Genomic DNA, 55,890 nt, shown 5'->3' with positions numbered 1-55,890 from the left:
GCCCGCGTGGACGGTCAGCGGTGTCTGCGGGTCGCGGTCGAGCCGCTCGGCGATCTCCGCGGAACGGTGTTCATTCGCCGTAGGTGTGCTGGTGGAGGTCCGCACGCCGAGTGCGGTGAGGGTGTCGAGCAATCGACGCAGCACCGTGGGCGGGGTCGTGACCCGTCCGCCCACTCGCGGACGTCGTTCGACTCCCTCCAAGTGCCGCACTGCTTCTCGGACTGTATGTCTACTGACTCCGTAGTGCGCCATGAGTTCCCGGTCGCTCGGAAACCGGTCTGCGAACTCGCCGGCCGCCAGCCGTGCGCGCAGGTCCGCGAGCACCGTGGACCACAAGCTCGGTCCACGTACCGAATCATTCGGCACCGCAACTCCTCTCGTCCGCAACCGATTCCCCGGCTCAGGCAGCGTGACGGGCTCCGATCAGACATACTTGGATGGCCAATAGTCCGTACGATACGGCAATCGTCCGGACAAATCATTGTTCAGCGTGAAAACAGGGGTGACCATGACGAAGGCTCATTCGCTCGATATCTCGGCCTACGAGGCCACCAAGGCCGCGGTCGCCGACGACGCGAGTGCAGGCGCCGGGGCGTTCCGGACGGTGACGACCTGGACCGAAGGCGCGCAGGCGCGCACCACCGCCCGTTCGTTCACCCTCGAAACCGATGAGCCGGCCCCGCTGGGCGGCACCGACAAGGCCATCGATCCGATGGAACTCGTACTCGCCGCAATCGGCACCTGCCTGACCATCGGCTGGGTGACCCAGGCAGTCCAGCGCGGTGTCCAGTATCGGGATCTGCGGATCGAGGTCACCGGCGACTTCGATCTGCGTGGCTATCTCGCACTGGATGAGCAAGTCCGGCCGGGGTTCAGCGGCGTGAACTATGTGGTGCACGTCGACACCGACGCTCCCGCCGATGTTCTCGAAGAGATCCGGGCCGCCGCCGAAGCGACCTCACCGATGTTCGACAACGTCAAGAACGCAACTCCCTTGCAGGGCAGCATCGAACAAGCCTGACTCCGGCCGGATGCCCCCGGTGAACGATGGTGGCCCCGACGGACACCCGCGATTTCCTCCCATTCGCCCGCTCGGTGAATGGATCGGTTGACTGTCATCACCACCGCGTTGATCGCGGGGGCCGCTGCCGGGGGTACCGAGGCCGCGTCGATGGCTGTACGGGACGCGTAGAGCACTGGTGGAGGCAGCGCCGTCCCGGTTACCAGAGCTGCGCTGGAACCAAGATTGTCCAGACCTGCCCCGGCGCGAAGGGGATGATTGTTCCGGTGGGTGTCGTATAGGTTGTGCCTGCATCCGGGGAGGGCCGGGACCACGCGGCCGGGAATGTCTGACCATCCCGCAGTACGAGCGCCGGACCGCTACCGATCGTCTGGGCCAGCGGTGAGACGCTGCCCGCGATATCGCTGACCGCCGAGTCGCGCACCTGCACACTCTGCAGCACAACCGTACTTGCCATGATCCGTCCGGTATCGGCATCCGCGTAGGCGGCACCGCCCATGGATACCAGCCACCGTTGGTCGCTGGGTGACCAGTCGAAACCGATCACCGCCGCCGGATACCGCGCTTCCTGATATTGCGTGGGCTCGCCACCGTCAGGGGCCGGACCGAAGTGCAGTTGCGAAGCCGGCGGCCAGCCGCCTCCTTCGGGTAGTCGATCCGTGCGGACGAACATGTTGTGCGGAGCGGCGCGACTGTAGTCGCGGAAGTACGCCGCAGGTTGCCGATCGGCCGAGGCGTTCTGGAGCGAGGACTGATCGACGGAGGCAACCAGCTCAGGTGCGGCACCAGAGGATGCCAACGTCGGGTTGCCGAACTGCTCCAACAGCGTCAGATCTGTTTCCCGCGCACTCCGGACAGGTCCGATCACGGGGGGTTTCTGGGTCGAGAACACAGCAGCCAACCGGCTCAGACCACCCTCGACCGGCTCGACGTAGACCATATCGGCGGCTCCGAGCCCCACCGGTGGCCGTGCCTGCGGACTGTTGTCTATCTTCGCCACCAGCACGGGCGCCCCTACCTGGGCTGGAGGGGCACGCTCCGGTCGGTTGCCGCTGCTGCATGCGGACACTGCGCACATCCCCACTGTGGTCAGGAACGCGGCTATCCACACCCACCATCGCTGTTGCATAGGGGCAACCTCTAACCCACGCGATTCTACGCCGCACGCGGGAAATCAGTGCTCGACGCCAAATCCTTCCCGGTTTCGAGGTCCGCACGCAGTGACTCCACCTTCGCCGAGGCGAACGCCTGCGCGTCGGAGCCGAGCACCTGGCGCAGTGGCCCGTCGCCGCGGTCGACCAGTTCCAGGATCGCCCGGATACCGCGTACCGGGTCACCGAGTTGGGTGCCCTGGAGCGCCAGATGATCGCGTGTCGTGTCCCGGATCGTTTCGTAGCCGTCCGTGGTGGCAGCAGGCAGCGCCAGCGAATCGGTGGTCAGGAAATCGGTCCGGAAATAGCCGGGCTCCACCAGAGTGACTCGGATACCGGAATCGGCGACCTCGGCCGCCAGCGCTTCGCTCATTGCCTCGAGCGCGAACTTCCCCGCGCTGTACAGGCCCCAGCCGGGCATAGTGGTCAGGCCGAGGATCGACGAAATGTTGACGATATGGCCGCGGCGGCGGGCGCGCAGGTGCGGGAGTACTGCGCGCAGGACGTTCCACACCCCGAAGACCTGGATGTCGAACATCTGCCGGGCCGCGCTGTCGGATACCTCCTCGATCGCCGCCAGGTAGCCGTAGCCCGCATTGTTCACCAGCACATCCACTGCGTCGAAGCGGTCGAGCGTATCCCGCACGGCGTTGCGAACCTGCGCCTCGTCGGCGAGGTCGACGGTGAGTGCGAGCAGTCGGCCGGTGTCGTGCCCGGCCAACCCGGCATGCAGTCGTTCGGCGTTGCGGGTGGTGGCCGCGATATTGTCGCCGCGGTCGAGCAGTTGCTTCACCAGTTCCAGCCCGAGCCCCCGGGAGGTGCCGGTCACGAACCAGGTTGCGGGTGCGGATGCGGTCATTCTTCCTTCACTCCTTCGACGTGCGAGCCTCCTGCCGAGGCTCGCCCTGATCCCAGTCTGGACGCCACATCCCCTGCTCAGAGCCATATAATCAGCCCATTCAGACCTGGGATCGACGAACGTAGGACGGCGCGACCCAGGCACAGACCCAGCCGGTCCGGGACAATACGAACCATGAGCGAGCCGAATCGGGAGCTGGCCGATTTCCTGCGGCGCGCCCGCGCCCAGATCGACCCCACCCGCGCCGGTCTACCGACCGATGGCCGGATCCGGCGAGTGCCCGGTCTGCGCCGCGAGGAGGTCGCCCTGCTGGCCGGGGTATCGACCGACTACTACACCCGGCTCGAGCAGGGTCGCCGGATCACTCCCACGGCCGGCGTTATCGATGCCGTCGCTCGCGCCCTCGAGCTCGACACCGCCGGCCGGGCACACCTCGGGCACCTGATCGGGCGGCCCGCCACCGACCCGGCCCGGCGCAGTGTCCCGGTGCAGCGGGTCCGCCCCGGGATCCACCGATTGCTCGACTCCCTCGACGATCTGCCCGCCCTTGTTCTCGGCCACCGATCCGACGTGCTGGCGAGCAACTGGATGGCCAACGCCCTGTTCGCCGACTTCGCCGCCATGCCCGCCACACAGCGCAACTACGCCCGCTGGATGTTCCTCGGCAACGAGCCGCGGGACCTGTTCGCCGACTGGGAGATACAGGCGCGCGCCGCAGTCGAGAGCCTGCGGCTCGAGGTGGGCAACAATCCCGGCGATCGCGCCGGGCGCGCCCTCGTCGAAGAGCTGAGTGGCGAAAGCGCCGAGTTCCGGCAGTGGTGGCGCGAGCATCGGGTGCTGCAACGCACCCACGGCGCCAAGCGGTTACGTCACCCTGTAGTCGGCGAACTCACCGTCGAATACGAGACGCTCACCCTGCCGGGTGACCCGGATCAGACCGTGTACGTGTACACGACCGAACCGGGTAGCCCGTCCAGGGAAGCGATAGGCATGCTTGCGAGCTGGTCGATGCCAGGTCAGGCAATCCGAAGCACCTGAAGTGAACCGGCCGCTTCACCGCGACCGCCGGGCTTCGAGCTCGCGCCGGGATCGGAGGCCGAGTTTGGGGAAGAGGTTGTGTAGATGCCATTCGACCGTGCGCGGGCTGATGAACAGGCGAGCCCCGATTTCCCGGTCGGTGAGCCCTTCGCGGACCAGCTTGACGACCTGTGCCTCGTCGGTGGTGAGGTCGTTGCCGGGCTCGGCGGGGTGTTCGCGGATGTTCTCGCCGGTGGTGACGAGGGCGCGGGCGGCCCTGCGGGCGAAGGCCGCCATGCCCATGGCGGTGAACAGTTCGTGGGCTGTGCGCAGTTGTTCGCGGGCGGCGGGGCCGCGGTGCTCGCGGCACAGCCATTCGCCGAAGAGGAGGTGGGCGCGGGCCAGTTCGCCGCGCAGCGTGGTGCGGGACAGATGTGAAAGTGCTGCGCGGTACCGGTTTTCGGCTTCCCGACCGTCGCTGATCAGGGCGTATGAGCGGGCCTCGATGCCCATGGCCCAGTCGGATCCGCTGGGGCGGGTGACCTCGGTGAGCCGGACCATAGCGTCGAATGCCCGGTCGGTGGCGCCGGTGCGGGTGGCGGCTTCGATGTATTCGACCAGTGACCAGACGGGGATGCCCACCTCCAACTGCACATACTCTTCGTTCGACGCCTGCGCGGCCGCGGCTGCGTCGGCGAACCGCTCCAGGCCGTTGTAGAGGACGGCGCGCGCATAGCCGCCGACCACCGGGCCGATACCTTCCCCCCGGCGCTGCTCCCCTTCGTCGGCGCGCCTGGTGAGCTCTAGACATTCGGCTTCGCGGCCGCGCCAGCCGGCAGCGAGGAGGGCGGGGTAGACGGGAGCCGCGGCGGCAACCGCTTCGGAGGCGGTCTGGATCTCGGCCGCCAGCGATTCGGCCTCGGCGAGTTCGCCGTCGAGAATGTGGACCACGCTGCGCAGGGTCAGGGCGATGGGGAGAGCCGAGGCTCGCCCGGTGGCTCGCACCAGTTCCAGATTCCGGACGCTCAGCTCGGACAGGGTCTCGTCGTCCCACAGACCCACTGCAGTCACACAGGTGAGCCACAGCCAGCGCAATGCCTCGTTCGGGGACAGAGCCGATCGGCGGAACGCGTGCAACGCATCCCGCAGAGCGGGCACGGCCGCGGTATGCCCCTCGAGGATCCGGGTGGCCAATGCGTCGAGCAGGATATCGGCCGGGCGCGCAACGGGCGGAGCCTCGGTGGCGCGGGCCGCGACCGCGGCCTCGTACTGTCCTCGGCGATAAGCCTTGGGACCGGCGAAGATTGCGGCGTCGATGACCTCGAGATAGGTCTCCCGGGCACTGTCGGCGTCGTGCACGGCGAGCCGGCGCGCAGCGTCGAGCAGCAGGACCGGTGCCGCGATACCGCGGCCGGTGGCGAAGGCGATCCGGGCGCGTACCAGCTCGGCTTCCGCGCGTAACCGGTCGTCGGACAGGCCGGTTTCGGCCAGTGCCAGCAAACTGAGGGCAGTGTCCGGGTTTCCCGCCTCATGGTTTGCGCGCGCGGCGACCAGCGCTCTGTCACTGCGACGGCGGGGGTCGGGGGTCAATGCGACAGCCCGGGCCGTGAACGCGGCAGCCGCGGCGAGACCACCGCGTACGCGGGCGCGCACGGCAGAACGTTCGAGTTCCGCCGCGATGGTTTCGTCGGGGCCGGCCGCGCCGTGGGCGGTATGCCAGGCGCGGCGGTCCGGATCGGTATGCGGATCGGTCGCCGCGGCCAGGGCGCGGTGGGCATCGCGCCGGGCGTCGGGCTCGGCGGCCCAGTAGACGACGGACCTGACGAGAGGATGGGCGAACCCGACGCGGTACCCGATCTCCACCAGGCCGGTTGCGACGGCCGGCTCACTCGCGCCGAGGTGGATTCCGAGATGGTCGGCGGCATGCCAGAGCAGCGCGGGCTCGCCGGTCGGATCGGCCGCCGCGACCAGCAGAAACCGCCGGGTTTCCGGTGGCAGGGCGGTTACCCGCTGCAGGTACGCCGCCCGGATCCGGGTGTTCACGCCCCGCGCGGCCGGTAGACCGAACCCACCCGCCAATTCCACCTGACTCGCCGTCTTCGGAAGTTCCAGCAGGGCCAGCGGATTACCCCGGGTTTCGGCGACGACCCGGCTGAGCACGTTCTCGTCCCAAGGGCCGGGCATCGTCGCACGCAACAGCGCGCGAGCATCGTCGTCGCGCAACCCCGCGAGCAGCAGCTGCGGTACACCGGCGGGCTCCACCGGGTCGGACTCGACGCTATCGGGAGGCGACCGGACCGCGAAAACCACGGCGACCGATTCGGCGACCAAGCGGCGGGCGGTGAACGCCAGGGCCTGCATCGAAGTCTGATCCAGCCACTGGGCATCGTCGACGACGCACAGCAGTGGCCGCTCCCGGGCCACCTCCGACAGCAGGCCGAGCACACCGAGCGCCACCAGGAAACCATCGGGAGCGGGCTCACCGCCCTGCCCCAGGGCCGCGGCGACCGCCGCGCGTTGCTGCGCGGGTAGCGCGTCCAGATCGCTCGACAGGGGTGAGCACAGCTGATGCAGGCCCGCGAACACCAACTCCATTTCCGATTGGATCCCGGTGATCCGAGCGATCCGGAACCCGTACGCGCGGCCGGCCAGGTACTCGAGCATCCGCGTTTTGCCGATACCGGGTTCGCCCCGGATCACCAGGGCGCGACTGTGCCCGGCACGTACGGCGCGGAGCAACTCGTCGAGTTGTTCGCATTCACGGTCTCGTCCCGGAACTCTCGCAGACATCGTCCCTCCCGTCGGCACGTCGAACGAGTTCGGGATGCTCCCACGACAGAAGCCCCACCCACACCCGCACCCACACCCCGCGGGCAGATGGTCCCGAACGGTGCAACGCGAAGTACCAGCACCGTTGTCGTCAAGGGCTTCAGCCTAACCAGACTCTCGACGGCCGGCACGGGTTCTTCGGCCACTCGTCAACCCTGCTCGTCGTACTGGGCGCCGGTGCGAAGGCCCTCAGCGGAGGTAACTCGTCGGATAAGGCCGGCAGTGTCGGCTGCATTCGACGCTATCGGGGCGACATATAGCAGATACCCATGACCATCCGCCCCTATTTCATTGGGCTTGTGCTGATATCGAACTTCTGAATTCTCCTTGCGGACGGCCTTTTTGGCGACCGCTCCGTAACTGGGAGCGAAGTCCGCCGGGAGAAATAGGCGAGAAGTTGATGTAACACTTCGCACTCTCTCAGACATAAGTGTGCGTAACCCAAATGTCCCTGTGTGGGACAACAATGAAAGGAACAGGTGTGAGACATAGTCTTCGCACGTTTGCCGCTGCTATATCGATCGCTGCCGCCGGTATCGCCGGCGCCGCCGGTGTCGCCTCCGCCGCACCAGTGCAGCTGACCGAAGCGGCCCCCATCGACGGAGCTGACCCCGCCCCGGGCACCGGATCCGCCGAATCGCTCGGTCCGCTGCTGGAGCTGTTGGCCACCGGGTCGGCCGGCACCGAGGTCCCGGCTGCCGCGCATATCGACGAGACCACCCCGGTTCCGGGCGCCGGCACCGGCTCCGCGGAGGCGCTCGGTCCGCTGCTGGAGCTGCTGGCCACCGGATCCGCCGGTGCCCAGACCCCTGTGGAACCGTAAGGAAGTAACACCCCCGTACGCACCTCCATGGACGATTTCGGCCCCGGGTCGCCGGCGCGGCCACTTCAGTGAGGGACGTACCGCACCACCCTAAAATCTGCGTAGGCTCAGGACCATTGTTTCCGAGCCACCGAACCCCGGAAAGCCAGTCGGCCCTCCGGGGTTCGTTCTGTTACGGCCCCACCCATCCGATGCTCCGTCGGGCAACGCCTGCCGATCGCCCGCCGGCGACCTGCACGCTGACCCAGCACAGTCACTACTGGCGGTTCATATCCGGACAACGGCCGGCAGTTCCAGGCTCCCCGCAGCTCGCAGCGAGCACTACCGCGTCGAGACACCAGGCGCTACCCGGCGTCGGACGGGATCGCCCGGCCGACGATCCATTCGTGACCGAACGGGTCCCGCACCCGACCCTGTCGCGCCCCGTACGACTGATCCGCGACCTCGAAAACGATCTCTCCCCCACCGGCGGCCATCCGCTCGGCGAGCCGGTCGGGGTCGGCGGCCACCACGGTGAGAAGCAGGCCGCGCCCGCCGAGCCGCAATGGATCCTTGTCGAACTCGTCGGCATCCTTCAGCTGAAAACTCGCCCCGCCGGGAAGGCCGAGTTCGGCGAAGACGACTCGCCCGCCGGCCTCGTCCCGCCGCCGGAGTACGGCGTCGAAGACTTCGCTGTAATAGCGGATCGCCTTGTCCGCGCCCTCGACGACCAGTTTCGGGGTGATCTGCTCGATATTCATAGACCTGAGTATCGGCGGCTGCGGTTCGCACAGGCTTGGAGATTTGTCGCCGCCGGCGCTCGAGCAACGGAGCTCAGCCGTTCGCAGCATTAACCGCCGGCGCCGCTCCGTTGCGGAGTTTTCAGAAACTGGCGACCTTACCGCGGAAATCGGTGGGTCGTAGTCCGCGGTACCGTTTGAAGGCGGCGCTGAAACCGAAGGCGTCCGCGTAGCCGACGGCCTTCGCGACCTGCGCGACCGTGAGGTCGCGATCGGCCAGGAGTTCTTCGGCTTCGTCCATCCGGCATTCGGTGAGGTAGGCCAGCGGTGACTGGCCCATGACATCGGTGAAGCGTTTCGCGAACAGCGCCCGGGACACACCGGCTTTCGATGCCAGGGTCGCCACCGTCCAGCCTGCGGCGGGGTGACTGTGCATGGCTTCCAGGGCGGGGCCGACCACCGGGTCGGCGGGGCCGCGGTACCAGCCCGGTGCGTCGGCATCTTGGCCGTCGAACCAGTCGCGCAGTGTGCACACCAGTGCCCAGTCGAGCAGGCGGTCCATCATGGCCTGAGCGCCGGCGGGGCGGGCGGTGGCATCGGCGGCGATGGAGGACATCCAGGCGCAGGTCTCGGCATCGTCGGTGACCACCAGAACGGGCGGTAAGGCGCGCAGCAGGCGTTCGTGGCGGCGACCGGAGGCGCGGTACGCGCCGACGATCAGCGCGGTTTCGCCGGCCGGATCATTGCCCCACTGCCCGTCGCCGAGAGAGGCTTCGCATACGGGGTCCCCGGTGAAGCAGGCGATTTCGTATTCGGCGTGCGGGAGCGCGACCGAATCGGCGCGGTCGGCGAGCAGAAAGGGTTCGCAACCACGCACTACCGCGGTGTCCCCGGCGGAAATCCGGCGTTCGGTGCCGTCGGGCAGGAGCAGGGTGCCGCCGCCGCGCAGCACGGTCATCATCGTCAATGGTGCGCGGTCGGCGAAGCGGATGGTCCACGGCGCTTCCAGGACCGCATGGGTGAGTACGGCGCCTTCGGCCCGGATACCGCCCAGCAGTTTGCTCAATGGGTCCACCCCTAGAGCGTAGACGAACTCCTATCGAATGTGGATCTTCAGCCATAGATCGTCCACCCGATTCCGGGTGGAATGGAACCGACCGAACAGCCGAGAAATCGGATCACCCTGGAGGATTCCGTGCCGCACACCCCGCTCGAGGACACCGCGACCGCCCGCACCGCACTGGTCGTCGTCGCGCACCCCCGACCCGATTCGCTCACCGCCCATATCGCCCGGCTCACCGCCCGCCGGCTCACCGACGCGGGCTACCGGATCGACCTGCTCGACCTGAACGCCGAGAACTTCGATCCCCGGATGACCGATGCCGACCTGCCGGATTGGAACAACCGCGAAAAGACCTACTCCCCCGAGGTCGAGAGCCATATGCGGCGCATCCTCGCCGCCGATGTCATCGTCGCGGTGTTCCCGGTGTACTGGATGCAGGTTCCGGCGATCCTCAAAGGCTGGATCGACCGCGTATGGAACTACGGGTTCGCCTACGGTCGCAGCAAGCCCCGGCTGGCGGGTAAGCGGATGCTGTGGCTCGGACTCGCCGGGGCGGCGGACGACGACGAGGTGGTCGCCCTCATGCAGCAGGCGCTGAGCGCACAACTCGACGACGGTATCGCCTACTACTGCGGCCTGACGCACTCCTCGGTGGGCCTGCTGCCGGGCGCGGAGGAGAAGCCGCAACGGCTGGACGCCGCGGGCAACCTACTGCTCGACGAGGCCCTCACCGGCGCCGCCCGCGATGCTCATTACGCCGCACTGGAGGCCAGGGCGACCGGTTTCGTCGACGATTTCCTCGCCGGCGACAGGGTCGCGGCCTGATCCACCCGGACCGGAACGCACAGTTGCCGACTGCACCACAAGCACATGCACCCGGATCGCGCGGCCGGATCACTCCCGGAGCGCCGGCAGCGAGATCACGCAGACTCATCCGCTCGCGCGATCCGGGCTTCGATACCCGCGACGATGGTGTCGGCGACCAGCCTCGCGTGCCGGCGCACTGCGGTTTTCCGGAGCGGGTCCGACGGGGACATCCGGGTCGCCAGCGGGAGCGCGGCATACGGGGCGGTCGCCCCGTGGGCGATGAGGAAATGTAGCGAGCGCAGATCGTCGCGGTGCAGGATCTTGCGGTGCAGCAGCGGTTTCAGGGGTTCGGCGAGCAGGACCGATATCGGCTGGATGTGCCGGTCGTAGAGGTAGGTGAGGCGGGGGCTTTCGATTGCCGCTTCCGTACTGATCAGGCGCACCACGTCGGGGTATTCGGCCTGTAGTTCGAGGAACCGCACGATTCCCGCGTGGAATTCTTCCAGCGGGGACAGGTCGGTGCGTTCGGGCCGGATCTTCGGCAGGGTGACCGCATTGGCGAAGATCCAGTCCGCAACCGCGTACCAGAGCGCCTCCTTCGAGCCGAAGCGCTGGTGGATCAGGTTGTGGCTCACGCCGAGTTCGCGGTTGATCGCCGCGACGGAGGCGCCGGTGAACCCGTCGCGGGCGAAAACCCGTAGTGCGGCCGCCAGGATCTCGTCCACCGAGGCGGGTGTTTCCCCGGCCGGGGGTCTACCCCGCCCTTTGCGCGGCCGCGGGTCCGGTGCGATATCCATGGCCGCGATTATATTGACTACAATCAATTTTTCTGCGACTGTGAGCCCAGCCACTTCGCGCTACGGGGACAAGGGATCGCGGCGGCTCCGCCCGGCCCGCGCCCGCCTCCGCCGCAGCGCCCGACGAGGACTGGATGCTGCTATGGAATCCTTTGTGCACCTGCGGAAAGGCACTACTCCCGACCGGCTGCACGCCGATCTCGGCGGACTCAAGGACGATGAGCTGGGGCGCGGCGGTTTCACCGGGCGTACCGCGCAGCTGTATCGGCGCAACGATCCGGTGAACTACACCGCGACCGGCCCGCTCGCCCCGGTGGATGTGCTGGCCGACGCACTGAGCCCCACCGACTCGACCGATGCCGCCGGTTCCCCGCTGCTGCTGTTCTCCAACGCCGACTGCCGGATCTCGCTGAGCCGGCGCACCCAGGAGATGCCGTTCTTCATCCGTCATGTCGACGGCGACCTGCTCTCGTTCGTGCACAAGGGTTCCGGGCTGCTGGAAACCGAATTCGGGCCCCTTCGCTACCGCGAAGGAGACTGGGTGTACGTGCCGAAGGCGTGCACGTTTCGGCAGGTCCCCGACAGCGAGACGACCCTGCTCATGATCGAGGCGACAGAGGAGTTCCGGGTTCCGCCCGCGGGGCCGCTGGGCCGGCATTTCCCGTTCGACCCGAACCGGATGACGATCCCCGAACCCGCTGCCATGGACGACGACGGCCGCGAGGCATACGAGGTGCGGCTGATCCATGAAGGTGGCCCGACCTCGCTGTTCTACTCGCATCATCCGCTGGATGTGGTGGGCTGGCAGGGCGACAACTTCCCGTTCACGTTCAATATCGCCGACTACAACGTGGTCCTCTCCGATACGGTGCATCTGCCCGCCACGGTGCATCTGTTCATGCAGGCAACCGGCGTGTACGTGATGAACTTCCTGCCGAAACGGGCCGAATCGGCGCCAGGCACCGAAACGATTCCCTGGTATCACCGCAATGCCGACTACGACGAGATCGCGTTCTTCCACGGCGGCGATATGTACGGCGTACCGATGCCGCCGGGCCTGATCTCGCATGCGCCACAGGGCGTGCATCACGGGGCGCCGGAGAAGATGCGGGAGCGGGCGCGGCGGAAGCGGGAGGAGATCAGCCATATCGGCTGGACCACGATCGCCGTCGACACCCGGCGGCGTCTGATCCCCTCCCCGGAGGTACTGGCGAACAACCTCGGCGCGCACTGATACCGCACCGGATCTCTTCCTCCGGGCCGCAGGCAACCGGGCCCGCACCCCAGGCGGGAACTCTCGCATCGAAAGACAGAGGCAGGCAATCTATGTCGCATCACGTCGAACGCACCCCGTATGTGATCGCCTACGCGAACACCTCGGGCACCCGGGACGCCTACGGCGGTCTCTCCGAAATGGTCACGCTCGATTCGATTCTGGTGAAACCGGCCGGCCTGGATTCGGAGACGGTGCTGGTGCTCATGCATCCGGTTTCCAGCGGCACCTACCTGCCGATCGTCACATCGCTGGCCAAGGCCGGCCACCACATCATCGTCTGCAACAGCCGCTACCGGGGCGCCGATTCCGCACTGCTCATGGAGAAGGTGGTGCAGGATCTCGGCGAATGTATTCGTGACGCGAAGCAGCGGCTCGGCTACCGGAAAGTGGTGCTGGCGGGCTGGAGTGGTGGCGGATCGCTGTCGGTGTACTACCAGCAGCAGGCCCAGCATCCGACGGTCACCGCAAGCCCTTCTGGTGACGGTCCCGACCTGACCGAGCTGAATCTGCCGCCCGCCGACGGGATCCTGCTGATGGCCGCCCATATCAGCCGCCACCACACCCTCACCGAATGCATCGACCCGTCGATTCTCGACGAATCCGACCCCACCCGGCGCGATCCGGAACTGGACCTCTACAACCCCGACAATCCCAACCAGCCGCCGTACAGTCCCGAATTCGTGGCCCGCTTCCGCCGGGCCCAGCACGACCGCAACCGCCGCATCACGGCCTGGGTGAAGGAGAAACTGGCCACCATCCAGGCCTCCGGCCGCCCCCAGGACGAATACTGTTTCGTCGTCCACGGCACCATGGCCGACCCCACGGTCCTCGACCCGGCGCTTGATCCCAACGACCGCACCCCGGGCGAGTCCTATCTCGGTGAACCGCAGGAGGTGAATATGGGCGCGTTCGGTCTCGCCCGGTTCAGCACCCTGCGCAGCTGGTTGTCGCAGTGGAGTATCGACGACGCCCGCGGGGACGCAGTGGCCTGCGGGCCGGATATCGCCGTGCCGACGCTGGTGCTCTACAACGCCGCCGACAATGTCTGCACGCCCTCGCACGCCCACCGCATCTACGAGGCGCTCGGCTGCGCGGACAAGGAACTGCACGAGGTCCCCGGCGCCAACCACTACTACCTGGGCCCGGACCAGCGCGAACCGCTGGCGAAGGCGATCGGTCTGGTCGACGGCTGGCTGCGGGCCCGGGGCCTCGGCCCGGCGGAATGAGCGGACAGCACGGGCAACCGCAGCCGAAGAGACGCGCTCCCCTGCCGCTGATCGCGTAACTCCCAGGACGCCGGCTTCGGACGGCTCGCACGCACCCGGCACCGCACCGCACCGCACCGCACCGCACCGCACCGCACCGCACCGCACCGCACCGCACCGCACCGAGACGGGATAATGCTCTGATGGACTCCGCGACAACCGGCGCACTGGACGGTATCCGCGTACTCGAGATCGGCACCCTGATCTCCGGTCCCTTCGCCGGGCGCCTGCTCGGCGATATGGGCGCCGAGGTGATCAAGCTCGAACCACCGGACGCCCCCGACCCACTGCGCACCTGGGGTCAGGCCGAACTCGACGGCCACCATTTCTTCTGGACCGTGCACGCCCGGAACAAGAAGGCCGTCACCCTGAACCTGCGTGAGGACGCCGGGCGCGATCTGTTCCTCGAACTTGCGGAGAAATCCGACATCATCGTGGAGAACCTGCGGCCGGGGACGCTGGAACGGTGGGGTCTCGGTTACGACGTGCTGCGGGAACGCAATCGCGGCATCATCCTGGTGCGAGTGTCCGGTTACGGGCAGACCGGTCCGGACGCACAGAAAGCCGGGTACGCCTCCGTCGCCGAGGCCACCAGCGGGCTGCGCCATATAAACGGTTTCCCCGGTGGCCCGCCCCCGCGCCTGGCGCTGTCCCTCGGCGACAGCCTGGCCGGAATGTTCGCCGCCCAGGGCGCGCTGGCGGCGCTGTACCGCCGCACGGTCACCGGCGAAGGCCAGATCGTCGATGCCGCGCTCACCGAGGCCTGCTTGGCCGTCCAGGAATCCACTATCCCCGACTACGACGTCGGCGGCGTGGTCCGCGGCCCCTCCGGTACCCGGCTGGAAGGGATCGCCCCGTCGAATATCTACCGCACCGCCGACGGCAGCTGGGTGGTGATCGCCGCCAACCAGGACACGGTGTTCCGCCGCCTCTGCGCGGCTATGGGACATCCGGCCCTCGCGACCGACGAACGTTTCGTCAACCACACGGCACGGGGCCGTAACCAGGACGAACTCGACAAGATCATCGGCGAGTGGGCGGTGCAGCGGCAACCCCAGGCGATCATCGATCTGCTGAACGAAGCCGGTGTGATCAGCGGCCCGATCAATACGGTCGCCGAAGTGGTCACCGACCCGCAACTCAACGCGCGCGGCATGATCGCCGACCACTACGACGAACGCATCCAGCGAAATATCAAGGGCCCCGGTGTTATTCCAGTCCTTTCGGACACGCCGGGCACCATCCGCAATGCGGGTTCGGCGCAACCGGGTCAGCACAACGACGACGTCTACGCCGGCCTGCTCGGGAAAAGCACTAATGACCTGGAAACATTGCGCACGCAGGGGATCATCTGACCTGACCGACGCCTCATCCGCACCGAAGACCCTCTCCTACACACAGCCGGTCACGCTTGGACGAGTAGCGAATTTCTCTGCTGCATAGCGCATTTCACTACGTCCACGCTTCGATGTCCAGTACAGTGGGCGATACGAACGTCCGGTCCGGGCAAGGGGGTCTTCATGCCGGATATCCATCGCGAACGCCGTCTCCGCTGGGCCGAGCGCACGCTCGCCGACATTCCCGGGCTATCGGCGCAGCAGCGGCGCTGTCTTTCGGTACCGCTCACCGAGCGAGGCTGGCATATCCTGGTCGAGCACACCGCAGCCCGCCGCGGCCGCGCCGGAACCTTCGTGATCGGCCCCGCAGGGGTGTACGCACTGGTGTTCGCCGACGAGATGCCGGCTTGGAGCCGGCTCGTCAGAATCCGAAAACAGGCAGAGGAAGTATGCGTCGGTGTCCGGTTCGACCGCGCCGAGTTCGTGCCGCATATGCTCGAACTGGTCGTGGTCATGCCCGAGGCGGGCAGGGACCAGCTCTACGACCAGTTTCCGGTGGTCGACGAATCCACGATCAGGCAACTCCTGCTGCGCGGCGACAAGAAATGGCCGCCGCGCAGAGCCAGGGCGCTCGCAGCCGAAATCGCCGAGCGCACTCCGGCTGCACGCTGGATCTCCGCCGACAACGGCCCGGTTCACACCGCCACAGCGCCGGACGGCCTGTTCGGCACCGGCGAACTGCATACTGATGCCCGAGAGCAGATCCTCATCCGGCCCTTCCGGGAGTGGATGTGCTTCTTGGACCCCGCCCAGCTGGCCGCGGTGCAAACCAACTACACCGGACCCGCTCGGATCAGCGGACCGGCCGGTACCGGGAAATCGGTGGTCGCCCTCCACCGTATGGCCCGCTTCGCCAAGCACAATCCAGGACGGCTACTGCTGACCGGCTTCGTCAAGACCTTGCCGCAGTATCACGCGTCGGGCTTCGCGCAACTCGCGCCGCGCGCAGTCGATCGCGCCGAGTTCCGCGGCTTGCATTCCTGGATACTGACGTTCCTGAACCGCCGGGAGGTCGCCTTCAAGCTGAACTCCGCGGCACAGAACACCGCTTTCAGCCACGGGTGGACGCGAGCGCGTGAATTCCTGAACACGATCGAGCACACCGACGTCCAGTACTGGCGGGACGAGATCGACCGGGTCATCGGTGGGCGCGGACTCATCGATTGTGACGAGTACCTGCAGATCAAGCGGTCCGGACGGGACGGCGTCCAGCTCAACCGCACCCAGCGCACAGCCCTCTGGAATCACCTGTACGCGCCGTACAAAGCGAATTTGCGCAGCCGGGGTGTCGACGACTTCAACGACCTCGTCCGCAAAGCACTCGACGAATTGAACAGGCGGCCATTGGATTCCGGCGAGGACTATGCACTGGTTGTGGTGGACGAGGTCCAAGACCTCACGCTTCAGGAATTACGACTCGTGCACCGGATCGCAGGCGGTGGGCCGGACGCACCCATGCTTCTGGTCGGCGATGGGCAGCAGCAGGTGTACCCGGGTGGCTGGCGGCTGTCCGATGCCGGCATTCCGATTCGTGGTCGAGGCAATCTGCTGCGTACCAATTACCGTAATCGCGAAGCAATTCTGAATTACGTCCAGCAAATCGAAGCAGGCAATACGGTCGACGATCTCGACGGCGGCCGTGGGTTCGTTCTCCGAGACAGCAACGCCGTCCTGCCCGGCGGCACGGTGATCGTGAAACAGTTACGGCGCGGCGAGGTCGACACTGCGCTCGTGGCTGCGGTAGCAGAATTCCGCAAGCCGGAGTCCGATATCGCCGTCATCGTCGGGTCGAACAAGGACGCCGATCGCATACTGACCGTGTTGAAACGCGCTGGACTGCCCGTGCTCGCGCTGGACAAGTACGACGGCACGCAGGTGGCCACGGTGAAGGTCGGCACCGTCCACCGGGCCAAGGGCATGGATTTCGAGGCGGTCTTCGTGATCACCGAACCATCCGCCACATTCCGGAACACCACCGGCGCCGCGCGCGACCGAGCAGAACTACGCGCCCGGCAGGAGCTCGTGGCCGCCAGCAGGCCGCGAGATTTCCTCTGGGTCGGCACGATCACCGGTTAGAGCAGCGTAGAACGGTAGGCGGCCATGGCTGAGCACACCGTGCCCCCGACCGGACAGTACAGCGGGTCGTAGCCGCCACCGAGCGACTCGATGAGCGCACGTTGATCGGCCCAGTCCCATCTCAGCCAACGGCTCACGCACAAGACGGTCACCGTCGCGGCGCCTGCCTGCTTCACGGCAATAGCGGCACCCTGCGCACTTGCGCCTGTCGTCCATGTGTCATCCACGATGAGCACATGGCTGCCCTCAACGGTGGCCCGCCACTTCTCGGGCACCACGAATCTGTCGTCGCTCAACTGCCGTTTCGCCACACAGCCCGGACCGGGCTGCAGAAGGAACTTCCGCAGCGACGCCTCCAGTGCGGCATTCACCGTCACCGCCCGGGCGAGTGCGGAAACCGGGTGGTCACTACCCGGCCGCTCGTTCGACGGTACGAAAGTCAGCGCGTTCCAGGCAGCCCCGAGTGAGGTGTCGAAGCAGCCGCGGTGCAGTTCGACCGACGACCTGATCATCAGCTGAAGATTCTCCCGGCAGCGCGCGACCGCGGGCGCACCACGAAAGCCCTTATAGGCCCGCACCTCATGCGCCGACTGATGGTGACCATCAGGGCAGTAGCCGAGCGCATAGGTCAATATGATGGTGCGATCCGCGAGCAGGTCTCCGTATTTTCGCTGATGGTCCAGGCAGCGACCGCACCGGTCCCGGTCGGCCGGGGCGCGGCAGACGGTGCAGACACCGGGTGTTCCCGGCGCGTACGCGTTGTCGAAATGCCCCGCTACGGAAACACGGACGAGTTCGCGGAGAAACTGCGCATCGTCGCTGGGGACGATATTACCGTCGGCCATCTGGTCGTCCTCCACCGACGACTGGAACGGGGGCCGTCAGCACTCTACGCGATCGGGTCCAGCAGCCTAGAAACCATTGCGCGGTGGGCGATAATGCGGTGTGCCTGGGCAATTGCCTCCTCCGGTGAGCTCGCGATATGCACGTTGGGAGTACCGACCATCGCGCGGCCCCACGTCGTGGCCTGCGCGACCGTGACGTTCAGGATCACCGATCGCCCGTGCCGCACGGCTTCCCGCGCCTGGATCCTGGTGCCGCTCTGCTCGTTCGCCTCGACGATCACGGTGGCCAGCCCGTAGGCACTCATCGTTGCATTCCGTGCGGGAAAGGACCACCGCGACGGCGGGTACTCCGGGAGAAAATGGGTGAGAAGCATACCGCGCTGCGATATCTCGGCCTGGAGCTCGCGGTTTTCCTGCGGATACGCACGATCGACACCGTTGCCCAGGACTGCGACCGTGCGGCCACCGGCGTCCAGGGTCGCCCGATGGGCTGCTGTATCGATTCCTTTCGCAAGCCCGGAGATCACCGCGATACCGGCCTCGGTAAGGCCCACAGCCACCCGCCGGGCGAATTCCAGCGCACGCTCGGACGGATCGCGGGAGCCGACGACGCAGATTCCATTCTCCCGCGGCACCATCCGACCCCAGGTGAACACCACCGGCGGGACGCGCCGGACCGAACGCAGTTGCTCGGGGTACGAGCGGTCCATGAAGGTATGGAAACGCAACGGCGCACTCTTCCATCGCTCGACGTCCCGGGCAGCGCGGTCCAGTTCACCGGACTCCTCACCCGCCCCGAAGAGACCGGGTGGGTGGTCGTCCTCCCAGAGAAGGCGAGCGCCACCCCGCTCCATCACCTGTTCGGTCACCGTGGACCACTCGGTGTTCTTGGCGGTCACACGCATCATCGCCACCAGCGCGGCACGGTCGGCGTCGTCCCAGGCCAGTGCACCCTCGCCGATCGAGCCCCCCTCCGAATTCGGAGACGCCATATACCTCTCCTTTCGACATATGCATCGAACACCCGTTCGACTCCGGATGTCAACCTCGACCGCGGCGATAACCGAACCTAGCAGCAGCTGGGCGGGCGAGCACGTGGCCGCTCAGGCGGCACCCACCGGCAGCTGTACCAGGTGGGTACTCTGCTCTCAGAGCCGGTCACAGCGGGCGGAATCGGTGGTGTGGCCGGCGGTGGGGGGCCGCCTGCCACCTCGCCGCCGACGGCAAGGGGCACGCCGGGCCCACAGACCTGGTCGACGATCTCCTGGACCAGCTGCGCTCCCGGTCATGAACCACACTCGGCGGCCCGTACGCGCACAGCCGGGCGCCTCTCTCCCGTAGGCCTGGGACCGCTCAGAGGAGGGCGCTGCGGGGGGCTTTCAGGCCGAGGGCGGTGGCGCCGGCGAGTTCGCGGGTGGTGTCGTAGTCGAAGACCACGTGGCCGCTCAGCACGTCCACGTCACGTTTCAGGCGTTGCATCGGGTGGTCGGTGAAGTGGACGCTCGCGCCGGAGGCGTGCAGGAGGTCGGCGATGATCGCGCGGGATTCGCGGACGATATAGGCGGCGGCGAGGCGGGCCTGGGCGCGGACCGAAACCTGGACGGGGGTGCCGGCGTCGAGGAGTGATTCGATTTCGGCGACCGTATCGTCGAGCAGGCCACGAAGTGCGCGTAACCGCACCCGTGCGTGGCCGAGATGCGCCCGGGCCATGGGTTTGTCCTGCTGGCGGGCACCGCCTTCGTAGAGGAGGATGCGGCCTTCGAGGCGGTCGGCGTAGATATCGGTGGCTCGTTCGGCGGCGCCGAGGGCGGGCATCGAGGCGGCGAGGGCCAGAGCCGGGACGAGAGGCCAGCGGTAGGTGGTGGCGTCGTGCAGGGCGGCGCCGGGGGCCGATCCGCTGTTGATATCGACCGAGCGGACCAGCCGGTGGCCGCCGACATGAGCGCCCCGGATGACGACATCGTTGGAGCCGGTGGCGCGCATACCTTCGGTATGCCAGACATCCTCGATCGTGATGTCGGTGGCGGGCAGCAGGGCCAGGGCGGGGTAGAGGCCGTCGTCGGGACCGCACAGTGCACCGACCATGATCCAGTTCCCGCCCATCACACCGGTGGCCCAGGACCAGCGGCCGGACAGGGTGATGCCGCCGTCGGCGGGGATTCCGCGGCCGGTCGGCGCGAGCGCGGCGGGGCACAGGAACGGGCCGCTGCCGTACGCCTCGACCTGGGCTTGTTCGGGGAACAGGGCCAGTAGCCAGTTGTGCAGGGTGTAGAAGCCCAGGGTCCAGGCACTGGAGACGCAGCCGTGCGCCATCCGGCGGATCGGGTCGAGGATGGCAGGGAATTTCTCCTCGCGGCCGCCGAATCGTTTCGGTACGAGATATTCGAGGAAACCGGAGGCGACCGCATCGGCGAGGGTCTGGTCCGGCAGGCGGCGCAATTGTTCTGCGGCCTGGGCCCTTTCGGCCAGCGCATCGATGAGGTTCTGGGTGATTCCGGGAGTGCTGTCCGGCTCGGCCGCAACCATGGTCGCGACCGTAACATACCCAAAAGTATGGAGTGGGCGGCTTCCGGAAACCCGGAATTCGAACGACATACCGCGGTAAATACTGGCATTTACTGGACTTCCCTGGAATCGCACCCTAGATTCTCCCCCATGCCCACCGCCGAGGCGCTGGAACAGCGCATAGCCGAGCTGCGCACCCAGGTGCGCCGCGCCGCCGGTTCCGGTGACCGGACGGCGGCGCGTCGGTTGCGCGCCGAATTACGCACCGCCGAAGCGGAATGGGACGCAGCAGTTCTCGGAACTCCCGCCCCCGCCGAACCACCCCGGCTGCACTCCGGCGCGGTGCCGGTGCGCGAACATGTGCACCGCGCGCTCACCCTGCTGTCGGTGCCGGCCGCCCCGAAACTCGTGCTGGCGGTGCACGAGGCGTTCTTCTCGGGGGATCTCGTCGCGGCCCGGCTCACCAGCCTGCGCCGGGACGAGGAGCGGTCGTTCCGCGCGGCCCCGTACGCCCGTCCGTACTACATCTGCGCGGCCCTCACCACGGATCTGCTGGCCCCGGCCCGCGGACTGCTAGGGGTGAGCACCTGGCCGGCAGCGCAACGTATGGTCGGGCCGCTGAGTCCGCGGGTGGATCTGCTCACCGCCGCGACCCGGCTGGCCCGGCATCTGGCCGATCACGGCGATACCGCCGCCCGGCAGCGGGTGCTGTGGCAGCTGGCGGTTTCCATCCCGGGCGCCACCGACGGGACCGTGATCGACCCGGATGTGGTGCTGGCGGCCGCGGAACGCGAACTCGAGGTGCACAGAGAAGACGACATACAGCAGCGGGCCGACGCCGCGGAGCGGGCACAGCGGCAACTGGCGGACCCCGCGGCGCAATTGTTCGGCACACGGCTGACCGTGGCCGGACGGCGAAGGAACGAGGCCTGAGATGACGCTTGCGCAGAAAACCCTGACCAACCGCCTGGACGAGCTGCGCGGCGCAGCCCCCACCAGCCGGCACAATGCCCGCACCATCGCGGCACTCACCGCGAATCCGGGGTGCGCGCGCCGGGCGCTGCTGGACGCCGCGGCAGTGGACAAAACCGTGATCGCCCGCGAACTGGGGTTCCCGCCGCAATTCGGCCAGTCGCCGTTCGCGATCACCCGCGGTAATTCGTTCGAGGCGATGGTGAAATCGCACGGCTGCGCCGAACTGCTCCGGCTGCTGCGTGAGGAATTGGGGCTGAGCATTCCGGAAGTCGGTTACCACGACCTGGCGACCGTGGGCGACAACGCCACCAACTCCATCCGCTACCAGCGCACGAAACAACTACTGGGACAAGCGCTGAGCTCGGGGCAGGGCACCCTGTTCGACCATCCGATGCTGCGCCTGGAGATCGCGGGCGCCACCGCCTATCTGGAACCCGATGTGGTGGCGCTGCAGATCGGCGGGAAGTTCTACGTCGTGGAGATCAAATCCTTCGCCATCGTCGACGGCCAGGCCGATCCCGCGCAGGTCGCCTCGGCGGCCCGGCAGTCGGCGGTGTATGTGCTGGCGATGCGGGAACTGCTGCGCGAGCTCGGGTATTCGCCCGACGATGTGGCGCACGAATCGATCCTGGTGGCCGCGCGGGATTTCACGAACCGTCCGGTGGCGGCGAAACTGGATCTGCGCAAACAACTCGCGGTGATCGGGCGGCAGCTGTCGCGACTCACCTCCATCGATTCCCTGCTGGACCTGGTGCCCGCCGGCGCCTCGTTCACACCGGGTGAGGGGCTCTCGGAGACCGTTTCGGCGATTCCGTCCCGGTACGCGCCGGAATGTATGTCGAGCTGTGAGCTCGCATTCGCCTGCCGCTCCGAGGCCCGGACGCAGGGGTCGGTGGATACGCTGGGCCGCGGGGTCTGTGACGATCTCGGCGGGATCGACAACCTCGACACCGTCCTGGCGCTCGCCGAAGGCACCCTGGAACCCGCTCCGGAGCACGCCGATATCGCCGAGATGCTGCGCCAGGCGCAAACATTGCGACTCGAGGTAGCTGGATGAGCGGGGCAGGCGCGGAGGCGGCAGCATGAGCGTGCTGAGCGCGCTGGCCAAGGCGACCGCGGCGCGGACTGGTCGCGCCGAACCCATTGCTGCCCGGCGGCATTACCATCTCGCGGACCGTCCGCTGGTACTCGTTCCGCTGCGGTTGGCCGGTGAGGCCGCCGCGCCGCTGGCAGTGATGCTCGGGACGGCGCCGGAGGATTCGACGGTGCTGCTCGTGGCACAACCGCGCGACCGGATCCTGCGCCTGCGTTTCACCGAACAGCTGGCCGACCGTGTGCTGCCCTATATTTCGGCCTTCTGCGAGAACGCGGAGGAGCTGACGGTCAAATCGACCGGCGAAACCTATCTGCGCTATCTGGATGCCCCGCAGCTGCTGGTGCCCAATCTCGGTGGTGTGCAGTTCCTGCGGCTGCTGGGGCGTTCGGTGCGGTTCCATCGCACCGAGGGCGAGAACGCCGTCCCGGAATCGCTGCCGCTGCTGGGGCGCTGGCTCACTTGGTTCGGCGACCGCTCGGATTTCCCGGGATCCAGTGTGTGCCTGGCGATGACCTCGGTACTCACCGCACATTGGGCGTCGGGACAGTCCGCGCTGGAGGATGCGAATCTGGCCGCGCTGCTCGGCTGGATCGACCCGCCCGCCGGGCTCACCGGCGCACAGGCCGCCGCCCTCGCCGAAGACCCGCTCACCTCACCGCCCGCGGGCCCCGCCACCGACCCCGGTTTCGACAACGAGGAACTGGCACCGCTGATCGCCGCCTATGACAGTGCGGAACACGAATGGGCGAAAGTCATTGCCACCGAACGTCTCGAACAGGCATTGCGGGGCCAGCTGGAACCCACCTGGCGGCTGATGTGGCGGGCGGTGGAGCTGCTGCGCGAACTGCCCGAGGGCGCGAGCGTGGACCGGCGCTGGACCGATGACCGGTCGGCGTTCTCCTGGTTCGTCTCCGATATTCCGGAAGGCTACCCGCAGGCCCGGCGCGACTCCGCCGTCTCGGCGACCCGGCGGCTGCTCAAACAGGAGCAGGCCCTCGACACCTTCCAGGCGCAGCGGGCGTTCGACGATCCGCGAGTACTGATCGAATACCGGCTCGTCGGCGAGGCGTTCCAGGGCACGGTCGCCGAATGTGAACCGGAGCGGCGGGCGAAACCGAAATCGCGGGAGGTCCCGCGGCCCTATATCTGGGTGCACACCACCGATCCGTTCCGCGGCCGCGTCGGCGAAACCCTGTTCCGGATCGACCGGCCCGCGCAGAAGGCCGAAGTGGTCGCGGTCGAGGACGATGTGGTCCAGCTGGAGTTGGTGAGCGGTATGGGTCAGGGTAAGAACCCGGCCGTCGGCAGTGTGCCCGAAGAGGGCGACCCGATCGGTTTCGCCCGCTTCTCCCCCAGCGGATTCGGCGGTCCGCCCGCCAAACTCCCGCCGCGCGAGGAGACACCGTGGACACACGGCGGGCCGCCGCCCGACCCGTCGGCCGAGCACCAGGAGGAATGGTCGTGAACGAGCGAGGGCAAGTGAACTATGAGCACAGCGCGCAGGTACGCACGACGGAACCGAACGCCGGCGAGGCGCAGTCGTGAACGAGCGACGGCAAGTGAACTATGAGCACAGCGTGCAAGTGCGCACGACGAAGCCGAGCGCCGGCGAGGCGCAGTCATGAGTACTGCCGATGCGGTGATCGGCGCGATCCTCACCGATCTCGACAACACCGCGCACCGGGCGCTTGTCGTGGATTCACCGCCCGGCGCAGGGAAGTCCACGCTGGTGGTGCGCGCGGCGCGACAGCTGGCAGCCGCCGACGACGAGCAGCGGATGATCGTCGCGCAGACCAACGAACAGGTTGACGACCTCATCGATCGCCTCGCCACCGCCGACCCCGAACTGCGGATCGGGCGCTTGTCCGCCGGCGACTACCGGCCCAGTGCCCGGATCGACCGCGACAACGTGGATGTCGCCAACCGCCCGGCCGACCTGGAACGCTGCGCGATCGTGATCGGCACCGCCGCGAAATGGGCCACACTGGACGAGGGCCGCTGGTCGTACGCGATCGTCGACGAGGCGTATCAGATGCGCTCGGATATGTTGCTGCGGATCGCGAACCGGTTCGAACGCGGACTGTTCGTCGGTGATCCCGGTCAGCTCGACCCCTTCGCCACGGTCGATTCCGACCGCTGGGCGGGCCTGTCCTGGGATCCGACCATGAGCGCGGTCGCGGTGATGCTCAACCACAACGACGGTATCCCGGTGCATACGCTGCCGGTGTCGTGGCGGTTGCCGCCCTCGGCGGCGTCGGTCGTCTCCGCCGCGTTCTATCCCTTCGCCCCGTTCCAGGCCGGAACCCGGCCGGAGCAGCGGCGGATGGAATTCGGCACCCGCGGGCTACGGGGTCCGGTGGACGAGGTGCTGGACGAAGCCGCGGCCCACGGCTGGGCCTACTACGAACTACCCGCCCGCCACACCCTGCGCACCGACGCCGAAGCGGTGGCCGCCATCGCCGACCTCACCTGCCGGTTGCTGGAACGCGGGGGTATCGCCCATTCCGAACAAGGCACCCGGGAGATCGACGCGACCCGGATCGCCGTGGGCACCGCGCACCGTGATCAGGCTCAGGCGGTGCGGGACGCACTGGCCCCGACGATCGCCGCGGAGGTCACCGTCGATACGGCGAACCGCCTACAAGGCCGCGAATACGATGTCACGGTCATCCTGCATCCGCTGTCGGGCCGCCGCGATGCCGGCGCGTTCCACCTGGAAGCGGGGCGGTTGTGTGTGCTGGCCTCGCGGCATCGGCACGCCTGTATCGTCGTCGGCCGCCGCGGGATCGACGAGCTCTTGGACGCGCACCCGTCGGCCGAACCGGTCTATCTGGGTGTGCCGGTGAAGTTCCCCGACGGCTGGGAGGCCAACCAGGCCGTGCTCAGCCGGTTGGCCGCCCACCGTATCCCGGCCGCTGTTCGCTGACGGCCGTTGTTCGCTGACGGGCGCTGGAACGGCCGGGCGGTGAGGGTTGCGCTCCGATTGCCATGTCCGCGATAGCGAGGCACCATTGCGGGCATGCGAGTCGTGATCGAGCTCCGCCCCGCCCCCGAACAACTTTCCGCCGCAATAGGTTCGGCCGCCGATATTTCGGCCGCCGATCTCACCGGCGAACTCCCCGGATTCGCTCTGGACTCCGGCTTCTCCCCGGTGGCCCTGCCGCCGGGCGCGGGGGCGGCGGGCGATACGGCGCAGCAGGGAACCGGTTCGTACCTGGTGCGCGGGGAGATTCCCGACGGTGATCGAGCCGCCCGCGAGGCGCTCGCCGGAGCCGCGGGCGTGGCCGGGGTTTTCGCGGATCCGGTGATCGAACCGGTGCTCACCTGCGGTGACGACGGTGCGGTGGGTGACTGGAACAAGGTGGCCGAATTGCTGGGTCGCGCGGAACTCACCGCGGCCGGGCTCACCGGTGAGGGTGTGGCGGTGGCCGTGCTCGATTCCGGGATCAATGCCGAAAAAGTCCGGGAGGCGAGCGGCGGCGAGATCACGATCGATACCGCACGCAGCTGGAATCCGGCCGGGGTAACCGGCAAGGCCGGTGAGTTCGCCGTCGGGCACGGCACCATGTGCGCTTTCGATGCGCTCATCGCCGCCCCGCGCGCGACCTTCCTCGATATCCCGCTCCTGCAGAGTTCCCGGACCGGCGGCAGTGAGATGGACGGTCTGCTCTCCGATGCCCTGGCTGCCTTCGCGCATCTGCGCACCGTGCTCACCCAGCAGCCGGAGGACCGCCGTGCTCTGGTGGTCAGCAACAGCTGGGGCGCGTTCTCACCGCAATGGGATTTTCCGGTCGGCGACCCGGGCAACTATTCCGATAATCCCGACCACCCGTTCAATGTCATCGTCGGCTCCCTGGATGCAGCGGGCGCCGATATCCTCTTCGCCGCCGGTAACTGCGGACGGGAATGCCCGGACGGACGCTGCGCATACCCAGACCGGCCTATCACCGGAGCGAATTCACACCCGAACGTCCTGTCGGTGGCCGGTGTCGATACCCGCGGTCAGCGGGTGGGGTATTCGTCGCAGGGGCCCGGCCGGCTGGCCGACCGCAAACCCGATATCTGCTCCTACACCCATTTCCTCGGTTCCACCGCGTTCGGTGCGGAGGCACCTGATTCCGGGACATCCGCGGCGTGCCCGACACTGGCCGGGGTGGTCGCGGCATTCCGGACGAAATGGCCGGCCACCCAGATCCCACCGGCCCGGTTGCGCGAGCTGCTGCACAGCACCGCAGCCGACCGGGGTGGTGCGGGATTCGATCACGATCACGGATACGGGATAGCCGAACCCCGCGCGCTGCTCGCCGAACTCCAGAAGGCGGCCGCCCGGGCGTAATCTGGACTGATGCCGCTGCTGACCGTCGATCTGCCACCGGGTTCGGTGCTGGCCGACGCACTGCAGGCGCTGGGACTCACCGAGGACGAGGTCGACTGCGAATACGGGCTCATCGCCGTCGACCCGGACGCCGGCCGTTTCGCATTGCGCGTCGGTGCTGCGGCCGCCGCCCGGCTGACAGGCTCGGCAGCCCGGGTATTCGCGGATCCCCCTGTCGGATCCAGCACCCCCGACGAACCCCCGAATCAACCGAAAAACCCCGAATAACCAGCTATTTCACCGATTTTCACGGGCTGCCCCCGAATATATGGGGTGCTGTGACCGGTCACAGGATGTGGTATCCGTTGCTCGTGGAAGGAACACCGTTCGGTCGCTACCGGCTGCTCGATCTACTCGGGGCCGGAGCCATGGGGGAAGTACACCGCGCCTACGACACCGGAACCGACCGGCTGGTGGCGGTGAAGGTCCTCGCGCGCGAGTACGCCCACGACGCGGTGTACCGCAAACGCTTCCAGCGGGAAGCCCAGGTCGCGGCGCGACTGGCGGAACCGCATATCGTGCCGATCCACGATTTCGGCGAGATCGACGGCCGCCTGTACCTGGATATGCGGCTGGTGCAGGCACCCAATCTGGCCGAACTGCTCGCGGAGCGGGACCGGCTGGACCCCGGCGAAGCCGTGGAGGTGATCGCCCAGATCGCCGCGGCGCTGGATGCGGCGCACGCCGAAGGACTCGTGCACCGGGATGTGAAACCGTCCAATATCCTGGTCACTGCCGAAGGTTTCGCGTATCTGATCGACTTCGGGATCGCGCGCAGCGACGAGGACACCACCGTTACCACCACGGGCGCCGTGATCGGCACCTTCGCCTATATGGCACCGGAACGGCTCGCGGACGACGAATCCGATACTCGTTCGGATGTGTACTCGCTGGCCTGTGTACTCTACGAATGCCTGGTAGGAGCCAAGCCCTACCGCGGCGAGAGCATGCAACGGCAGATCGCCGCGCACCTCAACGACGAGCCACCACTGCCCTCGACCGCCGGTTTGCCCCGGCCCTTCGATGCCGTGATCGCCAAGGGTATGGCCAAGTATCCCGGCGACCGGTACGAAACGGCCGGTGCACTGGCGGCCGCCGCCCGGGCCGCGCTCTGGGAACCACCGACGGAAGCGTCACCAGCTCCTGCCCCCCTACCACCCGCGCCGGATCCGGCTACCCCGGATTCGGTGACCGGAGGCCCGCATACTCCTGCGCCTGGAACGCCTGTTACCCCTGCGGAACCGACTCCGGTGGCGGCAGCCGGTCCTGTTCCGAGCACTACTCCGGACCCGGATCCGCTCGTGTTCTCGGCCCCCACTCCGGTGACGACTCCGGAACCGGTCCCCCTCACCGCTCCGACTCCCCGGCCACCGTGGCGGGCAATTGTGGTGATGTCCGTACTGGCGCTCGCCGTCGCCGGGGCATCGGCGCTGGCCCTCACCCGTGACAACAACAGCACACTCGTCACCGAAACCCCCGGGACGGCTCCCCCGGCAGCAAGTTCGACCATTCGCGAGCCGGCCACCTCCGCCCCCGGGTCGATTCCCCCGGAACCGCCCCCGGCCCTCGCTCCGCCGGTATCGGTCACGGAATCGGTGCCGCTGCCGGTCACTCCGGTGGCGCCCAGCGGTCCGGCGGCAGAACCGGCCCCGCCGCCGGTGTGGACCGAACCCGAACCACAACCCAGTGCGCCCCCGCCCCCACCACCGGTCACCACGACCCCGCCGCCACCGGTCACCACCACCACCACCGAACCCGCCGAATCCGCAACGACAACTCCGGAAACGACCACGCCGGAGACCACAACTCCGGTAACCACGGTGACCACGACCGAAGAAGCAGGCGAGGAAGTAGCGGAAGAGGGCAGCGCCGACGCCACCGGCAGCACCATCGCGACCTCGTCTGCCGTCGGGTCCACCGATGGCACCGCCACCTCACCCTCGACCGGCTCCGTGACGGAAACCACCGCATCCCCGTCCACCGGGACTGCGGCCGATACCAGCTCCTCGGCCTCATCCACCGACGACGTCACCGCGATCCCGTCTCCGGCAGCCGACGCCGGTTGACCCACAGCGCGTCGAAACGAGTCGAATCACACAGCACTCTCCCGCCGCGCCCGCGCCATAATCGAGCCCGGACGGGCAACGGTGCCCGATACGGGAGGTGGGGATGACCGGCAAATCCAGCGGGCAGCAGCAACGGCGGGCCGTCGTGGTCGGGGCAGGTATCGCGGGACTCACTGCGGCCGTCGCACTGCGGCGGCGTGGCTGGCAGGTAGAGGTCCTCGAAAAGGCCACCGAGGTGGGGCCCGCCGGGTCCGGGTTGAGTCTGTGGCCCAACGGTTTACGCGGACTGGATACGGTCGGCGTCGGCGCGCCCGTCCGGGAACAGGCCCTGTCGGCCACCGAAGCAGGGATGCGTGACCCGTCCGGCCGCTGGCTGGCACGGACCGATGTCTCCGAAATCCGCGACCGCTACGGCGATCTGGTGATGATCCACCGGACCGACTTGTTCGATATCCTGCGCGGCGCGCTCGGGGACGAATCGCTCCGGCTCGGTGCGGTGGTGGACTCGGTGGATATCACCGACGACGGTGTCCGGGTCCGGCACAGCCGCGGTACTTCCGAGACCGACCTGGTGCTCGGTGCCGACGGCATCAACAGCACGGTGCGGGCGCTGCACTGGCCCTATACCACCCGACCGGCGTACGCGGGTTACACCGCCTGGCGCTCGATCGTGCGGCCCCGCACGCCGGTAACTTCCGGCGGCGAAACCATCGGGCGTGGAAATCGTTTCGGTATCGCCCCGCTACGAGACGGCCGGGTGTACTTCTACGGCTCCGCTACCGTGCCCGCGGGCACCGACAGCCCCGGCGGCGAACTCGCCGAACTCCGCCGCCGCTTCGCCGACTGGCACGATCCGATCCCGGACCTGCTGGCCGCCACCGATCCGGCGACGCTACTGCGGCACGATATCTACGAACTGCCGCGGCTCGACAGCTACGTGCGAGGGCCTGTCGCGCTGCTCGGGGATGCCGCCCATGCCATGACACCGAATCTGGGGCAGGGCGCGAATCTGGCTATCGAGGATGCGGTCACCGTCGCGGCCCTGCTCGACCGGCACCGGGATATCGAGACCGCCCTCGCCGAATACAACCGGATCAGGCGGGCCCGGGTCGAACCGCTGCAGCGGTTGTCGCATCGGATGGGGGTAGTACTGCAGTTGTCCGGGATGCCGACGGTCCTGCTACGCAATACGATAATGCGGATGACTCCCACAGGCCCGGCCCTCCGAGGCCTGGCACCTGTCCTGACTTGGGAACCGCCCGACTCGAGCACACTCGGTAGATGAAGTGGACGATAATACGCACACACCCGTCGCAAAATTCCAGGCCTCGGGCCCGGCAGAAAATTCGGCTCAGCAGAACGCGGCTGGGGCCGACGCGCCCGGAAACCAGGACCTGACAGACCTTCGTCGCAATTACGCTGAGGGCAAATCGCTCCACTCCGACCCCGACATATGGATTTTCGACGGCATCGCGACCCCGGACGAGATGGCGACGCTCACCGAGCGGGGCCGCGAGATCCTGAAACGCGCTGAGGTCAGCGGAGATGCGGTGGCTATGTCAGCGCCGGCCGTTCGGGCAGCAATTGCTGGATACCCCACGACCACAACGAGCTGACGTTACAGCTTGCCACGCGGATCAGCGATATCGTCGCAATTCCCTTGTCCAACGCCGAATCGTTCCAGGTTTTACACTACGGGCCCGGTCAGCAGTACCGCCCCCACTACGATGCCTGGCGCGCAGGCTCGCGCAAAGCCGAGCGCTGTCTCGCCCGCGGGGGCCAGCGCCTGGTTACCGCCCTTCTCTACCTGAACGAGGTCGCGTCCGGCGGATCCACGAGCTTCCCCGAGCTGGGTATCGAGGTCCGGGCAGTTCCCGGCAGGATGGTGCTCTTCCACAACTGCCACACCGGCACGAATCGAGTTCATGAGCGCAGTTTGCACGGCGGCATGCCAGTCGAGCAGGGTGAGAAGTGGGCGGCAAATCTCTGGTTCCGCGAGCGCGCGCGGCGCTGACGGGGCCGCGCGGCCGCTGATCTTCCGGCCCTAAACCCATTCCTTGCGCGCGAGATCCAGGATCACCGGATGCATCAACGTTGAGGGTTGTTCGCCGGTATCCCGGCGATCCGGCGCGAATACCGTCGCCGCTTGCAGGCTTGTCCCGTCGATCGACCGCAGGGGTTCTGGCGAGTCGAGATGCAGTTCGGGGTTCGGTTCGCGCGTGGCGAGCAGGAATCCCCAATCGCCGAAGCTCGGCACATCCACGTGGTAAGGCAGCACGGTCAGCCCTGAAGTGCGCACGGTCGCCGCGATACACCAGTAGGAGTGCGGAGCGAAGAACGGTGAACCCGCCTGCACCACCATGGTGGCTTCCGGGGCCAGCACCTGGGCGGCCATGGCGTAGAACTCGGTGGAGTAGAGCTTCGCGACGGAGGTCTGATCCGGGTCGGGCAGGTCGACGATCACCGCGTCGTATTCCTCATGGGCGGTACGCAACCAGGTGAACGCGTCCGCGGTGACGGTCCGGACGCGGGGGTCGGCGAAGGAGTTCCGGTTGAGTTCGGTGAGCCGGGGGTCGGTGCGGGCGAGGTCGATCATGACCGGGTCGAGTTCGACCAGGGTCACGGTGCGGACGTCCGGGTACTTCAGGATTTCGCGCAGGGCCAGCCCGTCACCACCGCCGATGACCAGGACGTTCTCCCGGTTCCCGGCGAGCGCGGGATGCACCATCGCCTCGTGGTAGCGGTACTCGTCGACCGAGGAGAACTGCAGGTCGCCGTTGAGGAACAACCGGGTGTCGCGGGTGCCGAACGGTGAGGCCGATTCGGTGAGCACGATCTTCTGGTATTCGGTCTGGTGCTGCCAGACGATCGGTGCCGCGAACAATGCCTGCTGGGCGGTGGCCTCGAACCGGTCGGCGTAGACATAGCTACCGATCAGGACGCCCGCGACGAGCAGCGTGACCATGCCGAAGGTTGCTTTGACCAGATGCGATAGGTCCGCGCGGAACCAGATGAACACCAGCGCCAGCCCGGCCAGCGCGTTCACCACTCCCACGATGAGACTGCCGCGGATCTGCCCGAACACCGGCAGCAGCAGAAACGGGAACGCCAGGCCACCCAGCAGCGCGCCCACATAGTCGGCCGCAAACAGATCGGCGACCGCGCTGCCCGCTTCCTGTTTACGGATGCGTTGCAGCAGCTCCATCAGCAACGGGATCTCGGCACCCACCAGGGCACCGATCACGCACGAGGCCAGCACCAGCGCCGCGGTATACAGGTTGAGCCAGGCGTAGGCGGCGTACAGGCCCAGCACCGACAATCCGCCGATCAGCGCCAGCGCGATCTCGACCGCCAGGAACGCCGGCGCCGCCAGATGCCGCAACGGTTTCGCGGCCAGTGCACCGATCCCCATCGCACACACCATCACGCTGAGCGTGATCGAGGCCTGGGTGGCGGTATCACCGATCAGATAACTGCCCAGCGTGACCAGGGAAAGTTCGTACACCAGACCACAGGCCGCGCAGATGAAAACGGTGATGAGCAGAGCGATCCTGGGGAACCGCCCGGGAACTTCCGGCTGCTGTACCGCGGAGTCGGCTGCCGCGCCGCCGGGCTCCCCCGGCGGCTGTTCGGCTGTCAGAGTGCTCGCCGACACCTTTACGTGAGCGCGGAGGCGACCACGGCCGCGACCGCGATATGCACAGCGGCACTCACCCACACCCCGGGATGCACCTCGTGTTCGTTCACCACACCCCGGAATTCACCCGGTGTGGCGAAGTCCAGGATCAGGAACGCCAAGCCCATGGCGACCAGGCCGATGATCCCGTAGACCGCGCTCGAGATCAGCGCCTGTCCGATCGCACCGCCGGAGGTCCAGATCGCGGAAGCGACGATGATGCCGACACCGAGCATATTCGCGGCGACCAGCAGGGCGGCGTTGCGGTTGCGTTCCACCCAGATCTGGTGGCGCAGGTTACCGGGTGTGAGCACATCCACCAGGACGAACCCGAGCACCATCAGCACGATGCCGAGGCCGGAGTAGGCGGCCGCGGCACCGGCGTCCGCGGGCAGGTCTTGGAGCATTGTTTCCTCCTGGAAGGGGTCGATAGAACACGCGGCGGAGCCTATTTTCCGTCGCCGGAACCGCCACCGCGGAAGCCGCTGTTATCGCTGGGCCAGCCGAAGACACTGACAAAGGCGTGATGGCGCCGGTAACCGTTGCGGTAGTCGTCGACCAGAATCTTCGTTCCGGAACCGTTCGGCGATACCGCGATGATGTCGTCGCGGTACTGCAGGAAGGTCGTCGGTCCACTCGAACGCCGGTCCAGCGGTCGCGCTGCCTTGGTGATCTCGTCGGCGACCGCACCCGGCTGCTTGTTCGCGGTATACGCCCGGCCGTTGTTCTTCTCGTCGAGATTCGTGGCACGGGTGTAGTGGGACGTGATGTAGGAGCGCGCCCCGTCACCGTCGTCGTCATCGGACCCACATCCGGACAGCACACAGGCGAGGATCGCGCAGAAAGCAGCGATCACCCAGGATTTACGACTCACAGAAAACCTTCCCCCGTCTGGTACCCAGCCCGTCCGGTAATACAGCTACTCAAGACGGCGACTGCGGATAAATCATAATCGCACTGCGGTACAGGACCTGCCCGATTGCCGCTTCCTTCTTCCCCGAATCCCCGAAATCCTCGAACGACAGGCGAGTTCCGTCCTCGGCGAGATAGTCGTAATAGGCAACCGTCCCGGAGGGGGTCAACCCGGTGGTCGCCTCCCCGACGTAGCGGGCGGTACCCGACTCCTCCAGCCGGAACCGTTTTCCCGCGTGTTCGAGCTCGTCACCGCCGGGCGCCGGAATACCCGGCGTCTCCGTCCACAGCACCAGCTCGAGCTCGGGATCCTCCTCGACCGACAGCCATTTGCGGATGCCCTTGGCGTTGTCCAGCAGATGCTCACTCCACTGGTAGCCGCCCTCCGTCAGCCGCAACGAGCCCCGCACGGTGTAGGTTTCGCCGAAGATATCGGCGATATCGCCGGCCTTCAGCGCCCGCGGATCACCGCGCAGGGCATCGGAGTCCTTGTCGGCGAACGGGTCGACCGGCCCGGACGGCGCGACTGGCGTGCTCCGGCGCTGTACCAGCAGGTACGCCACGATGCCCGCCAAGACGAGTACCACGATCAACACGACGATCCACAGTGCGGTGATGGCTGCCTCCCTCCGGCGATCTCAGCGGAGAGTAGCATTCCCACTCCCCGCACGCCGGTTGCCGTGTCCGCACCCCCAGCGACCGGCAACCGCCTATACCTCCTCGGGCCCTGGGATCGGTGGCGGCTCGGGCGGCTGCGATGTGGTGATCTTCGGCTCCGGCATCTCCGTGGGTGCTTCGGGAACCTGCATACTCGTGCCACCGGCCGCATCCAGACCGGTCGGATGGAAGTAATTCTGGAACTTTCCATACTGGGGGTTGTCCAGATTGCTCTGATTCAGCGGCACCAACTCCCCGTTCTCCAGATACTGCGGCCCGCTACCGTTGTCGACGACAACCGCGCTGTGGTTCTCCCACGCGATCACATCACCCGTCCGCAGGGCCGACACGTCGACCACCTGCCACGGCTTCTCCACGGTCTGCTCCCCGGGGGTCCCGGCATAAGCGCTGCCCGCATCGATAGCGGGATTACCTTGCTGCCGGGTGAGAGCGTCGGAAACACCCTGCGGGACTTTGATCTTACTCTCCGGATCGCCGGGTACCGGCCAGTCCACAGTGGCGCCGGGAGTACTGACGAGCGGCGGCGCTCCGGTGTCGGTCGGCGCAACGACGGCCGGCTGAGCAGTGATGGCGGTACCCGGGTCGGTGGCAACGGGCATGCCCGGAGACTGCTGCGGTGGGCCGGGAATCTGCCGATCCCGGTCGCGACCCCGCTCGTCGTCGTCCTTGCCCTTGTCCCCGTCCTTCTCGCCCCCACCAAACGGGCCGTTTCCACCCATGACCCCGCTCAACAATGGCAGCGCACCCAAAATCCCGGGATCCATACCGGGCTGCGGCGTCGGAGTCGGAGTCGGAGTAGCGCCACCGCCTGCATTCCCGGTGTCGCCGTTGATGTACTCCATCACCCGGTCCTCGAGGCTCGAGGGTTTGCCCTCCTCGCCCCCACCGAGCAGATCCTCCGTGGCCGAACCCTCCGGAGTGGATGTGGAGCCGCCCAGAATATTCGAGAACTCCTCGCCCACGGCGGCCAGCTCCGTATCCGCATCGGTCGTACTTTCGCCGGTCTCCTCGCCGGTTCCCTCGCCGGTCTCGTTGCCGGTCTCCTGGGACCCCTCGAACTCTGAGTCGGCGGGCTCGGGTTCGGGTTCCGGTTGCGGTTGGGGCTCGGGCTCGGGTTCCGGCTGCGGCTCAGGCTCGGGCTCGGGCTCGGGCTCGGGCTGCGGTTCGGGTTCGGGTTCGGGCTCCGGCGCGTCGAATTGTTTGAAAATCGGGTCGGCCGGCGCGACCGGGTAGTCGAGATCGGCTACCGTCTCGGCAAAGGTCCACACCTTCTCCGTGCAATACAGCACAGCTTCGCTGATGATTCCGTATATGGCGGACTCTTCAGCAATGTTCTGTATCCCTTCCTCCGTGTACATCTTCCCTTGGCCCGGCCCTTGACCTTCGACACCTCTGAGCGCTTCCTCGATATCATCGTTCGCCGTCTGTATATGGTCGTACATATCGATATAGGTATCGTCGTTCAAACCATTTACTTCATGGGTCAGATCTTCGAGTTTCATATCCCTGCTGATCCAGGACTGCTCCAATGCCGATACGGCAATCGATGCATTCTCGTAGGAATCGGTGGTCTCCCCCTCGGAATCCCGCACGTCCGTGGACAGTGGAGCAACGAAATCTTCTGCCAGAAAGTCGTCATAGATTATTTTATTGCCGTCGGCCTTCTCTTGCCTGGCATCCCTCAAGTATCGGAGAAATTCAGGACTACTTGCATCCTTGGAATCCACCGCACCCATTTGGTCCATAACATCCAAAAGCGCCATGTTTGCTATCCGACGGAACTCCTTGAGCGTTTCCGATGCACCCGAGAAAGTGGTGATCTGAAGGGGAAAATCCGAGAACTTGTCGCCTTTTTCAGGTTTGGCACTCGAGATTTCTTCCTGGAATTCCGCATGCGCTTCTTCGGTTTGAGCTGCCCATAGAATTTTATCCGGGTCCAGGTCGGAATAATTTCCGCTCCAATCTCCGGGAACGTCCGAGAGTGCGACCAATTGACCATCATTCGTCACCACGAACTGGTCAGGCTTGTGGTCACCCCCCTGATGCCAGTCACCGTCCGGCCCGCCCCGGTTGTCCCCGTTATCGGGCGTGGCCGACCAGGTATGCCCATTGTCACCGTCAAGCCGCAGCGTGTGCAGCCCGCGCTGCCCGGTCCACCCGTTGGGCCACCAGGACCTCTCCTCCTCGGTGAACTTGAGTGCGTTCCCTCCGTCTCCGCTGGAGAGCTGGGTCGTCGTTTCACTCGGAACATGCATGGTAACGAGCTGGCCGTCTTGCATTCCGACCTTGTAGTCGCCATTCTCGGAGACCATCCATTGGCCGTCTTCGAGAGACTCCCCTGGATTCAGGAAATTTTCGCCGTTACCCATCAGCCGGTCAACCCCTCGCCTGATAAAACCGCGAACAATCGCGACCTACACATCCTTGTTCCGAGAACGTTCACGGGGCCATACCTACACGTCACTCGTCGGACGAGATGCTCCGAACCCGGCCGTCGCCTTCCAGATCCGTCGTCTCGAACGTATTTCCACCGCCGGTGGATGTATCACCGATCCCCTGCCTGATGTTTCCCCCGTTGGTGAATGCCGCTTCGCGTCCACGAGCGTGTTCGCGAGCCCAGGTGTTGAACGCATTGGCCGCCTTGCCGTGCTGATACTCCAGGCTGCCCTCCCACTCCGGATCCCCCACCGCACGCTGGTGATCGACATCCCCGGCTGCACGCTCCGTGTTTCCCGTCCTACGCCATGCATCCGGCTCCTGCGCAAAGTCCCTGACCATAGCTGGAGACCCTCCGTTTCCGACAGTTTGAATCATTATCGGCCATCCCCACCCCTGGGAGTTTCAAGCGTCCCCGAACTCAGCCCTTTCGGCCAGTTTGTAGTCGGCCCCCCTCGGAAGCCCCAGCCTGCTCGCAAGATGGGCCCCTTTATTGGTGGCTACCAGCTCGGCACGACGGCCGACCTGCGACTTCATCCGTGCCAACTTTGCGACTCTGAGAATTTCATTCGACAGCCACGCATCGGTGTTCTCCCACACCTCGTCACCGAGATGTATACCGATGATCATTCCGTGACGATCGCACGCTACCCCCACGGAATAGTCGGGGTTGAACACCTCATACCCCGAAGTTGCACTGGATACCGCCGATTCCGCCTCGAAGTCCGAGTTGTGCCTATTCACCAGGACCTCACCCATCGAAAACGCAGGGAAGCAACATCACTCATGCCGTCTAGGCATCGGCCAGTGGGCATCCTCCACGGTCGATCGATGCTGCCGAAGTGCATCAACCGTACTGTCATGGATACCAGCCATGATATCGGCAACCAATTCCGCCCTGTCGAAGGCAGCGATAGTACCCGGCGCGATGTACAGGTCGGTCAGACGCCCCATCCCGTCGACTTCGGGGATAACGCGAGAGCTGGGGGACGGACGCCGAGCACGGATCTTGTCGATTGCCTCGAACATATCGTGGGCAGCATGGACGAATGCCCGACCGGATTCCAGCGCCGCCGCCGTATCCGGGTGCAGCATATGGGCTCGACCCCATGTGTTCACCACGTCGGCACCTCATCTCCTCCCGCATAATCAACTCGAACAATCTTCCACACAACCAGGCGGCTTCCCACCCTTGGGACTAACCTTGGCTCGATCGATGCTGGGACCCCGAGCTCGGCGGGCTGTCTTCCCGAGTTGTTCTGGACGGTAGAGGGGAACTGAACGGCTTGGAAGCGGTCGACACCCCTGTCACGTAACGGCTTTCCCGGTACTCGATTCCAGCGAAACCCAACGACTGCAGGGCTGGGGTGTAGCGCCGGATATCGACTTCCGCGAGTGGGTCGGCGCCCTCGTTCCGACGCGTTGACCAGCCGAACAGGAACCGCACCCGCGGGGTTTGCCGGGCGTCGGCAAGCAGCAGCCGGCCCCCGGCCGCAGCACACGCCACATCTCGGCGATCGCCGGCTCCCGATATTCCTCCGGAATGTGGTGCATGACGAAGGTGCACGTCACGACGTCGACGGAGGCATCGGGCAGTGGCAGCTCCTGGGCCGGAGCCGCTAGGTAGCGGTGGTTCGGGCGGGTGTCACGGCGGTGGTTGTAGTCGATGGCGGTGGCGGAGGGGTCGATGCCGGCGACACTGCCGCGCGGCCCGACCTGCGCTCCCAGTGCGCGAACGAGTTTCCCGGGACCACAACCGATATCGGCGGCATCGTCCCCCGGCTGGGCACCACTCGCCCGGACCAGTTCGGCGAGCAACCGGCGATGGCGGCCGAGGAACCAGACGGTGGTGAACAAGTTGTATCGCCGCATGCCCTCGATGACCAATCCGGTATCGGGTGCGTCGACGAACATCGGGCTGCGGGTGTGCTGATCTGATGTCATGGGTCGATCGTCGCCAGCGCGGCCGCTGTCGACCAGAATCAGATGTGCCGGATCCGTCCGTTTCCGGACAGATCCGGCGGAACTGTCCACCGAGGAAGACCTATGAGCACCCCTGACCGCAGGGTCCGGCGCACCCGGGAGACCCTGCATCGCGCCCTCATCGAGCTGATGATGGAGCGCGCCTACGACCGCATCAGCGTGAGCGATGTGATCGCGCGGGCGGATATCGGGCGCTCCACGTTCTACGCCCACTACCGGGATAAAGACGATCTGCTCGTGGTGAGCTGCGGTGAGCACCTGCGCCGGGAAATCGCCCGCTCATCCGACCGCGGCCGCTGGGCGCCGGTGCGAGTGATGATCGGCCTGGCCGCGCGTTATCCGCAGGTTTACGAACCGTTGATCGGGCCGAAGGCTTCGGTGACAGCCCTGCGCGGATGCCGCAGCAGTATGGCCGCCATCCTGCGCGAACATCTCGACGAGCAGTCCGGGCCCCGCACCGACGACCTCACCGTCACCGCCCTGTCCTGGGCGCTTGTCGGCCTGCTCACGGCGGTCGCCGACCGCGCGAATCCGGTCGCACCGGAACTCGTCTGGCGCCGTTGGGAGGCAATCAGCCGCAGCGTTGTCACTCCTGCCGAGGATGACTGAATCGGGCTACCGCCGAGACCGGGGCCTGCCCGGCGCCCCGATCGACCGCGCACCGGCGGAATCCATCCGATCCCGATCATCGAGAGCGGCTGCCTGCACAATCACGACTGTGTCTACGGTCGTTGCGACACGACAAGTGAGGCCGCGCATTAAATCTGGATTCACCGCCACAACCGCAGCATTCGGGCTTGCCGCCGCATTGACGCTCACGGCATGTGACACCACGCCCAGCGCATCTGCCCCCACCGGCCTCACCGTGGAATCGACGAGCGCCGGTGATTTCGACTTGACCTGGAACGGCGCCGGCAAGGCCACCATCTTCGCGTCGACCTCGGCCGCCGATCCGTCGGCGACCGGCGACGAGGTCGCCGATATAGACGGCCGGTCCGCGGAAATCACCGATCTCGACCCGGTGATGCGCTGGTATTTCGAGGCGCGTAACGGGGACGACGACGGAACCGTTGCCTCGACCCGGCAGTTCGCACTACAGGGCGCTCACAACGTCCGGGATATCGGCGGATACCGAACCGCCGACGGACGGTCGGTCGCCTGGGGCCGGGTCTTCCGCGGGGACAGCCTCGCCGACCTCACCGCGGACGACCGCCGCGCCGTCGAGGGCGCGAATGTGGGCACAGTTGTCGACTTCCGCGGCGAGGACGAAATCGCGAAATCCGGCGCGGATCAGGTGCCGGCGGGGGTCGAGTTGGTGAGTATCCCACTGCTCGACGACAACACCCAGGCTCTCTCGGAAGCCATCCAATCGGCGATGACCACCGGGGACGGCGCCGCTATGGAAGCCACGCTCGGTGGCGGTAAGGCGATGCGTATCGCAGACGAGAGCTTCGTGAACCAGCTCGGCAAGCCGGGCACCATGGCCGGCTACGCGGAAACATTGCGTCTCATCGCCGGCTCCGACAAGGCCGTGATCTATCACTGCACCGCGGGTAAGGACCGCACCGGCATGATGACCGCCCTGCTGCTCGGGCTACTCGGCGTACCGGACGAGACAATCGTCGCGGACTTCGTCCTCTCCAACACATACAACCGCGAACACAACGACAAGACGTACGCGTTCCTCTCCGGCAAAGGCGTCGATATCGAACTCATCCGCCCCCTGATGGAACAGAGCGCCGGCATGATCCAGCCCGTACTCGACGCAGTCCACAACAAGTACGGCAGCTGGGACGAATTCGCGAAGACCGTACTCGGGCTCGATACCGGCACGCTCACGAACCTTCGCGACTCGCTGCTCACGGTGTAGTTTCGCGGGATGAGCACTGCCCAGGACCGTGGCCCGGTCTTCGACGGGGTGAAGATCGGCCGCCCCGCCACCGGTGCACTGATCGACGCCGGCCATCGGACGCTCGCCGACCTGCCGGAGCATCTTGACGACCTGCTCGCATTGCACGGCATGGGCCCGCGGGCAGTGCGATTGCTGGATGCCGCGCGGCGCGGCGAACCCGCCTGATATACGTCCCCTCGGCCGCGCCGGCCGCAGTCGACCCGGCCGGCCCGGATCGGCTGCGGACCGTCGAAGTGGCCGGGGCCGGTCAGTCGCAGGAGCGGCGGCCGAGGTCGGGCCAGGGCGGCCGGCGCAGGATCGCGAGGCTGGTGATCACGGCCGCGAGCAGGCCGATCAGCTCGCCCATGAGCGCAATACGATTGACATCCACCGCCGGAACCCACGTCGCGCCGCCGTCGCGGACGACGAACACCCCGGCGGGCCGCATCACCGGACTGATCACGCCGCGGCGGGCTACGGTGATGACGATTGCGCCGTCGGCGGTCTCGAACGGTTCACCGTAGACCGGTGCGGGTTCGGCCGCCGTGAACCCGAGTCGCTCCCGAATCGCCATGCCGTACGCCCCAATCCCTCGTGACGGTATCTGCCGCCACCATCGTGCCGGTGCGGCGAAGCCTACGGCTCGACCCGCCCACGCGACGGGATTTCGCTGCCGCAGCACTCGGTGCCCCGGCGGGTTCGACGGCGGATCGGTATGCCGTCAGCACGGGCCCGGATGGACGTGCCGTGGTGCGCCGCCTACAAGTCGTTTGCGGCCCCGGTCGACACCTCCCGGATCATGTGACTCGGGCGCCGCCCGGTCGCATACCACCGGGCAGGCCGCCGAAAGCAGCAGATGCGGGTACATCTGCAACACCCCTCGTGCGCTCGGCCGGCCCTCCCGGTCGGTTGTCCGCAACCGTCAGGCGCCCCATTTCTCGGGATGCAGATGATGCTGGGTGAGTGCGTTCGCATGCCCGTGACCGAAACCGTGCTCGGTCTTCAAGAATTCGACGAGCTCTTTGTGAGACGCCAAACCGGAATCACGCAGGGCGGTCTTCCACTCCTCGATGCTGCGGCCGTACTTCGCCTCGATGGAGGGGAAGTAGGACGCGGGGCCCTTCAGCTGTGCCGCCATATTCGGTCTCCTTGTTCCACACAACGTTCCTCGCATAGGACGGCGCCATGATCGAAAACTCGTCGCCGATCGAACTGTGACCCCCAACACATACCTCGCTACGGTTCCGGCTTTCACCGGTACTGCCGCAGCATCGCTCCCGCCAGCTCGCGGATCCGTTCGCGCGCCTCCGGCGGTCCCGTCACGAGGAAGTCGTCGGCGAACTGCAGAAGCTGGCGTACATCCTCGATCACCCGGCAGGCCACACCGATACACACCCGCCCGTCCACCTCCGGCGACAGGACCGTCAAGCGGGTTCCGAGGATGCGTTTCGCGCGTTCCAGCTGGCCTGCGGTCAGCTCGCCCTCGATCCGGACGGCTCCCGTGGTTTCCCAGCCCGCCGAGAGTTCCGCGGCCACCGCCTGCAAGGTCACTCCGGGCCGCAGCCGCCGGGGCGTGCGCAACGGGCGCCAACCGGCGACTCGTTCCAGCGAAAACAGGCGCGGCCGGGCCGAATGATCGGCCACGAGATACCACCGGCCGCCCTTGGCCAGCAGACCATAGGGGTCGACGATCTGCCAGGACGGGCCGGCCTCGTCCGACCGGCGGTAGTTGACCCGCAACCGGACACCGCGCCGCAGGTCACCCAGTAGTTCCGCGGGCCCGATGCCCGCACCGGGCGGCCCGAACCAGGGCCGGTTGTCCGTGGTGACCACCGCATGCACCGGCAGCAGATTCTCCGGCCGTATCCGCCCCGGCGCCACCTTGCTCCTGGCTCGCCGGCTGTCGACCCCACCCCCGAGCTGATCACGCTGCGCATCGTCGAGACCGGACAACGCGAGATGGTCGCGCTCGGCCGGGGTGAGCCGGGCGAGGTCGAGGGCACCGCCGGGGAGCAGTGTCACCCCGCCCCATCTCCCCCGCCGGACCAGTATCGGGAACCCGGCATCCTGCAGCCATTGCACGTCCCGGAACACCGTCCGCACCGATATGCCCAGCTCCGCCGCCAGATCGGTCGTGGTGACGGTTTCCCGGGACTGCAGGGCGATCAGCAGGGAGAAGAAACGATCGGGCGTCATATCGGAAGATTCTTCCGAAAACCTGCCGGAATCTGTCAGGTATGGCAGCGAATCTCTTCTTGTCCACGACAACGGCAAGAGGAGAACACCCCATGACCACACCGAACATGTTCATCGTGTACGTCCGCGACGCGGCCGCCGCCGCCCGCTTCTACGGCGACCTGTTCGAGATGAAGCCCGTATTCGAAACCCCGCGCTTCATCGCCTTCGACCTCGGCGGCGGTATCCAGCTCGCCGTGTGGAGCGGGGTCGAGGAGGGCTTCTCCTTCACCGGCTCACGCACCAGTGAACTCTGCCTGGCACTGCCCGGCGGGCCCGAGGAGATCGACAACCACTTCCGGAAGTGGGTCGACAAGGGTGTCGATATCGTCGCCGAGCCCTACGACGAGGTCTTCGGCCGCACCTTCGTGGTCGCCGATCCCGACGGCAACCTGATCCGCGTCGCCCCGGTCGACTGACGAGTGCGGGGCCGGTATCGCCCGGCCCCGCATACTGCGGGCTGCGCCCGCCGGCATGCTCGTTGCGTCCACCGGATTTTCGTACCGGCCCCGCACCTCGATACCGAACCTACGAGGACGCTCGCGCTGGTACGGATCAGCCTGCGCCGAATCGCGAGAAGCGACCGGATCCGCACTACGCTCTTTCTCCAGTGCCGGATTCCGGTTCCGGCCGACGCGAGGGGGTCGCCGATGCGACATGTGCTCAGAGGCGTGGTGCTGTCTCTGCTCCTGGTACTCGCCGGAGCCACGCAGGTAGGCGTGGCGACGGCGCAGGATCCCGGCCGGCCGGTGGTGAAGGTCGGGACCGAGGGCACCTATCCACCGTTCTCGTTCCACGATCCCGGCAGCCGGGAACTCACCGGCTACGACATCGAGGTGGTCCGGGCGATCGCCGACCGGGCCGGCTGGGAACTCGAATTCGTCGAAACACAATGGGACGCGATCTTTCCCGCTCTGGATTCCGGGCGGATCGATATCATCGCCAACCAGGTGTCGATCAACGACGAGCGCCGGGCGAAATACGGGCTGTCCGATACCTACACCTACTCGCGCGGCGTGATCGTCCGGCGCACGGGCGACGAGCAGATCCGGACCCTGGACGATCTCGCCGGGCGCACGACCGCGCAGTCGAGCACCAGCAACTGGGCTCAGGTAGCCCGCGACGCCGGCGCAAACGTGGAAGCGGTCGAGGGTTTCGCGCAGGCGGCGGCGCTGCTCACTCAGGGACGCGTCGACGCGATCGTCAACGACAACATCGCTGTGCTCGACTACCTGGCCAGTACCGGGTCCACCGATATCGAGATCGTCGGCGACGCGGGAGCGGAGACCAGTGAACAGGTCCTCGCCTTCCGCAAGGACGACGCCGCATTGCTCGACCAGGCGAACCGGGCACTCGCCGCACTGGCCGCCGACGGAACACTCGCCGCCATCTCACAGAAGTATTTCCGGGCCGATGTTTCGATACCGGACGGCGGCACCGCCGACCTGTCGGAAGGACGTGGCGCCCGCGGCACCTTGGAGGTGTTGCGCGGGGCGGCGTGGCCGATGTTCGTCGGCCTCGTGAAGGTGACGATCCCGCTCACCGCGCTGAGCTTCGCCATCGGGCTCGCGCTGGCGCTACTGGTCGCGCTGGCACGGATATCGTCCTATCGCCTCCTCGCCGCGCCCGCCCGCGCATTCATCTCCATCATTCGCGGCACGCCCCTGCTGGTGCAGCTGTTCATCGTCTTCTACGGGCTGCCGCAGATCGGGTTGAAGTTCGATCCGTTCCTCGCGGCGGTGATCGCGTTCAGTCTCAATGTGGCCGGTTATGCGGCCGAAGTGATCCGGTCGGCGATTCTGGCGGTGCCGAAGGGCCAGTTCGAGGCGGCGGCGACGGTCGGTCTCGGGTATGCGCAGACGCTGCGCCGCATCATTCTCCCGCAGGCGACCAGGACAGCGGTGCCACCGCTGTCCAACACCCTGCTCTCGCTGCTCAAGGACACATCGCTCGGTTCGGTGGTACTCCTGACCGAACTGTTCCGTGAGGCCCAGCTCGCGGCGGCCGAAAGCAACGACTTCCTCGCCCTGTACACGTTCGCCGCGCTGTACTACTGGGTGATCTGCGCGGCCCTCTCCGCCGTGCAGAAACGACTGGAGACCCGACTCGACAGGTTTGTTGCCAAATGACCGACACCACTGCGCACAACAGCGAGCCCGCCCGGATCCGGGTCCGAGGTCTCGAGAAGTCCTTCGGCGAGCGTCAGGTGCTGCGCGGCCTCGACTTCGAATCCCGGCGCGGCACCTCGACCGTCCTGCTGGGTCCCTCGGGGTCGGGCAAGACCACGGTGCTGCGCTCCCTCAATGCGCTCGATATCCCGGAGCGCGGGGTGATCGGCATCGACGATGTCGAGATCGACTTCGCCCGGCTGCCCCGCGGCCGGGCGGGGCGCCGGGAGGCGAGCCGGCTCCGCGCCCAGAGCGGGATGGTCTTCCAGTCCCACAACCTCTTCCCGCACCGCACGGTGCTGGAAAACATCATCGAAGGCCCCGTCGTCGCCCAGCAGCGGCCCCGGGAAGAGGCGGTCGCCGCGGCCGAGACCCTGCTGGAACAGGTGGGGCTCGGTGACCGCGCGGACGCCTATCCCTTCGAGCTTTCCGGAGGGCAGCAGCAGCGCGTCGGGATAGCCCGGGCCCTGGCCCTGAAACCCCGCGTGGTGCTGTTCGACGAACCGACCTCGTCGCTGGACCCCGAACTGGTCGGCGAGGTGCTCGCGGTGATCAAAGACCTGGCCGCACAGGACTGGACGATGGTGATCGTGACCCACGAGATCCGCTTCGCCCAGCAGGTAGCGGATCAGGTCCTGTTCCTCGACGAGGGCGCCATCGTCGAGCACGGCCCGGCCGACCAGGTGATCGGCGAGCCCCAGGAAGAACGAACCCGCCGCTTCCTGAAACGGGTACTCGACCCCGGCTGACGGCTACCCTCGTGTCCACGCCACCACAGGCTGCACCCGGTAGGGTGATCGGCCTACCCACGGTATCGGCAAGGGCTCGACATGCTTTCACGGAGACGGCTAGTCACCTCCACCGCGCTGGGGGTCGCGCTCGGCGTGGCAGGTCTTCGCGATCTGCCCGCGCAAGCCGCTCCAGTGGTTCCTGGTGAACAGACCCACAACGACCTGGTGCTGCGCGGATACAACCGGCGCTTCATTGCCCGCCCGCGGCGAATCCATGTGCCGGGAACAGCGGAGGAGGCGCGGCAAGCAGTCGGCGCGGCGGTGCGCGAAGGTCTGCGGCCGGCGGCCCGTTCGGGTGGCCACTGCTTCGAAGATTTCGTCGACAACTCCGAGACACAGGTGATCGTCGATCTGAAACGGCTCCGCGAGATCGCGTGGGACGAACGCTATCGAGCGTTCGCGGTGGGGGCCGGCGCCACCCTGGAAACCGTCTACCAGGGTTGGCCGCATGGAATGTGACTGTGCCCGGCGGGATCTGCCGAGGTGTCGGAGTCGGCGGCCATATCAGTGGCGGTGGTTACGGGCCGCTGTCGCGCCGGTACGGCCTGATATCCGATCACCTCTACGGGGTGGAGGTCGTCACCGTGGGGCGGGACGGCAGCACGAACCTAACCGTGGCCACCCGAGACGGCCCGCACCGGGACCTGTGGTGGGCCCACACCGGCGGCGGGGGCGGCAACTTCGGAATCGTGACCCGGTTCCTGCTGCGCTCCCCGGGTTCCGACGGATCCGATCCGGCCACCGCACTGCCCGCACCGCCGCGCGCCGTACTCACCACCAGGTTGACTCTGCCGGTAACGACCGAGGACTCGTTCCTGCGGTTCATGCGCAACTATCTCGAATTCTTTTCGGTGCACCGGAATCCCGGAAACCGATTCGCCGGCCTCTATGCGCCGATCAGCTTCCGTCCCACCCTCACCGGCTTCGGCGAAATGCTGATCCTGCAGACCGCCGATGAACCCGATGCGCGAGCCCGGGTCGAAGAATTCATCGCCACGGTCACCGAGGGTGTGTTCCCCGGCCCGGTGATCCGGCCGCTGACCGAACAGAGCTACCCGGACACCGTGGCGAACACCTACTACGCCGGCGCCCCGTCGGATCGGCGGGTCAAGACCAAGGCCGCCTACTGCGGCAGCCCTACACGACCGAACAACTCTGCATTTTCTACCGCCATATCGTCTCCCCCGCCTCCGTCGGCGAATCGGAAGTCGAATTCCTGCCGTTCGGCGGTGCTGTCAACGCGATCGCGCCCGATACCACGGCCGCACCGGCGCGCGACTCGTTCATGAAGATGCTCATCCACGCCGCCTGGCGACTGCCGATCGACGACGACCGCCATATCGGGGTGGCCCGACAGCTGTACCACGAGGTCTACGCGGAAACCGGGGGGCGCGCCGGTACCGGATGCACGTAACGGCGGGAGCTATATCAACTACCCGGACCCGGACCTGGCGGACCCGCGTTTCAACACGTCCGGAGTTCCTTGGCAGGCACTGTATTACGGCGCGGGATACCCACGGCTACAGCAGGTGAAGGCCGACTGGGATCCCCGTAACGTCTTCCGGCATCGCCTATCGGTCGAAATACCTCGAGATACCGCTCCGCCCGGTTGAGCGTTCAGGTCAGTGCCAGCACTCGGCACGGTCCGCCGGTCCCACCGATATGTTTGGGCGCACCCACCACCACCGTCGCCCCCACGGGCGGTGCGGCACCGAGATTCGCAAGCATCTCGACGCCGTAGCGGCCGGCCCCCAGAAACGCGGTATGCGCACCGTAGTCGCGGTCCGCCGCCCGATCGAGGCTCAGCGTATCCACTCCGGCACCGACGATTTCGCGCCGCGACACCAGGAATTCCGCGGCCTCCGCGGTGAAACCGGGCCCGTGCGGTATGCCGTGCCCATCCAGATTCACGAAAGCACCGGGTACGGCGAGCCGCTGCTCCCACCCCGAGTACATCGCCACGAACGCCCGATCCGGAATGCGGCCGTGCCGTTTCTCCCATTCGGTGAGGTCGGCAACCGTGACGCCGGCGTCCGGGTCGGTGCCGGCGCGGTCCCGGATATCGATCACCACCAGCGGCGCCACCAAATCCTGTGCCGGCAACAGATCGGTCGTTGCCGAACCTCGCCGGTGCGCCGGTGCGTCCACATGGGTGCCGGTGTGTTCCCACAGGGCGAGAGCATTCTGTGCGAAACCGCCGACCGCTTCCCAAGCCACCGGCACGGCGGTGAACGGCGGGTTACCCGGCCATACCGGTGTCTGCGGACTGAGTACATGTGTCAGATCCAGAACACCACCGGGTTCTGCCCGTGCCGTGACAGCCGGCGCGGCAACCGCCACCGCCGCCGCGGCTCCGGCCGCCCGGAGGAACGCACGCCGCCCCCGCCCGGTCTCGTCGATGTCACCGAGCTGCCGAATGATCTGCGGTGCGCACATATCGGCGTGATCCTACGTTTCGGCAACGAGGACCGCCCGCATGCGTGATCTCTAGAAAAGCTCGGGTGTCGCCGGTGGCACATCGTCGAGGAATGAACGCACCATCGGTACCAGCACCGCAGACTCCCCGCTGATACCGATATGCGATGTCGCGGGCAGAATCACCAAGCGCGCAGCCGGTGCCTTGTGCAACATCCCCGACGCCGCCGCTTCCTCGTCACCGCCCCCGCGCAGCATGAACATCTGTAACGCATGCTCGGGTTTCACGCCGTCCGCATCACCGACTATCACCATCGTTTTCGCAGAAATCGAACGCATCTGGGCGTCGCTGATGTTCTGGTCTTCGATATTCAGCACCTTCATCTTTTCGATGTAGGCGTCGAATGCCGTGGGATCAGGTGTGTGTTCCCTGAAAGACTTCTCGACAGCTGTACCGGCGAACGCTGTCGCGTCGAGACCTGCGATGACCTCCGGCACCGAGGGATACCAGCCGACCCTGCGGAAGGTGGCCGACATCGAAACCAGCTTGTCCACGAGCGCCGGGTGGCGGAGCGCGAGCTGCAGCGCAACCCCGCCACCTTGCGAGTAACCCATGACATCCGCGCGCTCGACTTTCAAGGCGCGCAGCAATTCCGCCGCGTCGTCGGCAAATTGCTCGTACGACATGGCCCGCGAAGTATCCGGGGTTCGGCCGTGCCCCTGCTGGTCGAAGACGATCACCGCCCGCTCACCCGCGAAACCGGATATCCACGGAGTCATCGAGTCGGTGGCCATGAACGCGCCGGGTATCAGCAGCAGCGGAATGGTTTTCGAAATGCCGAGGTCACCGTGCACTTCGTAATACAGGCTCAGACCGTTGATCGGCAGGTGACCACTGCGCGAAGGCTTCATCGACCTATCCCTCGCGTCACCGGGAACCGGCGGCGCTCGCGGGCCCCGCAGTGGCTTCTCCGTCCGGACCGTACAGCCGGGCAACGTCAGGAGAGTCGAGCCACTTGGAGTAGGTGGGCGATTTCGGCCATCCGTCGGGTGAATCCTGCCATTCCTCCTGGCGACCCCACGGCAGGATGTCGACCAATGCGAACGTGTAGCTGAGCTGCTCGGTACCGCGCCCGTTGGTGTGCCAGGTGCGGTAGACCTTGTCGCCGTCGCGGAGAAACACATTCACCGCGAACCCGCCGCCGGGCGGCGCGTCCACATCGGCGCCGAACGAACTCTCCGGCGACGAATACCAGTCCATCCTGTTGCCGACCTTCGTCTTGTAGGCCAGCGCCTCGTCGATGGGCCCATTGGTGACGATGACGAAACGGGCATCGTAGTTGTCGAGCCAGCCCAACCGGACATACTGCGACGTGAGCCCGGTACAGCCGCCGCACTGCCACTCCGCGCCATCGGACCACATGTGGTTGTAGACGATGAGCTGCGAGCGCCCGTCGAATACGTCGACCAGCCGGACAGGACCGTCCGGGCCGATCAGTGTGTAGTCCGGGAGCTCCACCATCGGCAGCCTGCGGCGTTGCGCGGCGATCGCGTCCAGTTCACGAGTGGCGGCCTTCTCCCGCTTCCGCAGGTCGTCGAGCGCGGTCTGCCACGTCTGCCGGTCGACGATCGGCGGCAGAGCGCCCGCGGTGTGCTCGGTCATGTTCTCTCCCAGAGTTCGGATAAATCTGCTCTGGATGTGATGACCGGAACCGCACACAGAAATCATCGCTCTCCGGAGCATCCACGAGAATCCAACGCCTCGCTTTGTTGAAACAGGGGTATTCAGCGCCCCGAACGGAGCGCAGCAACCGATTCCAGCATTCCCGCTCGATCGAGTGCATCGAGCACGTCCTCGGCGGTTTCGGGAGGGTGGCGCCGCGAATCCGCTATTTGCTGGACACACGCCCACACTCGCCGATCGTCGGTGCTGATCTGCTCGAGCAGGAAGTCGTCGGGGCTCTTGGCTTCCACATTCCACGGATTCAGGCTTTCCAGTGGAAAATCGGAGATGTTCCATGTGACGATCATCGACGCGTGGCACTTTATCGCAGCGGCCAATACATGCCGATCATCCGAGTCTGGAAGCTTCAGTCCTTCGATCAGCGGTTCGTACCCCGTGACCAGGCTATCCGGAACCGCCGCATTCATCAGCACCCCGCAACCGGTCGAGCTTCGTTCGCTGAATATCCGGTCGGCGTGCCGCCAAACTCTCGAGCGTCTCGTCGAGGATTCGATCAGTCCATTTCGCCTGCACCAAACGAGAACGAGCAACCCGTATCAACATATCCCGCAAGGTGTTGCCGTAGAGAACATTTGCGTCGTAAACGACCACACAGGCCATGTCAGATACCCAGTTCCTGACCCAACTCGGAGAGTTCGTCAGCCGCAGCACGACCGGAGTCTTCGAGTCGGCGCTGGTAGGCGCGAAGGTCATCGAACCGGACGCGCCGATGGGTGCCCACCAGCCGGAACGGAACCTCACCCGATTCCAGGAGACCGACCAGATAGGGCCGCGAAACGTTCAGCATTTCCGCGGCCTGTTGCGTGGTCAGTTCCGCGTCGGAGGGCACGATGGTGACGCCCCGGCCACTCGCCGCCTCCGCCAGCACGAAGGCGAGCAGATCGACCACCGCGCGTGGCACCACCAAGGCATCATCGCTGCCGACCTCTCGGCCGACCGAAATGACATCCTCGTCGGGATGCCGAGCAAGATAGTCGCGAATGCGGCGCATAGCCCGCGCGGCGACCTCGGCATCGATCGCACCTGGCTCGATCCGTTTCGCAGTATGTACACCCGTCATGATCTACCTCCATGACCAGCCTAGCAATAAACGAAATAAACGAAACGCATGTCGATGCGATGGCGTGGACACGCCTGCGATCGGGGACACAGACGAGTCCACCCGCCGAGTGATCTTGCGATCACCGAGCGGGTGGACTCGAAACCTTCTACTGCTTACCCACTGCGTACCGGAAGCCGGCAACGGGGGTCGAACCGCAGGTCAGGATCACACGTCGAAGTAGAGTTCGAACTCGTAGGGGTGCGGGCGCAGGTTCACGGGGGCGATTTCCTGCTCACGCTTGATGTTGATCCAGGTTTCGATCAGGTCCTCGGTGAAGACATTGCCTTCGGTGAGGTACTCGTGGTCGGCCTCGAGGCGGTCGATCACCGACGACAGACTGGTGGGGGCCTGCGGGATGTTCTTGGCCTCCTCCGGCGGGAGCTCGTAGAGGTCCTTGTCGACCGGGGCCAGCGGCTCGATCTTCTTCTTGATGCCGTCCAGGCCGGCCATCAGCATGGCGGCGAAGGCCAGGTACGGGTTGCCCGAGGAGTCCGGCGCGCGGAACTCGATGCGCTTGGCCTTCGGGTTGTTGCCGGTGACCGGGATGCGGACCGCGGCGGAGCGGTTGCGCTGCGAGTACACCAGGTTGATCGGGGCCTCGTAGCCGGGGACCAGGCGGTGGTAGGAGTTCACGGTGGGGTTGGTGAACGCCAGCAGCGACGGGGCGTGGTGCAGGATGCCGCCGATGTAGTGGCGGGCCAGATCCGACAGTCCGGCGTAACCGGCCTCGTCGTGGAACAGCGGCTTGCCGTCCTTCCACAGCGACTGGTGGGCGTGCATACCCGAGCCGTTGTCACCGAAGAGCGGCTTCGGCATGAAGGTGACGGTTTTGCCCTCGGCCCAGGCGGTGTTCTTGACGATGTACTTGAACAGCTGCAGATCGTCGGCCGCGGCCAGCATGGTGTTGAACTTGTAGTTGATCTCGGCCTGACCGGCGGTGCCGACCTCGTGGTGGCCGCGCTCCAGCTCGAACCCGGCGTTCTGCAGGTTGGTGGAGATCTTGTCGCGCAGGTCGACGTAGTGGTCGTAGGGGGCCACGGGGAAGTAGCCGCCCTTGTTGCGGACCTTGTAGCCGCGGTTGGGGCTGCCGTCCGGGTTGACCTTCGCACCGGTGTTCCAGGAGCCGGAGATGGACTCGACCTGGTAGAAGGCGCCGTTCATCTGCGAGTCGTAACGGACCGAGTCGAAGATGTAGAACTCGGCCTCGGCGCCGAAGAAGGCGGTATCGGCGATACCGGTGGAGCGCAGGTACTCCTCGGCCTTGCGCGCAATATTGCGCGGGTCGCGGGAGTAGGCCTCGCGGGTGAACGGGTCGTGCACGAAGAAGTTCATGTTGAGCGTCTTCGCCGCCCGGAACGGGTCGATCTGCGCGGTGCTGAAATCGGGCAGCAGCAGCATGTCGGACTCGTCGATGGACTGGAATCCGCGCACCGAGGAGCCGTCGAACGCGAGGCCCTCCTCGGCGAGATCGGCGGTGAACGCCTTCGCCGGGATGGAGAAGTGCTGCTGTACACCGGGCAGATCGCTGAATCGGATATCGACGTATTCGACATCCTGATCCGCCATGTACTTGATGACCTCGTCGGCCGTGCTGAACGTCACTTAGCTCTCCTTACGGATAGATCCCAGCCAGTATCGAGTGCGGGGCGTCGCGATCCGACGTTATGGACAGGGTGTTTCCCGGCCGTCAAGGGTTTGTTTCGCCAGTGTTACACGTGCCGCACGGCACGTGTCCTCGGCCACGCCAGCGAGATTACCGCGCTCCATACCGCCCGGACAGTCCCGCCGGACCGGCACGCAGGCCATTGTGCACAGCGACCGCCCGATATGCCGGAAACGGCGAGGCCTATCCTGGGGTTCATGGCACGTGTTACCGGATCCTGGCTCACCGGACCCACCGAGACACCGGGCGATCCGGAACCGAGCGAATACGCGGGCGAACATATCGGGCTACCCCGTACCGGCGCGGGATCGCTGGTCGGGATGGCCCGGCGGATCACGGCGATGGCCGTCGACTGGGTGATCGCCATGGGTATCGCCGCCCTGATCGTGCGACCGAACCCGGATCGGATCATTGCCGAGACCGAGCTGCCACAGGGTGTCGCCGAACCGACAGCTTTCGAAGCCGTATCGGGGGCGTTGAGTACCCCGACGTGGATGGTGTGGATGGTGATCGGCCTGGTCGCGGTGGCGCTCTTCGGGTTCACCCCGGGCCAGTACTTCCTGCGGTTGCGGGTGATCCGGATCGACGCACCCGTACGGGTCGGTTTCGTGCGTGCGCTGGCCCGGCAGATCCTGCTGACCTTCGTGGTGCCCGCACTGTTCACCGACGGCGACGGGCGCGGAATGCACGACCGGGCCACCGGCACCGCGGTAGTCCGCACGCGCTGACCGGGCCGGAAACGCCGCGCGGCCATAAGATCGCCCGGTGTCGCTGAATCCTGCCCTGCTCGGCGTGCGGTTCCTGCTGGAGCTGACCGCCTTCGCCTCGTTCGCGATCCTGGGCTGGCGGGTGACCGACAACCCGGCCCGCTGGTTGCTCGTAGTGGTGTTACCGATACTCGCGGCGGTCGTATGGGGCGTGTTCGCCGTCCCGGACGACCCGAGCCGATCGGGCGCGGCCCCGGTCGCAGTTCCCGGGCCGGTGCGGTTGGTCGTCGAGTTCGCGGTGTTCTGGGGTGGGGCGGTCGCGCTCTGGTTCGCCGGTCTCCCCCAACTCGCGATCATCTCGGCCGCAATCCTGGTGGTGTACCACCTCGTCGCCTACGACCGAGTGCTCTGGCTGGTGAACCCCGCGCCGCCGAAGGCGGCGCCATGAACTCAGCGGCGGCGGATGGTGCGCTGCATACCGCGCATCTTGGCGTTCGTCGGCATCGGGCCCTTCGGCATAGCCGGTCCGCCGCGGGCGCTCAGGGCGCTGAGCCGGCCTTCGATCTGGTCCATCCGCTTGGTATCGATATTGCGGGGCAGCTTGGTGAGGTAGCGCTGTAGTTCCTTGAGCGGAACCTGGCCTTCCTCGTTGCCGACCGTCACGTCGTAGATGGGGGTGTCGCCGACGAGCCGGGCGGTGCGCTTCTTCTCTTGCGCGAGCAGCGTCCGCAGCCGCTGAGGGGAACCCTCGGCCACGAAGATCACGCCGGGCAGCCCGATCACCCGGTGCACGGCGTCGAGCTGGGTGGTGGCGGCGATACCGTTGCTGACCCGCCATTTGCCCTGGAGGTTGTCCAGTACCCAGGCCGCAGCCCCGGCCTGGCCCTCGGCCTTGCCGTAGACGGTTTTCTGCACGCGCCGGCCGAAGATGATGAAGGCGAACAGCACACCCAGCAGCAGGCCCAGGGGCAGCAGGAACCACTGCACATCGAACAGGAAGCCGATCCCGAACAGCACCAGCGTGGTGATCACCACGGCGCCGATCAGCAGCGGCAGCAGCAGCTTGTCCTCTTTGCGCTGCATCTGGAACGCCTGCCAGATCTGCTGACGACGTTCCTTCGACTGCTGTTTGCGCGCCGCTTTCGCCGCGGCCTTCGCCTCTTTGTCGGGCTTGCCTGCTGCCATGACCCCCACAATAATGCCCGCACCCGAACCGCCGGTCACGGGACGGGTAAGCCATTCGGGCCGGTCGCGGCATTCGCTCACCCCGCCACCGGATCGGCGGCGGCGCTCGAGCCCCACACGACCGGCGGCACGTCATGGACCACGCCGGATGACTCGGAACCCCGGCCCCTCCGCTCCTGCGCAGGCGTCGCCCGGCGCCGGGCGGCGAGCCGATTCCGGCACATCCCGGCAGTGCCGGGACGCCGGGCAGCCAGGCGAGGACAATGCAGGAATGTCCACCAACCTCGAGGCCCGTCCGTCTTCCGGCGACCCCGTCGACGACGCCACCGCGGAACGGCTCGCGGTGGCGCTGCGCTGTGTCACCGTGTCGCGCGAGGAGATCGCCGCGTCCGGTGCGGATCCGGACTCGGCCCAGGCGCAGACCTCGCTCGATACGGAGTTCCGCCGGCTCGGCGCCCACCTGGAGGAGTCCTTCCCGCGGGTGCATGCCGAACTCGAACTGGAGAAGTTCGGCCACAGCCGGCTCTATACCTGGCGCGGGATCGACGACACCCGGACCGCTGCCCTGCTGCTGGCGCATCAGGATGTGGTGCCGGCCGACGAACCCGGCCGCTGGACCCATCCGCCGTTCGCGGGTGTGGTGGACGAGGAGTTCATCTGGGGTCGCGGCGCGATCGACGACAAGAGCCGTGTGCTGGCGATCCTGGAGGCCGCGGAATCCGCGCTGGCCGCCGGGCTGCGGCCACGGCATACCGTCTACTTCGCCTTCGGCCACGACGAGGAAGTATTCGGCGATACGGGTGCGGTACAGATGGCGAACCGGCTGCGGGAAAGCGGTGTGCGGGCGGATCTGCTGCTGGACGAGGGCGGTGTGATCACCGACGGGATCGTCCGGGATGTCCGGGTACCGGTGGCCACGATCATGGTCGGCGAGAAGGGCTATGCCACGGTCCGGCTGTCGGTCACCGATGCGGGCGGGCATTCGTCCATGCCGGGACGGCAGACGGCGATCGGACGGCTGGCCCGGGCGGTGAGCCGGGTACAGGACCATCCGATGCCGCTGCGGATAACGCCGGTGGTCACCGATATGCTCGCCCGCCTGCGACCGCATCTGCCGGCCGCCAAACGCCGCCTGCTGGGGTTCGCCGGGGCGGCGGCGCCGGTGGTCGCCCGGATCCTGGCCGCGACCCCGCAGACCGAATCGCTCGTGCGTACCACCACCGCTCCGACGGTGATCCGGGGCGGGGTGAAGGCGAATGTGCTGCCGCAGCAGGCGGAGGCGCTGATCAATTTCCGGATCCTGCCCGGCGATACGGTCGAATCGGTGCTGGCGCACTGCCGC

At 66.7% G+C, this 55,890-nt stretch carries 60 protein-coding genes (2 of these 60 cut by a window edge); 31 read left to right on the top strand and 29 right to left on the bottom strand.

Translation table 11 applies throughout. From position 1 onward, the window contains the following. Positions 1-366, bottom strand: the 5' portion of a protein-coding gene (locus tag ON22_RS08635) for a GntR family transcriptional regulator (RefSeq protein ID WP_156052333.1). The gene continues 315 nt to the left of window position 1, outside the view; 366 of the gene's 681 nt are visible here — the first part of the coding sequence; it begins with the start codon at positions 364-366; the stop codon falls past the left edge of the window. A gap of 142 nt (positions 367-508) precedes the next feature. Between ON22_RS08635 and ON22_RS08630 the strand changes: the two genes are divergently transcribed. Beyond that, complete coding sequence (locus ON22_RS08630) at positions 509-1,021, top strand: OsmC family protein (protein ID WP_033245018.1); 513 nt, start codon at positions 509-511, stop codon at positions 1,019-1,021. A 199-nt stretch (positions 1,022-1,220) separates the two neighbouring features. Here the strand turns inward: ON22_RS08630 and ON22_RS08625 are convergent, their stop codons facing one another. Next, on the bottom strand, positions 1,221-2,099 hold the full coding sequence (locus ON22_RS08625; RefSeq protein ID WP_483414267.1) for a DUF3048 domain-containing protein: 879 nt from the start codon (positions 2,097-2,099) through the stop codon (positions 1,221-1,223). Positions 2,100-2,176: 77 nt separating this feature from the next. Then, positions 2,177-3,031, bottom strand: a complete 855-nt coding sequence (locus ON22_RS08620; RefSeq protein ID WP_033245016.1) for an SDR family NAD(P)-dependent oxidoreductase — start codon at positions 3,029-3,031, stop codon at positions 2,177-2,179. A 174-nt stretch (positions 3,032-3,205) separates the two neighbouring features. Between ON22_RS08620 and ON22_RS08615 the strand changes: the two genes are divergently transcribed. Next, the gene (locus ON22_RS08615; protein WP_033245015.1) at positions 3,206-4,069 is read left to right on the top strand and encodes a helix-turn-helix domain-containing protein; all 864 of its coding nucleotides are present in this window, start codon (positions 3,206-3,208) and stop codon (positions 4,067-4,069) included. A gap of 15 nt (positions 4,070-4,084) precedes the next feature. On the opposite strand, the gene ON22_RS08610 is transcribed toward ON22_RS08615, so the two are convergent. Then, complete coding sequence (locus ON22_RS08610) at positions 4,085-6,838, bottom strand: AAA family ATPase (protein ID WP_033245014.1); 2,754 nt, start codon at positions 6,836-6,838, stop codon at positions 4,085-4,087. A gap of 520 nt (positions 6,839-7,358) precedes the next feature. On the opposite strand from ON22_RS08610, the gene ON22_RS08605 reads away from it, so the two are divergent. After that, the gene (locus tag ON22_RS08605; RefSeq protein WP_156052332.1) at positions 7,359-7,700 is read left to right on the top strand and encodes a hypothetical protein; all 342 of its coding nucleotides are present in this window, start codon (positions 7,359-7,361) and stop codon (positions 7,698-7,700) included. A 344-nt stretch (positions 7,701-8,044) separates the two neighbouring features. On the opposite strand, the gene ON22_RS08600 is transcribed toward ON22_RS08605, so the two are convergent. Both ON22_RS08600 and ON22_RS08595 read right to left on the bottom strand, forming a co-directional pair. Further along, on the bottom strand, positions 8,045-8,440 hold the full coding sequence (locus tag ON22_RS08600) for a VOC family protein (protein ID WP_033245012.1): 396 nt from the start codon (positions 8,438-8,440) through the stop codon (positions 8,045-8,047). 121 nt (positions 8,441-8,561) lie between these two features. Further along, on the bottom strand, positions 8,562-9,494 hold the full coding sequence (locus ON22_RS08595; protein WP_033245011.1) for an AraC family transcriptional regulator: 933 nt from the start codon (positions 9,492-9,494) through the stop codon (positions 8,562-8,564). A gap of 72 nt (positions 9,495-9,566) precedes the next feature. Between ON22_RS08595 and ON22_RS08590 the strand changes: the two genes are divergently transcribed. Continuing rightward, positions 9,567-10,307: an NAD(P)H oxidoreductase gene (locus ON22_RS08590; protein WP_081595423.1), complete on the top strand. Its 741-nt coding sequence runs from the start codon at positions 9,567-9,569 to the stop codon at positions 10,305-10,307. 95 nt (positions 10,308-10,402) lie between these two features. Here the strand turns inward: ON22_RS08590 and ON22_RS08585 are convergent, their stop codons facing one another. Continuing rightward, the gene (locus ON22_RS08585) at positions 10,403-11,086 is read right to left on the bottom strand and encodes a TetR/AcrR family transcriptional regulator (protein WP_033245010.1); all 684 of its coding nucleotides are present in this window, start codon (positions 11,084-11,086) and stop codon (positions 10,403-10,405) included. 142 nt (positions 11,087-11,228) lie between these two features. Here ON22_RS08585 and ON22_RS08580 point away from each other — a divergent pair, with 142 nt between their 5' ends. The 4 genes from ON22_RS08580 (at position 11,229) to ON22_RS08565 (ending at position 17,100) form a co-directional block, all read left to right on the top strand. Next, complete coding sequence (locus tag ON22_RS08580) at positions 11,229-12,320, top strand: homogentisate 1,2-dioxygenase (protein WP_033245009.1); 1,092 nt, start codon at positions 11,229-11,231, stop codon at positions 12,318-12,320. Positions 12,321-12,412: 92 nt separating this feature from the next. After that, positions 12,413-13,588: a serine aminopeptidase domain-containing protein gene (locus ON22_RS08575; protein WP_033245008.1), complete on the top strand. Its 1,176-nt coding sequence runs from the start codon at positions 12,413-12,415 to the stop codon at positions 13,586-13,588. 182 nt (positions 13,589-13,770) lie between these two features. Then, the gene (locus tag ON22_RS08570; protein ID WP_033245007.1) at positions 13,771-14,982 is read left to right on the top strand and encodes a CaiB/BaiF CoA transferase family protein; all 1,212 of its coding nucleotides are present in this window, start codon (positions 13,771-13,773) and stop codon (positions 14,980-14,982) included. A 165-nt stretch (positions 14,983-15,147) separates the two neighbouring features. Next, a complete protein-coding gene (locus tag ON22_RS08565; protein WP_033245006.1) occupies positions 15,148-17,100 on the top strand; it encodes a UvrD-helicase domain-containing protein in 1,953 nt (650 codons plus the stop codon). On the opposite strand, the gene ON22_RS08560 is transcribed toward ON22_RS08565, so the two are convergent. The 3 genes from ON22_RS08560 to ON22_RS08550 all read right to left on the bottom strand — a co-directional run bounded on the left by ON22_RS08560 (position 17,097) and on the right by ON22_RS08550 (position 20,471). Then, positions 17,097-17,945 (bottom strand): hypothetical protein, encoded by an 849-nt coding sequence (locus ON22_RS08560; protein ID WP_033245005.1) that lies wholly within the window; start codon positions 17,943-17,945, stop codon positions 17,097-17,099. The two genes, ON22_RS08565 and ON22_RS08560, sit on opposite strands and share 4 nt — an antisense overlap. A 44-nt stretch (positions 17,946-17,989) precedes the next feature. Next, on the bottom strand, positions 17,990-18,937 hold the full coding sequence (locus ON22_RS08555; protein ID WP_081595422.1) for a DNA-processing protein DprA: 948 nt from the start codon (positions 18,935-18,937) through the stop codon (positions 17,990-17,992). 361 nt (positions 18,938-19,298) lie between these two features. Then, on the bottom strand, positions 19,299-20,471 hold the full coding sequence (locus ON22_RS08550) for an acyl-CoA dehydrogenase family protein (RefSeq protein WP_051157314.1): 1,173 nt from the start codon (positions 20,469-20,471) through the stop codon (positions 19,299-19,301). 129 nt (positions 20,472-20,600) lie between these two features. Here ON22_RS08550 and ON22_RS08545 point away from each other — a divergent pair, with 129 nt between their 5' ends. From ON22_RS08545 to ON22_RS08500, 10 genes are all read left to right on the top strand, one after another. After that, complete coding sequence (locus tag ON22_RS08545) at positions 20,601-21,383, top strand: hypothetical protein (RefSeq protein WP_033245004.1); 783 nt, start codon at positions 20,601-20,603, stop codon at positions 21,381-21,383. Position 21,384: 1 nt separating this feature from the next. Next, on the top strand, positions 21,385-22,482 hold the full coding sequence (locus ON22_RS08540; RefSeq protein ID WP_033245003.1) for a hypothetical protein: 1,098 nt from the start codon (positions 21,385-21,387) through the stop codon (positions 22,480-22,482). A 25-nt stretch (positions 22,483-22,507) separates the two neighbouring features. Next, positions 22,508-23,986 (top strand): hypothetical protein, encoded by a 1,479-nt coding sequence (locus tag ON22_RS08535; RefSeq protein WP_033245002.1) that lies wholly within the window; start codon positions 22,508-22,510, stop codon positions 23,984-23,986. 156 nt (positions 23,987-24,142) lie between these two features. Continuing rightward, positions 24,143-25,447: an AAA domain-containing protein gene (locus ON22_RS08530; protein ID WP_033245001.1), complete on the top strand. Its 1,305-nt coding sequence runs from the start codon at positions 24,143-24,145 to the stop codon at positions 25,445-25,447. Between the two features lie 93 nt (positions 25,448-25,540). Then, the gene (locus tag ON22_RS08525) at positions 25,541-26,857 is read left to right on the top strand and encodes a S8 family peptidase (protein WP_033245000.1); all 1,317 of its coding nucleotides are present in this window, start codon (positions 25,541-25,543) and stop codon (positions 26,855-26,857) included. Positions 26,858-26,866: 9 nt separating this feature from the next. After that, on the top strand, positions 26,867-27,124 hold the full coding sequence (locus ON22_RS08520) for a hypothetical protein (RefSeq protein WP_033244999.1): 258 nt from the start codon (positions 26,867-26,869) through the stop codon (positions 27,122-27,124). A 50-nt stretch (positions 27,125-27,174) separates the two neighbouring features. Continuing rightward, the gene (locus tag ON22_RS37875) at positions 27,175-28,962 is read left to right on the top strand and encodes a serine/threonine-protein kinase (protein ID WP_255218521.1); all 1,788 of its coding nucleotides are present in this window, start codon (positions 27,175-27,177) and stop codon (positions 28,960-28,962) included. Positions 28,963-29,065: 103 nt separating this feature from the next. Beyond that, entirely contained in the window at positions 29,066-30,247 is a 1,182-nt protein-coding gene (locus ON22_RS08510) for an FAD-dependent oxidoreductase (RefSeq protein WP_033244998.1), read from the top strand. A gap of 1 nt (position 30,248) precedes the next feature. Then, positions 30,249-30,578, top strand: coding sequence for a hypothetical protein (locus ON22_RS08505; RefSeq protein ID WP_033244997.1), 330 nt, complete (start codon positions 30,249-30,251; stop codon positions 30,576-30,578). A gap of 44 nt (positions 30,579-30,622) precedes the next feature. Continuing rightward, positions 30,623-30,976, top strand: coding sequence for a prolyl hydroxylase family protein (locus ON22_RS08500; protein ID WP_051157312.1), 354 nt, complete (start codon positions 30,623-30,625; stop codon positions 30,974-30,976). A 30-nt stretch (positions 30,977-31,006) separates the two neighbouring features. On the opposite strand, the gene ON22_RS08495 is transcribed toward ON22_RS08500, so the two are convergent. The 9 genes from ON22_RS08495 to ON22_RS34495 form a co-directional block, all read right to left on the bottom strand. After that, complete coding sequence (locus ON22_RS08495; RefSeq protein ID WP_255218520.1) at positions 31,007-32,617, bottom strand: polyamine aminopropyltransferase; 1,611 nt, start codon at positions 32,615-32,617, stop codon at positions 31,007-31,009. Between the two features lie 2 nt (positions 32,618-32,619). Next, on the bottom strand, positions 32,620-33,045 hold the full coding sequence (locus ON22_RS08490; RefSeq protein ID WP_033244996.1) for a DUF350 domain-containing protein: 426 nt from the start codon (positions 33,043-33,045) through the stop codon (positions 32,620-32,622). A 41-nt stretch (positions 33,046-33,086) separates the two neighbouring features. Next, on the bottom strand, positions 33,087-33,512 hold the full coding sequence (locus ON22_RS08485; RefSeq protein WP_051157311.1) for a DUF4247 domain-containing protein: 426 nt from the start codon (positions 33,510-33,512) through the stop codon (positions 33,087-33,089). 49 nt (positions 33,513-33,561) lie between these two features. Beyond that, entirely contained in the window at positions 33,562-34,146 is a 585-nt protein-coding gene (locus ON22_RS08480) for a DUF4178 domain-containing protein (RefSeq protein WP_231508634.1), read from the bottom strand. Positions 34,147-34,260: 114 nt separating this feature from the next. Further along, positions 34,261-36,597, bottom strand: coding sequence for a hypothetical protein (locus ON22_RS37470; RefSeq protein WP_051157310.1), 2,337 nt, complete (start codon positions 36,595-36,597; stop codon positions 34,261-34,263). A 91-nt stretch (positions 36,598-36,688) separates the two neighbouring features. Continuing rightward, positions 36,689-37,006 carry a hypothetical protein gene (locus tag ON22_RS08470; RefSeq protein WP_156052331.1) on the bottom strand — a complete coding sequence of 106 codons (318 nt, stop codon included), beginning with the start codon at positions 37,004-37,006 and terminating at the stop codon, positions 36,689-36,691. A 63-nt stretch (positions 37,007-37,069) separates the two neighbouring features. Next, entirely contained in the window at positions 37,070-37,423 is a 354-nt protein-coding gene (locus ON22_RS08465) for a hypothetical protein (RefSeq protein WP_156052330.1), read from the bottom strand. Between the two features lie 21 nt (positions 37,424-37,444). Next, positions 37,445-37,786, bottom strand: coding sequence for a hypothetical protein (locus ON22_RS08460; RefSeq protein ID WP_231508633.1), 342 nt, complete (start codon positions 37,784-37,786; stop codon positions 37,445-37,447). A gap of 186 nt (positions 37,787-37,972) precedes the next feature. Further along, positions 37,973-38,608, bottom strand: coding sequence for a class I SAM-dependent methyltransferase (locus tag ON22_RS34495; protein ID WP_255218519.1), 636 nt, complete (start codon positions 38,606-38,608; stop codon positions 37,973-37,975). Positions 38,609-38,710: 102 nt separating this feature from the next. Between ON22_RS34495 and ON22_RS34490 the strand changes: the two genes are divergently transcribed. The 3 genes from ON22_RS34490 (at position 38,711) to ON22_RS08440 (ending at position 40,724) form a co-directional block, all read left to right on the top strand. Beyond that, a complete protein-coding gene (locus ON22_RS34490) occupies positions 38,711-39,256 on the top strand; it encodes a TetR/AcrR family transcriptional regulator (RefSeq protein ID WP_051157307.1) in 546 nt (181 codons plus the stop codon). A gap of 256 nt (positions 39,257-39,512) precedes the next feature. Beyond that, positions 39,513-40,517: a tyrosine-protein phosphatase gene (locus tag ON22_RS08445; protein WP_051157306.1), complete on the top strand. Its 1,005-nt coding sequence runs from the start codon at positions 39,513-39,515 to the stop codon at positions 40,515-40,517. A 9-nt stretch (positions 40,518-40,526) separates the two neighbouring features. After that, positions 40,527-40,724: a hypothetical protein gene (locus tag ON22_RS08440; RefSeq protein ID WP_033244992.1), complete on the top strand. Its 198-nt coding sequence runs from the start codon at positions 40,527-40,529 to the stop codon at positions 40,722-40,724. An 82-nt stretch (positions 40,725-40,806) separates the two neighbouring features. Here ON22_RS08440 and ON22_RS08435 read toward each other — a convergent pair whose 3' ends face one another. The 3 genes from ON22_RS08435 to ON22_RS08425 form a co-directional block, all read right to left on the bottom strand. After that, positions 40,807-41,112, bottom strand: coding sequence for a hypothetical protein (locus ON22_RS08435; protein ID WP_033244991.1), 306 nt, complete (start codon positions 41,110-41,112; stop codon positions 40,807-40,809). Positions 41,113-41,460: 348 nt separating this feature from the next. After that, the gene (locus ON22_RS08430; RefSeq protein ID WP_033244990.1) at positions 41,461-41,676 is read right to left on the bottom strand and encodes a DUF4287 domain-containing protein; all 216 of its coding nucleotides are present in this window, start codon (positions 41,674-41,676) and stop codon (positions 41,461-41,463) included. Between the two features lie 113 nt (positions 41,677-41,789). Beyond that, a complete protein-coding gene (locus tag ON22_RS08425) occupies positions 41,790-42,734 on the bottom strand; it encodes a helix-turn-helix transcriptional regulator (protein WP_033244989.1) in 945 nt (314 codons plus the stop codon). Positions 42,735-42,826: 92 nt separating this feature from the next. On the opposite strand from ON22_RS08425, the gene ON22_RS08420 reads away from it, so the two are divergent. From ON22_RS08420 to ON22_RS37855, 7 genes are all read left to right on the top strand, one after another. Then, complete coding sequence (locus ON22_RS08420) at positions 42,827-43,192, top strand: VOC family protein (RefSeq protein ID WP_033244988.1); 366 nt, start codon at positions 42,827-42,829, stop codon at positions 43,190-43,192. Positions 43,193-43,423: 231 nt separating this feature from the next. After that, on the top strand, positions 43,424-44,902 hold the full coding sequence (locus ON22_RS35535) for an ABC transporter substrate-binding protein/permease (RefSeq protein ID WP_081595415.1): 1,479 nt from the start codon (positions 43,424-43,426) through the stop codon (positions 44,900-44,902). Beyond that, positions 44,899-45,690 (top strand): amino acid ABC transporter ATP-binding protein, encoded by a 792-nt coding sequence (locus tag ON22_RS08410; RefSeq protein WP_051157305.1) that lies wholly within the window; start codon positions 44,899-44,901, stop codon positions 45,688-45,690. Before ON22_RS35535 ends, ON22_RS08410 begins: the two co-directional genes overlap by 4 nt. A gap of 81 nt (positions 45,691-45,771) precedes the next feature. After that, positions 45,772-46,191 (top strand): FAD-binding protein, encoded by a 420-nt coding sequence (locus ON22_RS37870; protein ID WP_255218518.1) that lies wholly within the window; start codon positions 45,772-45,774, stop codon positions 46,189-46,191. A gap of 2 nt (positions 46,192-46,193) precedes the next feature. After that, complete coding sequence (locus tag ON22_RS37865; protein ID WP_255218517.1) at positions 46,194-47,021, top strand: FAD-binding protein; 828 nt, start codon at positions 46,194-46,196, stop codon at positions 47,019-47,021. After that, complete coding sequence (locus ON22_RS37860; protein WP_255218516.1) at positions 47,018-47,146, top strand: hypothetical protein; 129 nt, start codon at positions 47,018-47,020, stop codon at positions 47,144-47,146. Before ON22_RS37865 ends, ON22_RS37860 begins: the two co-directional genes overlap by 4 nt. A 13-nt stretch (positions 47,147-47,159) precedes the next feature. Next, the gene (locus ON22_RS37855) at positions 47,160-47,345 is read left to right on the top strand and encodes a BBE domain-containing protein (protein WP_306306585.1); all 186 of its coding nucleotides are present in this window, start codon (positions 47,160-47,162) and stop codon (positions 47,343-47,345) included. A 4-nt stretch (positions 47,346-47,349) separates the two neighbouring features. Here ON22_RS37855 and ON22_RS08400 read toward each other — a convergent pair whose 3' ends face one another. The 6 genes from ON22_RS08400 to glnA form a co-directional block, all read right to left on the bottom strand. Next, positions 47,350-48,168 (bottom strand): cyclase family protein, encoded by an 819-nt coding sequence (locus ON22_RS08400; RefSeq protein ID WP_033244987.1) that lies wholly within the window; start codon positions 48,166-48,168, stop codon positions 47,350-47,352. 51 nt (positions 48,169-48,219) lie between these two features. Further along, positions 48,220-49,059, bottom strand: coding sequence for an alpha/beta fold hydrolase (locus tag ON22_RS08395; protein ID WP_033244986.1), 840 nt, complete (start codon positions 49,057-49,059; stop codon positions 48,220-48,222). Between the two features lie 16 nt (positions 49,060-49,075). After that, a complete protein-coding gene (locus tag ON22_RS08390; protein WP_033244985.1) occupies positions 49,076-49,810 on the bottom strand; it encodes a DUF899 domain-containing protein in 735 nt (244 codons plus the stop codon). Between the two features lie 122 nt (positions 49,811-49,932). Beyond that, the gene (locus tag ON22_RS08385) at positions 49,933-50,298 is read right to left on the bottom strand and encodes a VapC50 family PIN domain-containing toxin (protein WP_483414266.1); all 366 of its coding nucleotides are present in this window, start codon (positions 50,296-50,298) and stop codon (positions 49,933-49,935) included. 194 nt (positions 50,299-50,492) lie between these two features. Beyond that, positions 50,493-50,951 (bottom strand): excisionase family DNA-binding protein, encoded by a 459-nt coding sequence (locus tag ON22_RS08380; protein WP_051157304.1) that lies wholly within the window; start codon positions 50,949-50,951, stop codon positions 50,493-50,495. Positions 50,952-51,158: 207 nt separating this feature from the next. Continuing rightward, on the bottom strand, positions 51,159-52,595 hold the full coding sequence (gene glnA, locus ON22_RS08375) for a type I glutamate--ammonia ligase (RefSeq protein ID WP_033244984.1): 1,437 nt from the start codon (positions 52,593-52,595) through the stop codon (positions 51,159-51,161). Positions 52,596-52,853: 258 nt separating this feature from the next. Between glnA and ON22_RS08370 the strand changes: the two genes are divergently transcribed. After that, a complete protein-coding gene (locus ON22_RS08370) occupies positions 52,854-53,384 on the top strand; it encodes an RDD family protein (RefSeq protein WP_033244983.1) in 531 nt (176 codons plus the stop codon). Between the two features lie 37 nt (positions 53,385-53,421). Then, the gene (locus ON22_RS08365) at positions 53,422-53,811 is read left to right on the top strand and encodes a YrdB family protein (RefSeq protein WP_033244982.1); all 390 of its coding nucleotides are present in this window, start codon (positions 53,422-53,424) and stop codon (positions 53,809-53,811) included. Positions 53,812-53,813: 2 nt separating this feature from the next. On the opposite strand, the gene ON22_RS08360 is transcribed toward ON22_RS08365, so the two are convergent. Next, the gene (locus ON22_RS08360; RefSeq protein ID WP_033245370.1) at positions 53,814-54,548 is read right to left on the bottom strand and encodes a DUF4191 domain-containing protein; all 735 of its coding nucleotides are present in this window, start codon (positions 54,546-54,548) and stop codon (positions 53,814-53,816) included. Between the two features lie 271 nt (positions 54,549-54,819). On the opposite strand from ON22_RS08360, the gene ON22_RS08355 reads away from it, so the two are divergent. Next, positions 54,820-55,890, top strand: partial view of a M20/M25/M40 family metallo-hydrolase gene (locus ON22_RS08355; RefSeq protein ID WP_033244981.1) — the 5' portion only. Its footprint extends 342 nt past the window's final position; only the first 1,071 of its 1,413 coding nucleotides appear in the window; it begins with the start codon at positions 54,820-54,822; the stop codon falls past the right edge of the window.

The organism is Nocardia carnea NBRC 14403 (assembly GCF_000308515.1).
Classification (GTDB): domain Bacteria; phylum Actinomycetota; class Actinomycetes; order Mycobacteriales; family Mycobacteriaceae; genus Nocardia; species Nocardia carnea.
Note: the sequence above shows the minus strand (reverse complement) of the source record. Positions and strands in the feature narration are given on the sequence as shown.

What these genes read in the sequence shown, in the direction of transcription:
- ON22_RS08630 (WP_033245018.1), top strand. Translation starts at nt 509, where the DNA reads ATGACGAAGGCTCATTCGCTCGATATCTCGGCCTACGAGGCCACCAAG.
- ON22_RS08625 (WP_483414267.1), bottom strand. Translation starts at nt 2,099, where the DNA reads ATGTGCGCAGTGTCCGCATGCAGCAGCGGCAACCGACCGGAGCGTGCC.
- ON22_RS08620 (WP_033245016.1), bottom strand. Translation starts at nt 3,031, where the DNA reads ATGACCGCATCCGCACCCGCAACCTGGTTCGTGACCGGCACCTCCCGG.
- ON22_RS08615 (WP_033245015.1), top strand. Translation starts at nt 3,206, where the DNA reads ATGAGCGAGCCGAATCGGGAGCTGGCCGATTTCCTGCGGCGCGCCCGC.
- ON22_RS08610 (WP_033245014.1), bottom strand. Translation starts at nt 6,838, where the DNA reads ATGTCTGCGAGAGTTCCGGGACGAGACCGTGAATGCGAACAACTCGAC.
- ON22_RS08600 (WP_033245012.1), bottom strand. Translation starts at nt 8,440, where the DNA reads ATGAATATCGAGCAGATCACCCCGAAACTGGTCGTCGAGGGCGCGGAC.
- ON22_RS08590 (WP_081595423.1), top strand. Translation starts at nt 9,567, where the DNA reads ATGGAACCGACCGAACAGCCGAGAAATCGGATCACCCTGGAGGATTCC.
- ON22_RS08585 (WP_033245010.1), bottom strand. Translation starts at nt 11,086, where the DNA reads ATGGATATCGCACCGGACCCGCGGCCGCGCAAAGGGCGGGGTAGACCC.
- ON22_RS08580 (WP_033245009.1), top strand. Translation starts at nt 11,229, where the DNA reads ATGGAATCCTTTGTGCACCTGCGGAAAGGCACTACTCCCGACCGGCTG.
- ON22_RS08575 (WP_033245008.1), top strand. Translation starts at nt 12,413, where the DNA reads ATGTCGCATCACGTCGAACGCACCCCGTATGTGATCGCCTACGCGAAC.
- ON22_RS08570 (WP_033245007.1), top strand. Translation starts at nt 13,771, where the DNA reads ATGGACTCCGCGACAACCGGCGCACTGGACGGTATCCGCGTACTCGAG.
- ON22_RS08565 (WP_033245006.1), top strand. Translation starts at nt 15,148, where the DNA reads ATGCCGGATATCCATCGCGAACGCCGTCTCCGCTGGGCCGAGCGCACG.
- ON22_RS08560 (WP_033245005.1), bottom strand. Translation starts at nt 17,945, where the DNA reads ATGGCCGACGGTAATATCGTCCCCAGCGACGATGCGCAGTTTCTCCGC.
- ON22_RS08555 (WP_081595422.1), bottom strand. Translation starts at nt 18,937, where the DNA reads ATGGCGTCTCCGAATTCGGAGGGGGGCTCGATCGGCGAGGGTGCACTG.
- ON22_RS08550 (WP_051157314.1), bottom strand. Translation starts at nt 20,471, where the DNA reads ATGGTTGCGGCCGAGCCGGACAGCACTCCCGGAATCACCCAGAACCTC.
- ON22_RS08545 (WP_033245004.1), top strand. Translation starts at nt 20,601, where the DNA reads ATGCCCACCGCCGAGGCGCTGGAACAGCGCATAGCCGAGCTGCGCACC.
- ON22_RS08540 (WP_033245003.1), top strand. Translation starts at nt 21,385, where the DNA reads ATGACGCTTGCGCAGAAAACCCTGACCAACCGCCTGGACGAGCTGCGC.
- ON22_RS08535 (WP_033245002.1), top strand. Translation starts at nt 22,508, where the DNA reads ATGAGCGTGCTGAGCGCGCTGGCCAAGGCGACCGCGGCGCGGACTGGT.
- ON22_RS08530 (WP_033245001.1), top strand. Translation starts at nt 24,143, where the DNA reads ATGAGTACTGCCGATGCGGTGATCGGCGCGATCCTCACCGATCTCGAC.
- ON22_RS08525 (WP_033245000.1), top strand. Translation starts at nt 25,541, where the DNA reads ATGCGAGTCGTGATCGAGCTCCGCCCCGCCCCCGAACAACTTTCCGCC.
- ON22_RS08520 (WP_033244999.1), top strand. Translation starts at nt 26,867, where the DNA reads ATGCCGCTGCTGACCGTCGATCTGCCACCGGGTTCGGTGCTGGCCGAC.
- ON22_RS08510 (WP_033244998.1), top strand. Translation starts at nt 29,066, where the DNA reads ATGACCGGCAAATCCAGCGGGCAGCAGCAACGGCGGGCCGTCGTGGTC.
- ON22_RS08490 (WP_033244996.1), bottom strand. Translation starts at nt 33,045, where the DNA reads ATGCTCCAAGACCTGCCCGCGGACGCCGGTGCCGCGGCCGCCTACTCC.
- ON22_RS37470 (WP_051157310.1), bottom strand. Translation starts at nt 36,597, where the DNA reads ATGGGTAACGGCGAAAATTTCCTGAATCCAGGGGAGTCTCTCGAAGAC.
- ON22_RS08470 (WP_156052331.1), bottom strand. Translation starts at nt 37,006, where the DNA reads ATGGTCAGGGACTTTGCGCAGGAGCCGGATGCATGGCGTAGGACGGGA.
- ON22_RS08465 (WP_156052330.1), bottom strand. Translation starts at nt 37,423, where the DNA reads ATGGGTGAGGTCCTGGTGAATAGGCACAACTCGGACTTCGAGGCGGAA.
- ON22_RS34495 (WP_255218519.1), bottom strand. Translation starts at nt 38,608, where the DNA reads ATGACATCAGATCAGCACACCCGCAGCCCGATGTTCGTCGACGCACCC.
- ON22_RS34490 (WP_051157307.1), top strand. Translation starts at nt 38,711, where the DNA reads ATGAGCACCCCTGACCGCAGGGTCCGGCGCACCCGGGAGACCCTGCAT.
- ON22_RS08440 (WP_033244992.1), top strand. Translation starts at nt 40,527, where the DNA reads ATGAGCACTGCCCAGGACCGTGGCCCGGTCTTCGACGGGGTGAAGATC.
- ON22_RS08435 (WP_033244991.1), bottom strand. Translation starts at nt 41,112, where the DNA reads ATGGCGATTCGGGAGCGACTCGGGTTCACGGCGGCCGAACCCGCACCG.
- ON22_RS08430 (WP_033244990.1), bottom strand. Translation starts at nt 41,676, where the DNA reads ATGGCGGCACAGCTGAAGGGCCCCGCGTCCTACTTCCCCTCCATCGAG.
- ON22_RS08425 (WP_033244989.1), bottom strand. Translation starts at nt 42,734, where the DNA reads ATGACGCCCGATCGTTTCTTCTCCCTGCTGATCGCCCTGCAGTCCCGG.
- ON22_RS08420 (WP_033244988.1), top strand. Translation starts at nt 42,827, where the DNA reads ATGACCACACCGAACATGTTCATCGTGTACGTCCGCGACGCGGCCGCC.
- ON22_RS35535 (WP_081595415.1), top strand. Translation starts at nt 43,424, where the DNA reads ATGCGACATGTGCTCAGAGGCGTGGTGCTGTCTCTGCTCCTGGTACTC.
- ON22_RS08410 (WP_051157305.1), top strand. Translation starts at nt 44,899, where the DNA reads ATGACCGACACCACTGCGCACAACAGCGAGCCCGCCCGGATCCGGGTC.
- ON22_RS37870 (WP_255218518.1), top strand. Translation starts at nt 45,772, where the DNA reads ATGCTTTCACGGAGACGGCTAGTCACCTCCACCGCGCTGGGGGTCGCG.
- ON22_RS37860 (WP_255218516.1), top strand. Translation starts at nt 47,018, where the DNA reads ATGAAGATGCTCATCCACGCCGCCTGGCGACTGCCGATCGACGACGAC.
- ON22_RS08400 (WP_033244987.1), bottom strand. Translation starts at nt 48,168, where the DNA reads ATGTGCGCACCGCAGATCATTCGGCAGCTCGGTGACATCGACGAGACC.
- ON22_RS08395 (WP_033244986.1), bottom strand. Translation starts at nt 49,059, where the DNA reads ATGAAGCCTTCGCGCAGTGGTCACCTGCCGATCAACGGTCTGAGCCTG.
- ON22_RS08390 (WP_033244985.1), bottom strand. Translation starts at nt 49,810, where the DNA reads ATGACCGAGCACACCGCGGGCGCTCTGCCGCCGATCGTCGACCGGCAG.
- ON22_RS08385 (WP_483414266.1), bottom strand. Translation starts at nt 50,298, where the DNA reads ATGAATGCGGCGGTTCCGGATAGCCTGGTCACGGGGTACGAACCGCTG.
- ON22_RS08380 (WP_051157304.1), bottom strand. Translation starts at nt 50,951, where the DNA reads ATGACGGGTGTACATACTGCGAAACGGATCGAGCCAGGTGCGATCGAT.
- ON22_RS08370 (WP_033244983.1), top strand. Translation starts at nt 52,854, where the DNA reads ATGGCACGTGTTACCGGATCCTGGCTCACCGGACCCACCGAGACACCG.
- ON22_RS08360 (WP_033245370.1), bottom strand. Translation starts at nt 54,548, where the DNA reads ATGGCAGCAGGCAAGCCCGACAAAGAGGCGAAGGCCGCGGCGAAAGCG.